This window comes from Yersinia rochesterensis, from assembly GCF_003600645.1.
GTDB lineage: Bacteria > Pseudomonadota > Gammaproteobacteria > Enterobacterales > Enterobacteriaceae > Yersinia > Yersinia rochesterensis.
On sequence record NZ_CP032482.1, the window covers coordinates 1038088 to 1094396 of the forward strand.

Consider the following 56309-nt stretch of genomic DNA (forward strand, 5'->3'; position numbering starts at 1 on the left):
AGTGTTTTGCTCAAGGTTCGGGTTTGGAAGAAGTTGAGTTTCCTACAGATAATCGTAGCCGCGCTTTTGGTAAGCCTCTCGATTTCGTTTTTTACCGCGGCCTTACGCTGGCAGATGCCTCGGTATTAGTGACGCGAGCTTCTGATCATAATCCGCTTCTGGTTGAGTTTCGGCCATAAAAAAAGCACCCCTAAGGGTGCTTTTTAACAGCTTTAATAGCGATTCTGACTTTATGCGTCCGGGGTTGATTTGCCGTTAACGAACAGCGTCAAGTTCAAACCTGGCAGCAATTTATTAGCTTTGCTGACTACCGAATTCCATCGCATCACATCGTCGGTGTTTACACCGTGACGCTTGGCAATACTGGCAAAAGAATCACCTTTACGAACTTGATAGGTGATGCTGTTGCTGCTAGTTGTATTGCTTGCCAGTTGCAGGGTTTGCCCAACTTTTAAGGTGCTCTTGGCATGTAAGTTGTTCCAACTCTGCAAATCGCTGGTCTTGATATTCAACCGCTTGGCTATCGTAGATAAGGTGTCGCCGGGGCGAACTTTATACTGCGAGTTTGATGCTGATTTTGTGCTGTTCTGTGCCAACTTGGTTGGTTGAACTGCGGCAATATCAGTATCTGCCAATGAATCTTTAAGCTGCTCAGCATGGGATTTCGGCAACATAATATAACGAGGACCGTGTCCAGCTGGTGCCGTTACATTGCGCTTATACCCAGAATTAAAGGATTTCAACTTTGTCAGTGACATCCCCGCCATCTCAGCCGCCTGAGTTAGCTCTATCTGCTGACCAACATCAACGCGCGCTAATGCACGGTCTTTGTCGGTGTCAGGCAAGTTTATACCGTACTTTTTGCTGTTCTTGATTAAATCACCCAAGGCCAGCATTTTTGGAACATAAATTGACGTTTCACGAGGAAGCGACAATGCCCAAAAGTTCGTCGGTTTACCCTTTGCCTTATTTGCTTTCACCGCTTGCATAACTCTGCCTTCACCGCTGTTATAGGCAGCGACTGTTAACAACCAGTCACCGTCAAACATCTTGTTCAGGCGCTCCATTATATCAAGCGCTGCTTTGGTAGACGCCACCACATCTCTGCGGCCGTCATACCATTGGTTTTGTTTCAAGCCATAATTTCGACCGGTACTTGGCACTATCTGCCACAGCCCTGCGGCGTTGGCGGATGATGTCGCGTGTGGGTCAAAAGCGCTCTCCACTATGGGTAGCAGTACCAGCTCCATCGGCATATTACGTTTCTTAATTTGCTCGACTATCAGGTACATGTACGGCTCTGCCCGTAATGTTACATCGTGGAGATAGCTCTTATTTTTTAAGTATTTTTGTTTCTGTTCACGGATCCGAGAATTTTCCGGAACCTTCATCTTCAGCTCGTCGCTAATGAAGTTCCACAAATCTTGCTGCGCGAGGCCACTGTCACTATCCAGCCATCGCGCGCTACCCTCTCGGGCGCTATTTGTGTACTCTCCTGCTTCACTTTCTTGACCTGCCGAAGACAAACTCTGTGCATGCTGTACAGGAGCCTGAACGCCCGTCTTGGACGTCTGGCACCCAACAAGCAAGACTGAGGCGAGAAATATCGCTTTGGTCTTCATGTGTGTGTCAATGTAGTTGCTTAAAAGACGAGCAATCATACTTTGCTTCGATAAAAAACACAACTAAAAGCTCAGAAACGGTCTTTCTGTGCACGTAATTCGGAAAAAACTGAGACAAGCGACTCTGGCGGTGACATTGCGCCTATTTTCCTTTGTAAATCAATGTCATCACAACGTAAGAAAACATTAATTTTCCTCTCAATTTGCAATTTTACGGGTAAACTAGGTCGATCTTTTGCCCGTAATTGCATGATTTCATGCTGATATGTAGCAATGTCTTTGTCTAATGGCAGAATAAAACGGGCAAACTTAAGATTCGCGAGAGTATATTCATGCGCGCTGCAAATTAAGGTTTCGTCAGGGAGTTGCGCGAGCTGTTGAATAGACTTGTACATTTGCGCTGGAGTGCCTTCAAATAGCCTGCCACAGCCCGCGGAAAATAGCGTATCACCACAGAAAAGATAAGGTTTGCTGTAGTATGCGATATGTCCAAGTGTGTGGCCAGGAACGGCAATAACTTGGTATTTTTGGCCGCTAATGGTCAGGTTATCACCCCCATTTACAATAATTGTCGCACCCTTATTCGCGGTTTCTTGTGGCCCATAGACTGGAATATCGGGGTAATGGCGGCGTAAATCTGCGACTCCACCGACGTGATCATTATGGTGATGGGTCAATAATATGGCTTGAGGAAGGTACTGGCCTTGGCTCAGAGCTGCCAGCACGGGAGCTGATTCTCCGGGGTCCACAATGACACAGTGTTTTTGTTCGTCAGCCAATAACCAAATGTAATTGTCTTGAAATGCCGGAATGCTGATAAGATTCATTAGATACCTCTTTTATTGGCAACAGTTTGAAAGAAGACGTTAAAACATGAAACCAGCACAAATACGCCAAAAGATCGATGCACCCGCATCTTGGGCTGAGTTACCTTGGGGAGAGTATTATCGTGCGGCGATTGAGCAGCAATTGCAGCCCTGGTGGCCGAAATTCTTTGGTTTCCATTTATTGAAGATAGGCCATTTAAGCGCTGAAATTGCTAGCGATAAATGCGCAATCTCCCATCAGGTGAATGTGGGGGCGCAGGGCAAGAATATGCAGGTGCTTGCCAGCCCATATCAGTTACCTTTTGCTGAGAAATCTGTGGATGCTTGCTTACTGTCCCATACTTTAGCCTATGCCGCTGATCCGCACCGTATTTTACGTGAGGTGGATCGGGTGCTGATTGATGACGGCTGGCTGGTTATCAGCAACTTTAACCCCATGAGTCTACTAGGCGCTGGGAAACTGGTGCCATTATTGCGCCAGCGACAACCCCATGTTAGCCGCATGTTTACTCAGATGCGCTTGTTGGACTGGTTGAGTTTGCTGAATTATGAAGTTTTACATCTGTCGCGTTTTCATGTGTTGCCGTGGCATAAAGAAGGTGGGCGCTTTATCAGCACCCATCTGCCAGCCTTGGGTTGTGTCAGCTTGATTGTTGCTCGTAAACGCACTATCCCATTGACGTTTAATCCGATGAAGTTTGGCGCACGTAAACCCTGGTTCAGCCGGGCAGTAGGCGCTACCAAAAGCTATCGTGATCAACCCTGAGTTGGCAGTGACGTATTAATTAGGAATATACCCGGTATCTTCCATCGTCGGTGAATTTGCGCCTTCGCGCGCCAATTCATCGCAGCGTTCGTTTTCTGGATGACCGGCATGGCCTTTGACCCACTCCCATTGAATTACGTGAGTTTGGATAGCCAAATCAAGGCGTTGCCATAAATCGACATTACGCACCGGTTTGCGGTCAGTGGTTTTCCAGCCGCGCTTTTTCCAGTTATGAATCCACTGAGTAATCCCCTGGCGCACATATTGGCTGTCAGTGCTGAGTGTGACTTCGCAAGGTGAGGTCAACGCCTCCAATGCTACGATAGCGGCCATCAGCTCCATGCGGTTGTTTGTAGTCAGGAAATAGCCAGCGCTAAAGGTTTTTTCATGTTGCTTGTAACGCAAAATTGCGCCGTAACCACCGGGGCCAGGATTGCCAAGGCAAGATCCATCGGTGAAAATTTCTACCTGTTTAGTCATCTCTGGTAGACTCTTCCTATCTGTTTAAACGTTAAGTCTGACATAAACGAGCGCTATGAGCACTGGCAATATGCAAGTTACACCGACCCGACAGATTGTTCTGGATACTGAAACCACCGGTATGAATAAGCTGGGCGTTCATTATGAAGGCCATAAGATTATTGAGATCGGTGCCGTTGAAGTGATCAACCGCCGTCTGACCGGCAGAAATTTCCATGTTTATATCAAACCTGACCGGCTGGTAGACCCAGAAGCTTACGGTATCCATGGTATCAGTGATGAGTTTTTGGCGGATAAGCCTACTTTTGCAGATATAGCGCCGGAGTTTCTTGAGTTTATCCGTGGCGCTGAGTTAGTCATCCATAACGCGGCGTTTGATATCGGCTTTATGGATTATGAATTCCGCATGTTGCAGCAGGACATTCCGAAAACGGAAACTTTCTGCACCATCACTGACAGCTTGTTGCTGGCGCGCCGCCTGTTCCCCGGCAAACGAAATAACCTTGATGCGCTGTGTGACCGCTACCTGATAGACAATACCAAGCGGACATTGCACGGCGCGTTACTCGATGCCGAAATTTTGGCGGAAGTTTATCTGGCGATGACCGGCGGCCAGACGTCACTTTCTTTTTCAATGGAGGGTGATCAGTCGCAGAATAATTCCTCAGACGACATCCTGCGCATTACTCGCCCAGCATCTGGGTTGAAAATAATTTATGCTGCTGAAGAGGAAATAGCCGCTCATGAATCTCGTCTGGATTTGGTGATGAAAAAGGGCGGTAGTTGTTTATGGCGCATGCCGCTGGAGACAGAAGACAGTGCGAATGCAGAATAAAACGGCATCCAGATGGAAAACTGTGCAAACGGCTTATTTTACTGGAAAAAGTATTGACGAGATTGCATTGCATCCGTAATATTCGAGTCGTTCTTAACCGGAACAGCAGCGTGGTGCGGTAGTTCAGTCGGTTAGAATACCGGCCTGTCACGCCGGGGGTCGCGGGTTCGAGTCCCGTCCGCACCGCCAACATTCAGAAGCCCTGAGTTATTGCTAACTCAGGGCTTCGTTGTATCTATACCCTTCGTACTTGAAGCCGCAGGGGTGTTAGCTACGCTCACTTACCCAAATCACTTACTTGAGTAAACTCATTGGGATGCATTCGCTTGCTGCCTACCTGCAACTCCAATTACTTTGGGTATACCCTTGGCACTTGAAGCCGCAGGGGTGTTAGCTACGCTCACTTACCCAAATCACTTACTTGAGTAAGCTCATTGGGATGCATTCGCTTGCTGCCTACCTGCAACTCCAATTACTTTGGGTATACCCTTGGCACTTGAAGCCGCAGGGGGCAAAATAATAGAACTTCCCCCTTGGGTTACAGATCAATAAACCCATTTAGAATTTACTGCGTAACTTTCGCATTACCGGCTTCAGCAGCAGTTTTCACCCAGCCATCAAAGGTTGCCTGATGAGATTGGATCCAACCATTCACATGGCGTTCAATATCGGCATCTGAAGATTCACCGGCATGCATCCGCATGTTCTGGGCATTCACATCATTAATGGATAGTTTCATGATGGAGAACAACTTGGCGGCAGCAGGGTTAGCTTCGGCCCACTTTTTGTTGGCGACGATATGCATCACACTCGGCGGGAAGCCGTAGTTCGCACCATTAGAAAGCTGGGTGTCGATAGTCTTATCCGGCAGGGAAGAGAATGGCACCTGTAACCACACCACATCACGGCCGGGAACCAGCACGTCACTGACCCAATACGGCGTCCAAGTGTAATACAGAATTGGCTTGCCTTCTTTGTAGCGCGTGATGGTATCGGCAATCATCGCGGCATAGTTACCCTGATTATGGGTTACCGTGTCGCTTAGGCCATAAGCTTGGATTTGGTGGTTAATCGGGGCTTCACAACCCCAACCTGGATTACAGCCAGTGAGATCGGCCTTGCCGTCATTATTTGCATCAAACAATTTGGCGATTTTCGGATCTTTTAGCTGCTCAATATTGGTGATGTGGTATTTATCGGCGGTTTTTTTGTCAATCAAATACCCCTGCGCCAGCCCTTCAATAAAGTTACCCTGACGGTAGAACTTAGCATCGCCACCGGCGGCCGCATATTGGTCATTATGTAGCGGATCCCAGTTTACCGCCAAATAAGTGGCATCGCCTGCGGCAATGGAAGAGTAAGCGACATTGTAATCCACTTCTTTGGTGGGCTGGACGTCGTAACCGAGCTTCTCCAGCGCTTTATTGACCAGTGAGGTCTGGAAGGTTTCTTCCGAAATGGTGCTTTGCAGTGGTTGGACAGTAACGCCTTTGCCCGGTAATTCTGCGGCGGATAACTGAGTGCTGATCAGTGTGGTGAGGGCTAATACCCAAACTCCGGTCTTACGCATAATTTTCCCCTATCCCCTTTGTCCATGACACTGCTGCTGTGTTAGCGGCGCTCGCGCACCCGAATCACTTACTGATGTAAGCTCATCGGGATTTACTCACTTGCTGCCTTGCCGCAGCGCCAATGACTTTGGGTATAATTTTAGTGTAATGAATTGAAATTATTTGGTATTTAAAAATGGTTTGGTGATAAGCCCGATAGGGCCGGTGGCATACCAGCGGCCAATGCCTTTGCTGCGGCGGTCACGGCCTAATGATTGAGTCAGACGGTCGAGGATAATCGCCAGAATCACGATACCGACACCACCGACAGCGGCTAGCCCCATATCAAGGCGACCAATACCGCGCAGTACCATTTGGCCCAAGCCCCCTACCGCAATCATTGAAGCAATAACCACCATCGACAATGCGAGCATTAAGGTTTGGTTGACACCCGCCATGATGGTCGGCATCGCCAGTGGTAACTGTACTTTGAACAATAATTGGCGCGGATTGGCGCCGAAGGATTCAGCGGCTTCAATGAGGTCTTCCGGCACCTGCTTGATACCCAAGATAGTCAGACGGACGATGGGCGGCAGGGCAAAGATAATCGTCACCACTACGCCGGGCACATTACCAATACCAAACAGCATGACAATGGGCACCAGATAGACGAAAGCCGGTGTGGTTTGCATCGCATCCAGTAGCGGGCGAATAATTCGGGCGGCGTTATTGCTACGTGCCAGCCATATCCCGAGCGGCAGTCCGATAAGGATACAGAAGAACAGCGAGGTCAGAACCAGCGCCAGTGTCACCATAGCTTGCGACCATGCGCCAATAGCGCCGATAGCAATCAGGGAGACCAATGTCGCTACGCCCATCCCTAAGGTAGAAAACTGCCACGCAATCAGGGCGAAAACCAGAATCGCCACCGGTGCAGGCATGCCCAGTAACAGGTGTTGGAAGCCGCTGAGAATAAAATCAACCGGCACGCGAATACCTTGGAACAGCGGGCGGAAATGCAGTACCACCCAGTCAATACCCTGAGTAACCCACGAATCCAGTGGCACCCAAGTGTTATGGAATGGGTCCATCAGACTGAAATGTTCAGGAGTGGCCGCGGGCGCGCTATTCAGCCAATCGGTACTTTGTGCAGCTTGGCTCTGCACGGCCTGAGAAGCAACCTCGTGGCCTGCATTGGCGGCGCGCTGGCTACCCTCGGCCATGCTGGCTCCCCATGGGTCAGCCGCCGCTGACAGGGTCTGAGGGGCAGAGTCGGTTGCTACCGGTGCAGCTGTCGCCCATGGATTGCTGTCTACGGGGGTGCCGCTTTGGATTTGATTACTCATTTGGCGTCTCCTTATCTAAGGCATGCAACAGCATGGCTTTGGAAATAATACCGATATAACTGCTGTTCTCACCGACCACAGGAACCGCGCACGGGGCCTGTGCAACCAATGAAATCAGCTCACTGAGGGGCATGTCGGCGGGAACCGGTGCCGGATCGGCCAATAAGGCGCTATCCAGTGATTGGTTCTCTGCCAATGCCTTTTTCAGTGAATCGATCGATACCACGCCGATAAACTTCTGCCCGCGCTCCAGCACATAGCCGTAATCGCGGTCTTCATCCTGAAGCAGTTTTAATGCCGAACGCGGGCCGAAACCCGGTGTTTTGCGGATCAAGGACACCGGGCGGCGGCGCGCGATATCTTTAGCACTGAAGACGTGGCTGATGTCGACGCCACGGAAGAAGGTGCGTACATAGTCATTGGCCGGGTTATTCAAGATCTCATCCGGCGTTCCGACTTGCACCACTTCACCGCCCTGCATAATGGCGATGCGATCGCCAATGCGCATGGCTTCGTCCAGGTCATGAGAGATAAAGACGATAGTGCGCTGATGTTTGGCCTGTAATTTGACCAGCTCATCTTGCATTTCGGTACGGATTAAGGGGTCGAGTGCTGAGAAAGCCTCATCCATTAACAGAATATCGGGGTTGTTGGCCATGGCGCGGGCTAAACCCACGCGCTGGCGCATGCCACCGGACAACTCATCGGGATAAGAATACGCGTAGTTTTCCAGACTCACCTGACGTAATGCTTCCAAGGCTTTTTCGTGACGTTCCTGTTGCGGGACGCCGGCTAACTCCATACCGAATGCGGTGTTATCCAGCACATTCATATGGGGCATTAAGGCAAAGGATTGGAAGACCATGCTTATCTTATTACGGCGTACGGTGCGCAGGGCGCTATCAGATATTTTGGCAATATCTTCGCCGTCGATCAGCACTTCACCGCGGGTGGGTTCTATCAGACGATTGAGAAGGCGTACCAGGGTGGATTTACCGGAACCGGATAACCCCATGATGACGAATATCTCGCCTTCTTCAATGGCCAGATTGGCATCTTTAACGCCAACGGACAAACCAGTTTTGGCAAATATCTGCTCTTTATTCTTACCTGATTCAAGTAGTTTAAAAGCGCGATCTGGATGCTCACCAAATATTTTATATAAATTCTTTACTTCGAGTTTAATTGCCATGCAGTTGGTGTATTCCTCTGTAAATTTTAAATTATGTTTATTCGATCAATATTATCCTGATGAAAAAATAGAGCGCCATATACCCTAACACAATGAGAATCTGAGACAACCCTCAATGTTCTTATAATCAATTGTGAGATGCTCATCATGTCAATATATATCTTTTTAACCTGTTAATTTACTTGCGTTAATATTGTGGTTTTTGACGTTTGATGAATTACCTAATATGACTGATGAGCCTAATGGCTAATTTGAAAGTTAATAGAGTAAATATTGTTCATATATCGGCAATATACTTCCAATATTATTAAGGGGGTTATTTCCTGAGGTAACGGCGCTGAATCCCCCTGATACTCTGGCCTGTAGCCGAATAGGGCACTCAATGAGAATTTAGGTTTTGGCTGCTGAATCGGGCCAGTTAATCATAACGGCAAGTGGGGCGGAATCTCCCCTTTGTCGTGCGAATGAAAAGGGGAGAATGTGCAAGTTAAGAAAGCTTAGAAATCCCAGTCTTCGTCCTCAGTATTGACTGCTTTACCGATAACATATGATGATCCAGAGCCGGAAAAGAAATCGTGATTCTCATCAGCATTGGGTGATAATGCCGCCAAAATAGCCGGGTTGACATTGGCCTGATCTGCTGGAAATAAGGCTTCATAACCTAAATTCATTAATGCTTTATTTGCATTGTAATGGAGGAATTTTTTGACATCCTCTGTCCAGCCGACACCATCATAAAGGTCTGCGGTATAGCGCACTTCATTGTCATATAAATCTTGCAGCAAATTATAGGCAAAATTCTTTATCTCTTGGCGGCGACTAATATCAACTTTCTCTAATCCTTTCTGGAATTTATAGCCGATATAATAGCCGTGAACAGCCTCATCGCGAATTATTAACCGAATCAGGTCGGCGGTATTGGTTAATCTGGCGCGGCTTGACCAATACATAGGTAAATAGAAACCAGAATAGAATAGAAATGATTCCAGAAATACACTGGCAATTTTCTTCTTCAGAGGGTCGTCATTATTATAATGCTCGAGGATAATATGGGCTTTCTTTTGTAGCGAGTTATTTTCCTCACTCCAGCGGTAAGCCTCGTCTACATCAGGTGTTGAACAAAGGGTAGAAAATATAGAGCTATAAGAGCGGGCATGCACCGCCTCCATAAAGCTGATGTTGGAAAATACCGCTTCTTCATGGGGAGTGATTGCGTCTTTGATCAGCGCTGGTGCGCCCAAGGTATTTTGAATCGTATCAAGCAGCGTCAGGCCGGTAAAAACGCGGATAGTCAGCTGTTGCTCCTCGGCAGTTAGTTTGGCCCAAGAGGGAATATCATTGGATAGTGGGACTTTTTCCGGCAACCAAAAATTAGCCGTCAGGCGGTTCCAGACTTCCAGATCTTTATCGTCTTCAATTTTATTCCAATTGATGGCGCTAACGTGTTTTATTATTTTTGTTGCACTCATATCATCACTTCCTTATTAGCCATTTTATTTATTACAATGAGCAGGAAACACAACCTTCAACTTCCGTGCCCTCGAGCGCCATCTGACGCAGTCGGATGTAATAAATGGTTTTAATCCCTTTCTTCCAAGCATATATCTGCGCTTTATTGATATCGCGGGTCGTGGCGGTATCGCGGAAGAACAGGGTCAGTGACAGCCCTTGATCAACATGCTGGGTAGCTTCAGCATAGGTATCGATAATTTTCTCCGGCCCTATCTGATAAGCATCCTGATAATATTCAAGATTATCGTTAGTCATATAAGGTGCGGGATAATACACGCGGCCAATCTTGCCCTCTTTGCGGATCTCAATTGGGGAGACAATCGGGTGGATGCTGGATGTCGAGTGATTGATATACGAAATAGATCCCGTCGGGGGCACTGCTTGTAAGTTTTGGTTATAAATTCCGTGCACCATCACTGACTGGCGCAAATCTGCCCAATCCTGTTGATTTGGAACGGAAATTCCTGCGTCGGCAAACAGTGCGCGCACTTTGGCTGTTTTAGGCTGCCAGCTTTGTTCTATATATTTAGTAAAATAGTGGCCCGAAGCATAAGCCGACTCGTCGAAACCTTTAAAGTAGCTGCCGCGTTCTATCGCCAACTGGTTGGAGGCGCGAATGGCGTGGTAGGCCACGGTATAGAAGTAGATATTGGTGAAGTCTAATGCTTCTTCTGAGCCATAAAAAATACGTTCGCGCGCTAGATAGCCGTGCAAGTTCATTTGCCCCAGGCCAATGGCATGGGATTCCTGATTACCTTTTTCAATTGATGGCACTGAGCGGATATTACTCATATCAGAGACCGCCGTTAGCCCGCGAATGGCGGTTTCAATCGATTTACCAAAGTCTGGTGAATCCATGGTGTGGGCAATATTCAGCGAACCAAGATTACAGGAGATATCCTTACCAATATGGCGATAACTAAGGTCGTCATTGTATTCAGTTGGTGAATTAACCTGCAAAATCTCTGAACACAAGTTACTCATATTGATCCGGCCTTTGATCGGATTGGCGCGGTTCACGGTGTCCTCAAACATCATATAAGGATAACCGGACTCAAATTGGATCTCTGCCAGAATTTGGAAAAACTCACGCGCTTTGATTTTGCTTTTTCGGATACGCTTGTCATCAACCATCTCGCGGTATTTTTCGCTGACACTGATTTCCGACATAGGGACGCCGTAAATCTGTTCTACGTCATAAGGAGAGAACAGGTACATTTCTTCATTATTCTTCGCCAACTCAAAAGTGATATCCGGTATAACCACTCCCAATGACAAAGTTTTAATGCGTATTTTTTCATCGGCATTTTCGCGTTTGGTATCAAGAAAACGCAAAATATCAGGGTGATGGGCATGGAGATAGACCGCCCCGGCACCTTGGCGAGCCCCTAATTGATTGGCATAGGAAAAAGCATCTTCCAGCATTTTCATAATGGGAATGACGCCAGATGATTGATTTTCAATGCGTTTAATCGGCGCACCCACTTCGCGAATATTGGTCAGCAGGAAAGCGACACCGCCGCCGCGCTTAGATAATTGCAGCGCCGAGTTAATGGAGCGGCCAATGGACTCCATATTGTCTTCAATGCGCAACAAGAAGCAGGAAACTAATTCACCGCGCTGTTTCTTGCCGCAATTGAGGAAAGTGGGGGTGGCCGGTTGGAAGCGGCCAGAGATGATTTCTTCGACTAAATCTCGTGCAACTTGTTGATGACCGGCGGCTAATGTTAGGGCAACCATACAAACACGGTCTTCATAGCGCTCCAGATAGCGTTTGCCATCAAAAGTTTTCAGGGTATAGCTGGTGTAGTATTTAAACGCGCCAAGGAAGGTTGGGAAGCGAAATTTTTTACTGTAAGCTTGTTGGAATAAGCTCTTGATAAAGCTGAAATCATACCTCTCCAGCACCTCTTTCTCGTAATAGCTTTCTTCAACCAGATAATCGAGTTTTTCCTGTAAATTATGGAAGAACACGGTGTTTTGATTAACGTGTTGCAAGAAATATTGCCGTGCAGCCAGGCGGTCTTTATCAAACTGGATACGCCCGTCGGCATCATAGAGGTTCAACATCGCATTCAGTGAGTGATAGTCCAGGTCACTGTTGGATGGATGGGTGATTTTCAGTTTTGTCGTTGCCAAAATTCAGTTACTCCCTTGCGAACGTTTGCCACATCTTCTGCTGTACCCAGTAGTTCAAAACGATACAGATAAGGAACCTGACATTTTTGGGAGATAATTTTCCCCGCCAGGCAATAGGCGTCGCCAAAATTAGTGTTACCCGCAGCAATAACACCGCGAATTAATGAGCGGTTATGGGGATCATTCAGAAATCTAATGACCTGAATAGGCACCGCCCCGACCGGGCTGCCACCGCCATAACTGGGTACCAACAAGATATAGGGCTGCTCCACCCGTAACTTTTCCCGCGCCCCCGCAATGGGAATGCGTATTGCCGGGAGTGCCAACTTTCCGACAAAACGGTGGGTGTTCTCCGACGAGCTGGAAAAATACACCAACGGATTCATTGTGTTGCCCTCATCAGGCACCGACCGCCTGAACCAATGCATTTATTTTGTCTGGGCGGAAGCCAGACCAATGCTCATCACCTGCGACAATCACGGGAACCTGTTGATAACCCAAAGATTTCACATGGTCTAAAGCTTGTTGATCTTCAGTTAAATCAACAACTTGATAAGTAATTCCTTGTTTATCCAATGCACGATAAGTGGCATTGCACTGGACACAATCGGGTTTACTATAAATAATAATGATCATGATTCGTATTCCTGTTCGATCTTGAGAAAAGGCAAAATTAGCAGACTATTAGTATCTCTCGACTACCTGCCCCGATTATCAACCTCGATTTCATTCTCGCAGGCGATAAATCAAATACTATATCTAGTGTTTATTTAATTCAACCACACTATATGTAGTAATTTGATCAGGGGTAGGGGGAACTCAGAGACAAGACCGCCAGCACGGGGCTGGCGGTAGAGTTTGATGATAGTCAGCAGGATAAAAATATTTATAGCGCAGGATTTTGGTGGGAATGACTATTTACTAACACGGACGTTTTACTGGCGCAGGCTAACGGCTAATCGATTAAAAGCATTCATAATGCTGATAGCGAAAGTTAAGTCAGAAATTTGGGCATCAGAAAAATGCGCTTTTAAAGCATTAAATGTGCTGTCAGGTGTGCCGCTGGTGGTGATGTGAGTCACTGCTTCCGCCCAATCCAATGCCGCGCGCTCAGTTTCACTAAACAGATTACTGAGCCGCCAGCCAGCGATGACATCCATTTTGGCGTTGTCGAAACCATGATCGCGCAAGAACTTGCCATGCATATCCAGGCAAAATGCACAGCCATTAATTTGTGATACTCGCATAAAAATCAATTCAATCAGCGTTTTTGGCAACGAACTTTTATCGAGTGACATAGAGGCGCTGACCAGCGCTTTGTAGGTGACTGGCGAGAGTTCGGAAAAATAAAGACGTTGTTCAACCATGATATTTACCTGTGATGTTGGCTCTGCAATGGATGCTACTCTAGCAATACTATGGCCTATACTATAGGGCCATAAATGACTTATTTTAGTGGGCCATGATGAAAGCATTTTCACATCTGTTTAAGCTGGATCGCCAACATAAAGAACCCGTATATCGTCAGATTTATCAGCGGATTAAAGATGCAATAGTTCAGGGCACACTGCTGCCAGATACGCGCTTGCCCTCAGTGAGAGTGCTGGCCAGCGAGGTGGGCGTGGCGCGGGGAACAGTGGAAAATGCCTATGCACAATTAATTGCCGAAGGCTTTTTACAAAGCCGTGGGCAGGGGGGGACTTATGTTTCCGCTCAATTACTCGATGCTCCTCTACTTCCCCTAAATATGGTTGAACAATGCGAGCAACCGATTGTGGTTAATCATTCTTTATCCGCCGACCGTATGATGGCGCGGCCCTTCCAACTGGGGCTACCGGCGCTGGATGCTTTCCCACGGGCGCAATGGGGGCGGCTGATGAGCAAACAGTTGCATAACCTGACCGCCACCTCTCTCGGACACCCTCCCGCGGCCGGATTACCGGCTTTACGTGAGGCAATCGCCCATTATTTGCAGTTATCTCGAGGATTTAGCTGCCAAGCTGAACAGGTATTTATTTGTTCGGGTTATCAGTCATTGCTGGATCTTGTGGTCAATACGGTATTGAAACCGGGCGATCGCGGTTGGCTGGAGAACCCCGGATATCCCGCCACTCAGCAATTGATCCGCGAGGCTGGGCTTCTTCCGCACCCGGTCAATGTCGACAGTGATGGCATGGATGTGATGGCCGCAATCAATGATTGCCCAAATGCACGCTTCGCTATCATCACTCCGGCGCATCAAAGCCCACTGGGTGTGGCGCTCAGTTTAGCGCGGCGTATTGCTCTGCTGGAGTGGGCAGAGCAACAGCAATCTTGGATAGTTGAGGATGACTATGACAGTGAGTTTCGCTATCAGGGGCGGCCACTTCCTCCATTGAAAAGCCTGGATAGACACGGGAGAGTGCTTTACGCCGGTACATTCAGTAAGGTGATGTTTCCTGCGCTAAGGCTGGCCTACCTAGTGGTGCCACCTGAGCAGGTGGCTGTTTTTAATCACCGCTGCCAATTGCGCAGCTGTGCCAGCCCGCCACTGATACAGGCCAGTGTGGCGGAGTTTATTCATCAGGGGCACTTTTACCGCCATCTTAAACGTATGCGCCATTTGTATGCTGAGCGCCGTGAAATGCTGGCAGCTAGTCTAATGCGCCAATTGGCGGGGGTTATAGATGTTGAACAACAGGCGGGCGGAATTCAATTGTTGGCTCGGCTGGATCGGCGTTTTTCCGACAGCATGGTTGCTGCGCGCGCACAGCGCCAAGGGTTGGCGATTGAAGCCGTGTCAGACTGGGCATTGGAAAGAAACAGCCGGGTGGATAATGCACTGCTGATGGGGTTTACCAATTTTATTTCTGAAGCTGAGGTCGACAAACAGGTCGCTAACTTGGCGAAAGTGATTTTAGCGGGAGCATAAGATATCGGCGTCATAAAAACCTAGCCCGCCGTGAATATCACCCGGGCCACCGATAAACAAACAGCAAAACCACCGTAGACACAGCAATGAGGGTGGTGGGCTGTGGGTTTATCGGCCAGCAAAAAGATATCAGCGGCGAGTCAGCAGCACACCCAGTACCAGGCCTATAGCAGCACCAATACCGACACCTTGCCAAGGTTTATTATGTACATAACTATCGGCATTACCGGCAACATCACGCGCACGTTGCTTCAAACTGGTCGAGCCGCTGAAACGCGCTCGGGCATCGCGTAAGACCCCTTCAGCATTGTGGCGCACCTTAGTAAGTTCCTCTTTTGTTTTGTCACTTGATGAGCGCAAAACATCGTCGAGAGTATCCGCCAGAAGGGTAACGTCCTGATCGAGATCTCTTTCCACTTTTTCTGATTTCCTGAACATTTGACTCTCCGTTCTGTTTGATGAACATTAAGCATAGACCATCACAGCATCGGTACTCAGCTTCAGGAGTCATCCGAATAGGCAATAAACAGTAAGAACATGCTTTGTACATTTGGTTACTCAGCGAAACCAATCACTCACGGAAAGAAAAAATCCATTCCTCTATGATTCTTCCAACGGCCCCACCGGGGGCTTAGCGAAACAAACTCTGAGGATTTTAAAATGAAAAAAGTATTAGCGCTGATCGTTGCTGCAACCATGGGTCTGTCTTCTGTTGCTTTCGCTGCCGAAACAACTGCGGCCGCTACAGCAGCACCAGCTGCAACCAGCACCACTGCTGCTGCTCCAGTTGCAGAAAAAGCTGCACCAGCTAAAGCAACTCATCACAAAAAACACAAAGCAACTAAACAAACTACCGAGCAAAAAGCACAAGCAGCTAAGAAACACGAGAAAAAAGCACCAGCTCAAAAAGCACAAGCCGCTAAAAAACACCATAAAGCCGCTAAAAAATCAGTAACTGCGCCAGCTGCATAATAACGCCGGAAGGCGGGCGATATTGCCCCGCACAGTCGAGCCAACTTTAGACACCCGGTTAATACCGGGTGTCTTTTTTTATAGGCTAATCATCATGATCAATCGCTATCTGTTCGAACTAATTTTCAGTGTGATCACACTGTGTGGTGTATCACTCGCCTGTGCGCTGTTTCTCACCGATTCGGTCATCTAACATCAAGGCAAAATATGCTGCCGATACAGATAGGTTATGATTTGCTGCACGGTTTGTTGATGCAATTTTTCCCATTTCGCCGCCCAGATTCAGTGACTCATTGGGGGTAATAAAATAGTAGGCGTCAATCAATAGCAAGGGGGCGGTGCTGCATTCTCTCTGACGTTGTTCAGTGTCGCATTTGTCGGGATCCGGCTGTTATTCAGCAATAGTATTGACCGTCATGGTGGTTTGAAAGTGACTGTGGTTTCTTTCCTGATAGAAATCGTCGGTTTGTTACTGATTTGGGGGGCGGCATTGATTGTGGCTTTCGGAGTATTGCTCATACTGCGGTTATTACAGCAACAACAGCGCCGAGATAACGCCATCCGGCTTGATGGCGTGTAGACTATTCTGAAATAGTCGGTTTGAGCCAATAAAGACGTGGTTTCCCTTATTTATTACGGTAAGGTCGCTCAATAGTAGTTAAAAAAAGGGGAAACACATGTATTTGCGGCCAGATGAAGTGGCTAGAGTCCTGGAGAGTGCTGGCTTTATGCGGGATTATACGGTTGATCAGGCTTACGGTTATCGGAAAGCGGAGCATTACGTTTATGTCAACCGAGAAGCCCGCATGGGCAGGACAGCATTAATTATCCACCCAGCGAAAAAAGAGAAAAGTTTGTTGTTTGCCACACCCACGGCAACACTTCGTATCAGTGAGAAGTATCCCGAGTTTCCGCTTTATCTTGCTGGGGAAACCGAAGATCGCTACGGTATTGCCCACGGTTTTAGCTCAAGAGAAATGTTATTGCGCTACCTGAACAGTATGTTCCCGTAAATTTTTCCTATCCTTGCCGCACTCTATTTCAGCGCGCCGTAATGCCATCATTAATGCAGCACGGCGTCGGCTTCTTGGTTAAATTGCAGATTATAATTGCGGCGAAATTGCGCTAATTCAAAGGCATCCAAATCCAACTCAGCAAAATAGAACAAAGCCGCTTCAGTATGTTCGGCTGTTAGCATGGGGGAGATATGCGAGCGAACCAGCGTATTTCGCCATTGCATCACATTTTCGTCGGAAGGGTCTTTGATAAAGGTTTGGTAGATAAAGACCAGATAAGCCGCCTTTCTGACATCTTCGGCATAACCATTGCTGGTGGAGCGAATAAACATTTGTGTTTGACGCTGCCCCATTTCTTGCAGCATTGATTCAATATAAATTGGTTTTATCTTCAGTAAATTAGCCAGCGTATCCACGGCTTTGCGAGTATCTGAGGTCATTACACGATAACCCACAATAAAAACCACGATTAAAACAGCAATAATTATCCACGTCATGTAGTGTTTCTTTGCGCCATAAAAGGTGAAATTGACAACGTAAAATTATCTGGCTGTTAAATCGCCGTCCTCGATAAATCAACGAAATGATTACTGATTATTGCCACTGAAATTATCACTATTTTTCTGCTGATTATTCAGATGGTGGTTAAACGCGGCGGCATCTTTCGCTAGCGCATCCAGGTGAGCACCCAGCATTTTGATCTGCCTGACCAGAGAATGTTGCTCGGGCAAGGTATTCGCGGTGTTAAGCTTTCTCAGTAGCATGTCATTTTTAGCACGCAATGCTGTTTCCCGCGCTTTTGACTGCTCCAGCTCATGTTGCAGCGCGTTGTAACTTGCCTGCCATGTCTGATGTTGCTTTTCAAAAGTTGACTGCAACTCACTCATTGCATTAAGAAACTTGGTTTCAATCTCACGCATTATCATTGCTTTTCCTTTATGACGGCTTCCGATTTTCAGTGGCAGTATAGCGAAATCTGAGCATAACCTCACCCGCTAGAATGTGTCTTTCATTGCAGGTATTAGCAACATAACTGTGATGTTTTATCACAATTTTTTTTAATCTTTCATTAATCCATGAAATAAATAAGCCTTGCTATTAATGTCTTAGCATGCGTTAATACTTCCATCGGTTTGTGGTACAGACCTATTTATGTAAGCCATTTAAGTAAAGCAGTTCCTAGTTAAAGCGATATTTTTAGACATCACTTCTCCGACGAATTTCCTTCTTTAGTGCCCCCATAAGTAACTCTTGATAAACAGACCTCAATTGCCACGTATTGGCACAAAATAATGAAGGAAATATCTCTATGTCTACTAAAATGACTGGTTTAGTAAAATGGTTTGATGCAGGTAAAGGTTTTGGTTTTATTTCTCCAGCAGACGGCAGCAAAGATGTATTCGTACATTTCTCTGCAATCCAAGGTACTGATTACAAAACTCTTGATGAAGGCCAGAACGTAGAGTTCAGCATCGAGCAAGGCCAGAAAGGCCCTTCAGCTGTAAACGTAATCGCACTGTAATTTACACTGCTGTAATACACGTTTCGCTGTAATAGAAAGCCACGTTCTTAGTTGAATGTGGCTTTTTTATTATTCCGAATATTTAAACTGCCGCCGATATACTGCGGGTGTGATCCCCACTATTTGGCGAAATGCATTTCTAAAACCTTCAATAGTCTGAAATCCACAATGTTCGGCGATACCTGCAATATTGATTTGATCCCTTTCCAATAATTCCTTCGCTCTATGCATTCTCTCGTGTTGTAACCAAACTTTAGGGGTTTGGCCGGTTGCCAGATAAAAATGCCGTAAAAAGGTTCTTTCACTGAGCGCCAACTGTGCCGCCATCTGATTAATTGACCAATTTTCATCCAGACTTTCGCGTACTTTCTCCATCAATTTCGCCATATCGCGGTGAGTTTCTTTGACGACCGGCGTGGGAATAAATTGCTGTTGTCCCCCCCGGCGTTGCGGGGCCATCACTAACCGCCGAGCCACCTGATTGGCGATTTGGGTACCAAAGTCACGGGTGATCAGATGTAAGCAGGCGTCGATACCGGCGCTGCTACCTGCCGAGGTAATAATTTGTCCTTCATCGACATACAGTACATTCGCATCGACACGAATATCGGGATAATGCTGCGCCAGATAGTCGGTGTAGCGCCAATGTGTAGTGGCGCTTTTATCGCGTAATAACCCCGCCGCTGCCAGCACAAAAACACCGGAACAGATAGAAATAATACGTGCGCCGCGTGCGAACGCTTGCTGTAATGCATCAATTAGCGCCGGTGAAGGATGGGCGTCAGGGCTGCGCCAGCCGGGGATCACAATGGTTTTAGCCTGTTCCAGCAAGGCTATCCCGGCATCAACTTGAATGTGTAAACGACCATTGGCCGTGGAAATATGTTTATCGACACCAACCACTTGATGCTGATACCAAGGGAAATCAAATTCTGGGCGAGCCAGACCGAATATTTCCTGCGCAATACCGAACTCAAACAAGCACAGTCCATCATAAGCCAAGGTCGCGACCAGACCGGGATCTTGTTTCACACCATGGGAAGCTAAATGATTCATTGGCGGATCTCAGTGGTTTATTGTCATTTCTGCCACTGTAATTGGCTTATATTATTTCATAAAGTGATGCTTCAAAATATTTAATGGAGACATCATATGAGCAGCTTAGTGAGCCAGACTCCCCCGGCCTCTCCTGACCGGGCATTGCAGCACTTTTCTCAGCGTTTGGTATTTGAAACTGATTGCTCGGATGTATACACCAGCCAGCAACAGGGGACAGTGGACTTTGTTTTGGTCGATGTGCGCAATGAGGCCGCATTTGCATCGGCACATGTGCCGGGCGCTATCAATATTCCCCACCGATTAATGGATGCAACTTTGCTTTCTCATTATCCAATAGAAACTTTATTTGTCATTTATTGCGCCGGGCCACATTGCAACGGTGTTCACCGTGCGGCGGTCAAACTTAGCCAATATGGTTATAGGGTTAAAGAGATGATCGGCGGGGTGACGGGATGGCGCGATGAGGGGCTATCTTTGAATGATTTGGCTGATAAAATCGGTGATACAGCTAGCTGTGGTTGCCATCTTTGAATTTGCCTCTCTTTCTTGTGAATCGCTGTCATTATCACTATTATTCTTGGCACTTATTATGGAGTAGCTGGTAGAGTAGTCGCGGTTTAGTTCATTTCGGTAATTCAGTATGCGCTCTGTTTATCTGTGGGTGGTCGTGGTGGCAATTATCATCACTGCGTTGGTATCACAATTCAGCTTCTTTTTCATTGAGCCTCAGGCGAATGTTAATGAAGGGAAAGTTCTGGTGCTCAAACGAACTCCAAAAATGGGTTTTATTGATAGCCCTCGGGGTTATTGTCAGCGCGAATATCCCACCGAAGACTCGATACACTGCGAGTCGAGAGTTTTACCTCCACTATTGGAAAGTACCCATGCTATTTATGAACTGCCATTTAGTGATTATTTTTACGAAATGACATATCAAACTCCACAGTAAACTTTTCTATCAATAGCCCTAAACCCAATATATTCGCGCTATATTAATATTTTTAATATAAGTCACTATTAAATAGTTTCATTATGTTAATATTTATTACTAACAGATTAATCCGAGCGAAATTGGGGACTTTTCCTGTCTTTCAAATATTCATACCTCCAGAGTCAGTCTTTTGTATTCAGTTGACCGTTAGAATTCTTTTTGAGCAATTTGATGGTTATTTTTTGTTCAATTGAGTGGAGGGGAATAAAAGATAATTGCTTTCAGATTAGGCACTAAAGACATTTCTATACTCAAGAATGTCTACTTAATCACTCTCTTCTCATTCCGGCTATGATAACTTTCAATTAGTGGATAATCGTGTGTCGCCGGGGCTAATTTTATTATTTCGTGCTCTTGCTGATTATTTTGAATAAATGACGATAGCCAAAGGAATTGAGATGTCATTCATCACTTCGATTACCCCCCTAACTAGTAAGTAGCCTAACTAATAGGTCGAGTCTCTTGGTTTGGGGTGACTAATAGGCAAATGTTGTTGCTAATTCGCAGGAGAAAGATTATTCCTACCCTTTTGATCTCACTGTTTTTTGTGACTTTTATAGATGTAGATCAATTTTATTTATAATGCATTTTATTTCTGCCTTGGTTTTTTTTGATTTCCCTCATCTAAACCTGATATTTGTCACATAAATACTTTAATGCACCAATAAATAAGGTGAAAATTAGTCATTAATGCTAATTGTGGTGTGTATTACCCATATTAATGTTTAGTGCTACGCTTAATTACTTGTTGAATCTTTGTCTGACAGGCAATGCCCTATATTCGCTAGCTAATTTATCAAAGGATGATTCATGTCTAAACGTCTATGGCTCCGAAATACCTTGCTGACAGCCGCTTTATTAAGTGCTTTTTCTGTTCCAGTGAGTGCCACAACTCACACACTACAATTGGCTATCGGTGATGAGCCGACCGAAGGTTTTGACCCCATGCTCGGCTGGAGCCATGGGAGTTATCTGCTGCTGCATAGCCCTTTACTCAAACAAAATGAAGATCTCAGCTGGAATAGTTTTTTGCTGAATGACTATAAAACCAGCAATGACGGCAAAACCTGGACTCTGACACTTAAACCTGACCTCAAATTCTCCGACGGTTCACCTCTGACAGCCAAAGATGTGGTGTTTACTTACAACAATGCGGCGGCCAGCGGCGGCAAAGTTGATATGGGTAACTTCCTTGGCGCAGAAGAAATTGACCCTGTTAATGTTCGTATTCAACTGAAAGCGCCACAAAGCACTTTTGTGAATGTTTTGGGTTCACTGGGTATTGTTTCAGCGGATAAATACGACGCAAAAACCTATGCACAAAAGCCTATTGGTGCTGGCCCCTACCGCCTAGTGAGCTTCCAGCCGGGCCAACAAATGATTGTCGAAGCGAACCCTTACTATTCGGGTAATAAAAATGATTTCGATAAGCTAATTTTTGTTTTCCTTGATGAAGACAGTGCTTTTGCAGCAGCCCAAAGTGGGCAGTTAGGTGTCGTCCGTATTCCTCCATCCATGGCGGTTGGCCCGGTTAATAATATGAAGTTATGGGTCAGGCCAAGTGTAGAAAACCGCGGCATCGTATTCCCGACCCTTCCGGCAGGTAAAAAGGATGCACAGGGTTACCCGATTGGGAATGATGTCACTGCGGATGTCGCGATTCGCCGTGCCATTAACTATACCATCAACCGCCAACTGTTGGCCGACCAAATCATGGAGGGTCATGCAATCCCCGCCTATACCGGCGTGCAGGGTTTGCCATGGAATAATCCGGATTCTGCCATCAAAGATGGTGATATTGAAACAGCCAAACAGATATTGGAGCAAGCTGGTTGGACGCTAAACAGTGCGGGTATCAGAGAGAAAAATGGCGTCCCGGCCAAAATCACACTTTGGTATACCAGCGGGGACACCACTCGCCGCGACTTAGCGCAGGCGATACGTTCCATGCTCAAACCTATCGGTATTGAGGTTGATTTGAAATCCGGTAGTTGGGAAACCGTAGAGCGGAATATGCATGCCAATCCTACCCTGTTTGGTTGGGGAAGCCTCGACCCGATGGAGCTTTATCATCATTACAGCAGCAAAGCGGCGGGTGTGGAATATTATAATCCTGGCTACTATCAGAACCCGGTAGTGGATAAACATCTGCAACAAGCGCTGGATGCCCCAACCTGGCAGCAAGCCGTGCCGTTCTGGCAACAAGTGGATTGGGATGGGACGACCGGTACCGGTATTCGTGGCGATGCGGCATGGGCATGGTTACTGAATATTCAGCATACTTATCTGGCGAATAAATGTGTCGATTTAGGTAAGGGAGCGCCGGAAATCCACGGCTCGTGGTCGCTGCTCAATAGCCTTGATAGCTGGAAATGGACTTGTCAGTAATGAAAGGGTTTTCGCTATTTACTCTGCGTTTAGCTTGCCTGCTGCTGGTTACGGCAGTCGGCACCTTTACGTTACTGAGTTTCTCCCCAGTTGACCCAATCCGCGCCTATATTGGTAGTGATTTGCTGCATGTTCCACCGGAGCAGTATCCACTGATTGCTGCACGTTGGGGGCTGGATTTACCTTTGTGGCAGCGTTTCCTGCACTGGTTTACTCAAGTATTACAAGGGGATTTTGGTTATTCGATGTTGTACAACGCGCCGGTTTCACAAGTCATCGGCGAGCGTTTTGCTACCTCGTTTGCATTGCTATTCTCGGCTTGGTTATTCTCTGGCATTGTCGGGCTATTGATGGGGCTGACGGCGGGGCGCTACCTTAACCGCTGGCCGGATCGTGTGATTTCTAGTTTGTCCTATTTATTAGCGTCATTACCCACTTTTTGGATTGGTTTATTACTGTTGTCATTATTTGCAGTAAAACTGAATTGGGCGCCCATTTGCTGTGCATGGACCCCTGGGAGTAACGCGGAAACCGCCAGTTGGAGTGACAAACTGCACCATCTAATTCTGCCGATGTTGGCCTTAGGATTGTTGGGGGTTGGTAATATTGCGCTACATACCCGCGCCAAAGTGGCCGAAGTGATGAACAGTGAATTTATCCGCTATGCACAAGCGCAAGGGGATAAAGGCTGGCCCTTAGTCAATTTCCATATTTTGCGCCATGCCATTACCCCGGCGCTGTGTCTGCAATTTGCCTCGGTAGGTGAATTATTGGGCGGTTCTTTATTAGCAGAAAAAGTCTTTGCCTACCCAGGGTTAGGGCAGGCGACCATTGATGCCGGGTTACACGGCGATATTCCGTTATTGATGGGGATTGTCATGTTTTGCGCCATCTTGGTCTTTTGTGGGAACAGCATTGCCAATGTGCTGTTACACCGCTTGAATAGAGGGGCTGCGCGGCAATTATGACTTATAACCCAAATCGAGCTTTATTTCGGCTTTTTGTTTCATTAGCGCTATTAACCATTTTAATTATCTATGGCTGGGCGATATACCCTATTGAAATCCCAATGGATTTAATGGCCCGCCGCCAACCGCCGTCATTGGCCTATTGGTTTGGAACTGACAGCTTAGGCCGTGACCTGTGGCTGCGCTGTTTTCAGGGAATGACCACTAGCCTGCAAATTGGCTTGATTGCTGCCTTTGCCAGTGGCTTGTTGGCGATGATTACTGCCAGTTTATGTTCAATAAATAAAACATTGGATTATCTGATTCGTGGGTTGGTTGACAGTATGTTGGCCCTGCCGCATTTACTGTTATTGGTGCTGATTTGCTTCACTTTAGGGGGAGGGAAGCACGGCGTTATTTTGGCGGTGGCATTAACCCACTGGCCGAAACTGGCCTTGATTTTGCGCGCCGAGATTTTGCGTATTCGTGAAACTGACTATGTAATGCTTTCACATCGTTTAGGTAACAGTAATTTCTACCGTTGGCGTCATCATCTGCTACCGTTATTACTGCCACAGTGGATTGTTGGCACGCTGCTGATGTTCCCCCATGCAGTGTTACACAGCGCGGCACTCAGTTTCTTGGGGTTTGGGTTGTCACCTCATGAGCCGTCGTTGGGGATTTTATTGGCCGATGCACTTCGTTATTTGAGCAGTGGTGCATGGTGGCTAGCATTTTTCCCAGGTCTGATTTTGGTCGGGTTGGTATTGATATTTGACCAGTTTGCCCGATCACTGCAACAACTCTGGGTGAGGATAGCCTGATGTTGAGATTTTCAAAATTTGCCATTGATGTTGCTCATTATCGTTGGCTTGGTCGAAAAAGCTGGCACCCTTTACTGAGTAATATTTCTTTGGAGGTGAACCCTGGGGAGTTAGTCGCGCTTGTCGGCGGCAGTGGTGAGGGTAAAAGTCTGCTCTTGCAAAGTGCGCTGGGGTTGTTGCCAGAAAACATGCGTTGCCGTGGCGAGATTATTCTGGATGGCGACGTTTTGTGCGCGCAAGACAAAATTGAGCGGCGCGGCAAAACATTATGTTATGTCCCTCAAGGGGTTAGTGCTTTGAACCCCCTGATAAAAGTGGGGTCGCAAATGACCCGTGCAGCACAACTCAGTGGCGTAAAACTGCGGCTGGAAGATGTCGCGATGCAACTACAAACCTATAATCTCGCACCGGGGTTGATACATGACTTTCCGCGCCAACTTTCTGGCGGCATGGCAAAACGGGTACTGACCAGTTGTGCAACCCTGACCCATGCTCGCTATATTCTGGCTGATGAAGTGACTTCATGGTTGGATGATGAGCACGCCTGCCAACTACTGACCCATTTGCGCGCTTTTTGCCAGCAAGGGCGGGGGATTTTATGGGTCACTCATGATTTGGCGCTGGCAGCGCGGTTTGCCGATAAAATTGCGGTGTTACATAAAGGTGAATTGCACGAAACATTGAGTGCCGATGAGCTGAAAAATAACGGCGGTAGCCCGTGGTTGCAATCACTATGGGCGGCATTGCCGGAGCAGCAATTTGTCAGCCAGCCGATATCGCCAGTGGAGGTGGCAGAATATGTTTAGTGTCGACCACCTGACTATTGATCAAGGGGGAAAACGGCTGTGGGATTCGGTCTCATTTTCGTTGAAACCGGGAGAGCGATTGGGGATTTCAGCACCCAGTGGTTTTGGTAAAACCACCTTGGGGCGGGTGTTGGCACAATGGCAATCGGCAATATCAGGGCAAATTTTAATCAATGGCGCGCCACTGGCTAAAAAGGGTTATTGCCCTGTTCAATTAGTACCTCAGCATCCTGAACAAAGCTTCAATCCTTATCGGACAACAGGTGAGAGTTTGCATGATGCCTGGCGGCCTGATGCACAGTGGCTTGAGCGAATGGTGGTTAATCCGGTTTGGCTAAAACGGCGGCCTGATGAATTATCTGGCGGGGAATTAGCCCGCATTGCCCTGTTGAGAGCTTTGGATCCCCGAACCCGTTATTTGATTGCCGATGAAGTCACCGCGCAATTAGATGCCCATGTTCAAGCACAAATTTGGCTAGTTTTATTGGAGGAGGCCGCCCGCCGCCCGTTAGGATTAATTGTTTTCAGCCACAATAAATCCCTATTGGAGAAAGTCTGCTCACGTATATGGATACCTGAAAGAGAGCATGAAAAACCGCCTTATTCGCGGCCAGAGCTAAATCCTCATCTCGGTTTGTCCATGATAAAAACAGGCTGAATTCGGTGATCATTAATGGGAGGTAAATAAAAAATCTACAATAAAGTAATAATGGTTGACTGAATAAGTAGTTTTTATAGACATAAAATTAAAAATATCTTGACTAGGGTCATGTTATTTTTAAATAGTTAAAACTGTTATCTGCCAGATAGGAGGAGTAACTGTTAACATAGCGGATAGATAAGGTTTTATCATTGAGATGATGTGCCGGTAAATATTCATTTGTAATGAGTGTAAACTTAATTCCAGAGTATTTCTAATGTTGGGGTGTGTTTTTATACATCATTTTACAAGGTTGATATTCCTTGTGATTTATCCTGCTTGCTTTTTATCCTAAATATTTCTTTAGCATAAACCCTCTATTTAAATTCCATGAAAACTTCATTCGCGACAAATATAAACTAATAGAAAATTTAATATATCATATTGATTTTATACGGTTATTTTTTTGTTTCTTTGTGTTTTACACGTCAATTTTTATTAAGTTTTCAATTAGTAATGAATTTTTCAGGTTTTGGTCTATATTGGTTAGAGATGATTTTTTTATAGCAAAATATTGATTTATAGACATCTCTGCTACAAAAAAATAGACCGAAACTAGGTGTTGAATACAGGGATTTAGTAGCTATGACATTAGCTATAGAACGCAAACGATTAATCGATTTTCCTCTGTATCTTTCACTATGGATAAAGGCAGTTATTCTTTTCTGTTTTAGTAAAAAATTATTAATGAACACTCTTTTACTATTGATTGAGATAACTAAAAGCGGTAAAAAACACCTATCCGAACAAATCATCATACAAATAAATCTGACGGGATAACCCGACTAACACAGTTGTGATTCTCAACTGTGCCACTGCGGTTATTGGTCGTCTTCAGTTGGTTGTTTTTCTCACTTTCACTTTTTTAACACGATACAGGAGGGCTTATGCAGCTCACCCCAAGAGAAGTTGAAAAGCTCATGATCTACACGCTGTCTGATGTGGCGTTCAAACGCAAAGCGCGTGGCTTGAAACTCAATTATCCGGAGGCCGTTTCTATTATCACAGTGACTGCAATGGAAGGGGCCAGAGATGGCAAATCTGTAGAAGATGTGATGAAAGAAGCCAGTAAAGTTCTCACAAAAGACGATGTGATGGACGGCGTGGCTGATTTGATTCCAAATGTTCAGGTTGAAGCAATTTTCACCGACGGTAGCCGTTTGGTCACGGTGCACGACCCCATTAAATGAATGACGGCAGCATGCGAGTAAAACCTGAACTGAACATTGCAGAGGATTAAAGCATGAGCACAAAAACAAATACCACAAAGGCAAGTACCGCAAAGGCAACGAGCACAAAGACGAACAGAGGAACGAAATCAAGTACCGCTTATTCAGAACAAAATACCCCGCTCGGTGGCTGCATTTTAGCTGATACGCCGATCACCTTTAATGAGAATAAGCCTGTTACTAAAGTGAAGGTCCGTAACACTGGTGACCGGCCAATCCAAATTGGCTCACATTTCCACTTTTTTGAAGTTAACCGCGCTCTGGAGTTTGACCGTGCTGCGGCTTACGGAAAAAGACTGAATATCTCTTCAACAACTGCAATCCGTTTTGAACCCGGTGATGAAACCGAAGTTCCGCTGATCCCTTTCGGTGGCAAGCAAACACTGTATGGCTTTAATAACCTGGTGGATGGTTGGACCGGTGAGGGCGTGGTGCCTAATAGCGAACGCCCGGATAAGCTCGAAGCTATCCGCCGCGCGGCTGAGCGCGGTTTCAAATCGTCTAAATGACACTTTATTTCAATAAAAATCATCGAAATTCGCATACGTGTATTTAGTTATAAAACTATTTAGCTAACAACTACACGCACCGGAAAAGGAGCGACAGATGCCTCAAATTTCTCGGCAAGAATACGCGGGTCTATTTGGCCCAACGACGGGCGATAAAATCCGTTTGGGTGATACCAATCTGTTTATCGAAATCGAAAAAGACCTACGTGGATATGGTGAAGAGTCAGTTTACGGCGGGGGTAAGTCATTACGCGATGGGATGGGCGCCAATAACCATCTAACCCGTGATAATGGCGTACTGGATTTAGTGATAACCAACGTCACTATTGTTGATGCCCGCTTAGGGGTGATTAAAGCTGACGTTGGCATCCGTGATGGCAAAATTGCCGGGATAGGTAAAAGCGGCAACCCAGGCGTGATGGATGGCGTGACACCTGGCATGGTGGTGGGCGTCAGCACTGATGCTATTTCCGGTGAACATTTGATTCTGACCGCCGCGGGTATTGATAGTCACATTCACTTAATCTCTCCGCAGCAGGCTTACCATGCGCTATCTAATGGCGTGGCGACTTTCTTCGGCGGGGGTATTGGCCCAACCGATGGTACCAATGGGACGACGGTAACACCTGGCCCGTGGAACATCCGCCAGATGCTGCGCTCGGTCGAAGGCCTTCCTGTCAACATCGGTATTCTGGGTAAAGGTAATTCTTACGGCCGTGGCCCATTGATAGAACAGGCGATCGCCGGTGTTGTCGGCTATAAAGTCCACGAAGACTGGGGTGCGACAGCCAATGCGATCCGACATTCATTGCGGATGGCAGATGAGATGGATATTCAGGTTTCGGTACATACCGATAGCCTGAATGAATGTGGTTATGTTGAAGATACCATTGATGCATTCGAAGGCCGCACAATCCATACCTTCCATACTGAAGGTGCGGGTGGGGGCCATGCGCCGGATATCATTCGCGTCGCCAGCCAGCCTAACGTACTGCCAAGTTCGACTAACCCAACCCTGCCGTATGGGGTTAATAGTCAAGCCGAACTGTTCGACATGATTATGGTGTGTCATAACCTTAACCCGAATGTGCCCGCGGACGTCTCCTTCGCCGAAAGCCGTGTGCGCCCGGAAACCATCGCGGCAGAAAACGTCCTGCACGATATGGGGGTTATCTCCATGTTCTCCAGTGACTCACAAGCCATGGGGCGTGTTGGGGAAAACTGGTTGCGTGTCATGCAAACCGCTAACGCGATGAAAGCATCTCGCGGCAAATTGCCAGAAGATGCGCCGGGCAACGATAATTTCCGCGTCCTGCGTTATGTGGCAAAAATCACTATTAACCCGGCGATTGCGCAAGGTGTTAGCCATGTCATCGGCTCTGTTGAAGTGGGCAAAATGGCCGACCTGGTGCTGTGGGACCCACGTTTCTTCGGCGCTAAACCTAAAATGGTTATCAAAGGTGGCATGATCAACTGGGCGGCGATGGGTGACCCGAACGCATCATTGCCGACGCCACAACCGGTATTCTACCGTCCAATGTTTGGTGCCATGGGTAAAACCATGCAAGACACTTGCGTCACCTTCGTTTCTCAGGCTGCACTGGATGACGGTGTGAAAGAGAAAGCTGGGCTGGATCGTCAGGTTATAGCGGTTAAAAACTGCCGTACCATTTCTAAACATGACTTGGTGCGTAATGACCAAACACCAAACATTGAAGTGGACCCTGAAACCTTTGCGGTGAAAGTGAACGGCGTACATGCCACCTGTGAGCCAATTGAGACCGCGTCAATGAACCAACGCTACTTCTTTGGTTAATGAAAGCTTTGGTTAATGAAAGCTTTGGTTAGTAAAAGCTTTGGCTAACGGATGAGTCTGGATGTAAATCCAGTTCTTAAGTATTCAGCTTGCCCAGGGTAAGTGTCATCTGGCTCAAGGATGGGCCGCGAAAATGGCTGGGATGAGTGGCACATAAACGGATTTTATTACTTTGGGCAACTGGCTTTTGCCAAAAATACAGGCAAGGAGTCAATAACATGATTTTGATAGAGCACATTCTTGGCAATGTGAAAAAAGATCCGATTTGGCAAGAGAAGCTCAAAGACGCCACTTTTGATCTCTTGGTTTTGGATCAACGGGAAGCACAAAAAAGCCGCTGCCGTAAACTCAGCACTCAGGGATTAGATCTCGGTATTTCGCTCGATCGACACGTCGTCCTTGCTGATGGCGATGTGCTGGCATGGGATGAAAAAAACCGTGTCGCCGTAGTGGTGCAAATCAATTTGCGCGATGTCATGGTGATTGACTTGAGTGAACTGAAAAGTCGTTCTCCAGATGAACTGATTAAAACCTGTTTTGAGCTGGGGCATGCACTGGGTAACCAGCACTGGAAAGCGGTAACGAAACATAATGAAGTTTATGTGCCTCTGACGGTAGCCACCACTATGATGGATTCCGTGATGAGAACCCATGGCTTCCAGCATTTACCTTTCCGTTTTGTTAAGGGGGCAGAAATTCTGCCGCTGCTCAGTAATTCTGAAGCGCGCCTGCTATTTGGCGGGGCTGAAGATACCGATACTCATGTTCATGTCGCCAGTCCTTTGGATGAACCCCATGGTTCCGGCTTACATATTCACGCGATTCATTCCCACGGCGATGGGCATTCACATGACCATGACCACAGTCATAGCCACGGCGATCATGACCACGACCATAAACACTGATTCACGCAGGGAGGCACCGCAATGAATGCATCAGACCTCATTCGTATCATGCAATTTGGTGATTCCGTTCTGCCGGTCGGGGCCTTTACGTTTTCCAATGGTGTGGAATCTGCCATTCAAACAGGCGTCGTGCATGACGTGCAGACGTTAAAAGGCTTTGTTTTGACGGCGCTAAAGCAGGCTGCCAGCTGTGATGGAATGGGGGTTGTTGTTGCCCACCGAGCAGTGGTAGCCGACTCTCGTGACGATATTATCCGTGCTGATTGGGCCGTGCATAACCGTAAATTAAATGAAGAAAGCCGCTTGATGGCAACCCGTATGGGGAAAAAGCTGGCGGAGATGTCAATCCACGTGGTGGAGCATCCGCTGATCAGCTGGTGGCTGGAGCAGATAAAAAGTGGCAATACCGCAGGGACTTATCCGGTCACTCAGGCGGTAGTCATGGCAGCACAGGGGATAGGGCAGCGCGAAGTGGTGGTAATGCATCAATATGGCGTGGCGATGACGATATTAAGTGCGGCCATGCGGTTGATGCGCGTAACCCATTTCGACACACAACATATCTTGTTTGAATTGAACCACGACATTGAGAAGTTCTGTGATATCGCCGAAATTGGCGATATTAACCAGATGTCTTCTTATGTCCCTATTGTGGATGTTCTGGCGGCGGTACACGTGAAAGCGCACGTCCGCTTATTTAGTAACTGATCGGGCATTCAGTGACCGATAAAAATGAATTCTGAGTGCTGGGTTTTTTCTGCTAACCGAGTACAGAGCCAAAAACAGATTAAATTGAGAGGATGACCCCGTGAATAGCCATTCAACCGATAAACGCAAAAAGATTACCCGCATTGGTATTGGTGGCCCGGTAGGTTCAGGTAAAACCGCCATTATCGAAGTTATTACCCCGATTCTGATCAAACGGGGCATTAAGCCACTGATCATTACCAATGACATTGTCACCACCGAGGATGCCAAACAGGTAAAACGCACCCTGAAAGGCATTCTGGATGAAGAAAAGATCCTTGGCGTTGAAACTGGTGCCTGCCCGCATACTGCGGTGCGTGAAGACCCAAGCATGAATATTGCTGCGGTGGAGGAGATGGAAGAGCGCTTCCCTGACAGTGACTTGATTATGATTGAAAGTGGCGGTGACAACCTTACGCTAACCTTCAGCCCGGCACTGGCAGACTTCTATATCTATGTTATTGATGTGGCGGAAGGGGAAAAAATTCCGCGTAAAAATGGCCCGGGCTTGGTTCAGGCGGACATTCTGGTTATCAACAAAATTGACCTCGCCCCTTATGTTGGTGCCAGTCTGGATGTGATGGAAAGTGATACCAAAGTGGTTCGCGGCGAGCGCCCTTATATTCTGACCAACTGCAAAACGGGTCAGGGCATTGAAGAGCTGGTGGATATGATAATGCGCGATTTCTTGTTTACTCACGTACAGCCGCAAGGAGAGCATGCATGACATCGCAGAGCCAGAATATCGTGGAAACTCCTTCACGGGTTCGCGCTCACGCATTAGGTGTTAACGCGCCGGAATTAGCGGAATATCAAGATGAACCGGCGCAAATGCGTAGCGGGGCCGTAGGGAAAAGTGGCTATCTCAAGCTGAGATTTGCCAAACGTGAGCATCGCAGCATTTTGGCAGAAATGGAGCGGCGGGTGCCGTCGATGGTGCAAAAAGCGCTGTATTGGGATGAAGAAATGCCAGAATTGCCGTGTGTCACTATGATTTCGACCTCAGGGTGCATTTTACAAGGGGACCGGCTGGCCACTGATGTGATTGTGGAGGCGGGGGCTTGTGCTCATGTCACCACACAGTCGGCGACTAAAGTCCACATGATGAATGCGAACTATGCATCGCAGATACAAAATTTTACTGTAGAAGAAGGCGGCTATCTGGAATTTATGCCGGACCCGCTTATTCCACACCGTAATTCGCGCTTTATTACCGACACCACCATTAATATTCATCCTACGGCGACTGCGATTTATTCGGAAGTGCTGATGTCTGGGCGTAAATATCACCATGCGGACGAACGCTTTGGTTTTGATGTTTATTCATCCCGAGTGGCGGCACACGTTTTTTTGGGTAAAGAACTGCCAGCGGGTAAAGAGCTATTTGTAGAAAAATATGTGCTGGAGCCAAAGTCAGAAAGCCTGGATGCCATCGGAGTTATGCAATCCTTTGATGCGTTTGGCAATGTGATTTTATTAACGCCCAAAGAGCATCACGATCGAATTCTGGCGAGAGTACCGGCCCATTTTGATATGAAAGGCGGCATTGCCAGTGGGGCGACGCGTCTACCGAATGATTGTGGTCTGGTGTTTAAAGCACTGGGTATCGACAGTGCTGGCGTTAAGAATGAAATCCGTGAGTTCTGGAAAATAGCTCGAGAGGAAATTCTCGGTATTACATTGCCAGAAAAATTCTTGTGGCGCTAAGAGCTTAGGCCGAGTCATCGGCCTCATGCATTTACAGCTTCAAGTCAGAAGGGTAAAAATAATGAATGCAAAAACAGGTCACCAATCCGGTTGGGCACAACTGAGTGCTTCGAATGTTTTCATTGAATTTATCGATACAACGTTGCGCGGCTGTGCTCAAGTCATGTTCCAGAATAACCCACTCACTGGGCTATTCTTTTTTATTGCCATATTTGTCGGAGCCTATGGCGAAGGAAACCCTGCTGTAGCCTATGGCTGTGTATTGGGTACTGTGGTTGCCACACTTACGGGGTTAACCATGCGGGACCGTAAATCGTGGCGCTCAGGATTATACGGTTATAACGGCTGTCTGGTAGGGGCGGCACTGCCGACATTCTTGGTCGTCACGCCGGTTGTCTGGGCCTGTATTGTTTTGGGCAGTATTGTGTCGGTCATTGTCATGGTTTGTATCGCCGATATTTTAAAAACCTGGAAAGTTGCAGCATTAACCGCACCTTTTGTTCTAACCACTTGGATGATATTGCTGGCCAGCTACGCCTTTTCCGGTCTGCAAAGTAGTGGATTACCAGCACCAGCACTGCCCCATCAATTGATGTTAGAGACCAGCGCGGCGGCTGGTGGCAATATTTTCGTCAGCATGTTTAATGGTGTTTCGCAGGTATTTCTATTCAGTAGTTTAATTGGCGGCATTCTTTTTATCATTGGGCTGGCGGTGGAATCACTGTGGGCGGCAGTTTTTGCCCTTGGTGGCTCGCTATTGGCACTTTTTACCGCCATATTCCTCGGGGCAAATCCCAGCAGTATTGATGTCGGACTTTATGCATTCAGTGCGGTACTGACAGCGATTGCCTTAGGTTCGACATTTAATAAACCGAGCTGGCGTGTTTTGGCTTATACCATCGTCGGCGTTATTTTTACGGTTATCGTACAGGGTGCGCTAAATATCTTCCTGGCCCCGGTGGGTATTCCTACGTTGACCATGCCTTTTGTTCTCGCTTCATGGTTATTCCTGGTCCCTAATAAAGAAGTGATGCCAGCACATAGACAATAGTGATTTTATTCTGGAGTACTAACATGACGACTGGGATAGAGAAACGGAGTGCTTTTGGCAATCAGCAAACTAAACGCCGCGCCATTTATTTATTAATTGGCTTACTGGTGATCAATGGGCTGGCGTGGGTTTGGGCTTTTACTGAATTTAATGATAATGCGGTGTTGATGGGGATGGCATTTCTGGCCTATAGCTTTGGTTTGCGTCATGCCGTCGATGCTGATCATATTGCTGCCATTGATAACGTAACCCGTAAACTGATGCAACAGGGGAAGACTCCGATTGCGGTGGGAACATTTTTCTCCCTCGGCCATTCGACCATTGTTATATTAGCATCACTCGCCATCGCTGCGACCGCGATGGCATTTAAAAACAATATGGCGTGGTTCCACGAAACCGGTGGTTTAATTGGTACACTCGTTTCCTCTCTGTTTTTATTGTTATTTGGTTTTCTTAATTTAACTATTCTGATTTCAGTCTATAAAAAATTTAAACAGGTCAAAGCAGGGCATGTTTATAAAGATGAAGAACTTGACCTGTTGGTCACCAATAATGGAGGGTTCCTGGCCAGAGTATTCAAACGTGTATTTAACATGGTGAATAAAAGTTGGCATATGTATCCCGTTGGTTTTTTATTCGGTTTAGGGTTTGATACCGCCACTGAAATTGGGGTTTTAGGGATTTCAGCCGCCAGTGCAACTCATGGTATGAATTTATGGTCAATTATGATTTTCCCTGTTTTATTTGCTTCTGGGATGGCCTTGATCGATTCACTTGATAATTTTGTCATGATTGGTGCTTATGGTTGGGCTTTCTCTAAACCTGTGCGGAAATTGTATTACAACATTACCATCACGGCAGCTTCAGTGATCATTGCATTCTTCATTGGTGGGATTGAAGCATTAGGACTTATTGCAGATAAACTTAATTTAACCGGTGGGATATGGACACCAATAAATAATATCAGTGAAAACTTAGGCGAGATAGGTTACTGGATTATTGGGATGTTTATATTGTGTTGGATTGTTTCTGCAGTTAATTACTATATTCGCGGTTATGATAAATTAAGTATTACTCGGTAGTTATAATTTAATAAAAAGGCGCTTATCAAGCGCCTTTTTTATAAGAAATGACACTTACAATTTACATGTGTTTTTTAGCAAAACCTAAAATATCCTGTTTAATTTCAGAGAGTTTACTTTCAGGTGCCTTCTTACAAACTTCGACTACTTTCGGTGTCACGATAGTATCAGTCTCATGCAAATCAACATAATCACCTTTCTTATATTGAGTATCATCATTTAATACCCAATAAACCACAGGAGTAAATGACTTAGGATTCAGATCCAGGAATTCTTTGCAGGTCATATCACTCGGGGTAGTCGCTGTTGCGCTAGTGGTCGCTGCAAAGCTGGCTGCGGCAGCGGAAAGTAATAAACCAGTCAATGCAATATTACGAAGTGATTTGTAGGACATGCTTATTTCCTTATTTATCTGTTAAATATGATTAAATATTTAAGACACTTAAATTAAGGGTGATGGATATCACTCAAGTCTACGAACTTCGGTATATCTGATATGCCGAGGAACTCTTATATTATTAACCAAAACAGTATTAATGCCAACTGTGGATTTATTATTTTACTCATTATTTAGTATAAATAACTTTACAGAATGTAACATAAGCTGTGTGGTGAAACTATTTATGGTGATGACCGAACAATCATTTGATTTTTGTCAAAAATAATCATATTTGACCATGATTTTTATCATTTTTTATCTATACTTAATTTACCTATAACAATTTTAGTCACTTTATTGATGAAGATACTACAGGAAATTAAGACTAAGGTGTCGATACCACTTTTGTTGGCCATTTTAGTGGCCATTAATGGGTATCTGGTGTTAAGCCCCGTGCTTTTCCGGGCGTTCTCTCATTCAACAGAGGCGATAAACAATTTCAGCACTTGGAAAGAGGCATTAAGTTTTCTTGAATTATTTGAAATTCCGAGATTTATGATCGGTCTGTTATTGATATTGATGTCATTTTCCGTCGCGATGAAAATCCGTACGGCATGGTTTCTCACGGTATTATTGTTGTTAACTATTGTTGCTATCAATATCTTTATTCTGAAAGATCAGAATAAATTGACGACTTATTCCCTTATTGTTGTTGTCGCTTTACTATTTTATTGGCGTGAGTTTGATCATTACAGTCTCGGAAGTGCAACATTCTTTGCGATCGCGAGTATTTGTTCATTAATCGTCTATAGCATGTTGGGTACACTCTACATGGGCGATGAGTTCGCACCGGCAGTGACCGATTTACCCACTGCGTTCTATTTCGCGATTGTTTGTATGTCAACAGTGGGCTTCGGGGATATTATTCCACATACCACTGTAGCGAGAATGTTCACACTCACGGTGATTATTGCTGGTATTACTGTCTTTGCGGCTTCGATTGCTTCGATTGCCGGCCCGATAATCAGTAATAATATTAAACGCATAGTTAAAGGTAGGATTTATCACGTGGAACGTAAAAATCATTTTATTATTGTCGGTTCCAATTCTTTGGCACTCAATGTCTATAATGGGCTGCGTGACCGGGGTGATGATGTCACTGTTGTTTGCCCAGTTGGCAGCCAACACAATTTTCCTCCACATGCAGATATTATCGAGGGAGATCCCTCTTCGGTAGAAACACTGAAACTGGCGGGGGCCGCCAAGGCAAAATATATTATTGCATTGTGCAACAATGATGCCGACAACACCTTTACTATTCTCGCGGCAAAAGAAATTGCTGGTGAGGGGACGAAAACATTGGCGTTAGTCAATGAAACACAGAATATGCAGAAAGTGAAACGGGTTAATCCTGATATGGTGTTCTCACTGCCATTATTAGGCAGTGAGTTGCTGGTCAGAACCTTAAATGGCGATACAATCAATAACTCCCTCATTGCCGAAATGTTCTTTGGTAATTGCCAGAAATTAGATTAAATCTATTGGGTTATCAGATGTATAAAAACACCCTCATCATGAGGGTGTTTTTATGCCTGGTAGATATTCCCCCTGTATCCTATTATTCCATGGCAGTTTGTGGATCTTTAGGTTTATCTTTAGGGCCGACCATTAAACCCAATTCGACAGCAATAAAACCGACAATCAAGCTGGCAACTAAATAACAGATTGAAACTAAAATGCCACTCGGGGTTTTCATCATTTCGACAGCACCAAATACGAAACTGGAAAATGTCGACAAGCCGCCCATGATACCGGTACCCACCATCAAGTGTACATATTGGTTAATTTTACCGTTTTTAAAGAAAGAGGTAGCTAACCCTAATAAAAATGCGGCGATGATATTGGCGACAAAGATATCCATCGGGAAGCCATCTGCCAACCGTGGTACGGACAGCATGATAAATTCACGACACATAGCACCAAAAGCACCCCCGATAAACACTAAAATAATAAGATTTGGCATAATCATTCTCTCCGATTAATAAGCCAACCATGCACCCAATGCGGCCGCAGCTAAACCGAATAATACAGAAATAATCAGATATCCAGCAGCAATGGCTCTGCCCCGGGTTGTCGATAGTTTTGCCGCATCTAATTGCATGCTACTAAAGGTGGTATAGCCGCCTAAAATACCAGTTAACACCGCCGCATTAATTAAATCGCCATAGCGATCGCGCCAGTCGACACTAAAAAGAATGCTTAGATAGCCAATCACAAATGCACCCGAAATATTAATTAGAAAAGTGCCGAGGGGAAAATTCCCTTTGTATATTTTCCCAACACCTAGCCCTATCCACCATCGTAATAGCGAGCCGATCCCTCCACCTAGCCCAACCCACATTACATCGATTGCAGTCATAAAAAGCCCTCCATCGTTATTTACTAGAGTGGTAATAATAGTAGTACAAATAGACGCTGCGAGTATTCGGATATATGAATTATAAGGTGAGAATTTATGCAGATAGAGGGAGGTGCTTGCAGTGACAAGGGATAGTATTAAAATAGGAATGCTGTTTCAAAAAAATACAATAAACGGAGATAGAAGCTATCATGCCTTACAACGCAGATCCCTCCCGATACAACCAAATGCAATATCGCTTTTGTGGAAAAAGTGGTTTGCAACTTCCGGCACTGTCACTTGGACTTTGGCATAACTTTAGTTTTAACAATACATTAGAATCGCAGCGGACCTTACTGCGCAAAGCTTTTGACCTGGGAATTACCCACTTCGATTTAGCCAATAACTATGGCCCACCACCGGGGTCAGCAGAACAAAATTTCGGTAAGTTATTGCAAGACGATTTTAAGCCTTATCGTGACGAGCTGATAATCTCGACTAAAGCGGGTTATAACATGTGGCCCGGCCCTTATGGTGCTGGCAGTTCACGAAAATATCTGCTTGCCAGCTTGGACCAAAGCTTAAAACGGATGGGGCTGGATTATGTGGATATTTTTTATTCCCACCGTGTTGATGAAAATACGCCGATGGAAGAAACCGCATCAGCATTAGCTCAGGCGGTACAAAGCGGTAAAGCTTTATATGTCGGGATTTCATCCTATTCATCTGAACGGACTGCCAAAATGGTGGAATTATTGCAGCAATGGAAGATTCCTCTGCTTATCCATCAGCCTTCTTATAACATTCTTAATCGCTGGGTTGAGCAAACGAATTTATTAGATACTTTGGATAAACACGGTGTTGGCTGTATCGCTTTTACACCTTTGGCACAGGGATTATTAACTGGGAAATATCTCAATGGTATCCCGGATGATTCTCGAATGAAGAAAGAGGCTGGCGGCTCGTTGAAAGAAAATATGTTGTCGGAGGAAAATCTGCTCAGCATCAAGCGGTTGAATGAATTAGCTGAACAACGTGGGCAGTCATTGGCGCAAATGGCCTTGAGCTGGCTATTGAAAGATAACCGCGTTACGTCAGTTTTAATTGGTGCCAGCCGTCCAGAACAGCTTGAGGAAAACTGTGCAGCACTCGGTAATTTGAGCTTCAGTGCGGAAGAATTACGTGCTATTGATCAGCATGTTACTGATGGGCGACTTAATTTGTGGCAAGCTTCATCGGATCGCTAATTTGCCACGATAAATTTTGTCAGTGATAATGTGAAAGCCGGAAGATTTTCCGGCTTTTTTAGAGTGAATTTGTTGCTCATAAACTAGTTGTTAGCCGAAAGGCCTACTTTCAGTAACTTACCATCACTCTCATCCGTCAAGAGATAAACATAGCCGTCAGGCCCGATGCGCACATCGCGGATACGTTCGCCGCGATCTCCCAGCAAACGCTCTTCAGCAATCACTTTATCGCCATCCAGTTGTAAGCGAATTAACTCTTTCTGTGCCAATGCGCCGATAAACAGCGAATGTTGCCAGGTCGGGAAACGGGTAGCATTATAAAATGCCATCCCACTGATACCTGGTGATTTTTCCCAGTAATAGGTGGGCTGTTCAGTCCCCTCTATATGGGTACCTTTGGCTTCTGGGATGGGCAAACCTGAATAGTTCATTCCGTGTGTTGCCAATGGCCAACCATAGTTTTTCCCAGCCATAGGGATATTGATTTCATCGCCACCTTTAGGGCCATGCTCATTCTCCCACACCACGCCGGTCCAGGGATTCAGGGCTAACCCCTGCGGATTACGATGACCATAAGACCAGATTTCTGGTCTTGCCGGTGACTGATTGGTGAGGGGATTATCTTTCGGCACCTTACCGTCGAGGGTCAGGCGGACTATTTTACCTTGGTGCAAGCTCAAGTTTTGTGCTGTTAGGCGCTGATTATTTTCACCTAAGGTAATAAAAAGATGGCCTTGTTCATCAAAAGCCAGTTTGCCGCCAAAATGATTGCCGGTTGATAATTTTGGCTGTTGGCGGAAAAAGACAGTGAAGTTTTCAATGGCGGTTCCTTGCGGATTAAGACGGCCATAGCCCACCGCAGTTCCAGCTTTTCCATCCTTCCCTTCTTCCGCGAAGCTGAGGTAAATGCGGCGATCTTGGGCAAATTTCGGTGATAACGCCACTTCCAGTAAGCCGCCTTGCCCCTTGGCATACACCGCAGGCACCCCTTTTAATGGCTCTGACAGGTTTTTTTCTGGTTGCCATAATCTTAATTGCCCGGAACGTTCAGTGATTAAAATGCCCCCGTCATCCGGCAAAAAGGCCAGTGACCAGGGGTGATCCAGCCCATTTTGCAATTCAGTCACTGTCACTGTGGGGGTTGGGGCGGCTAGGGCCGGTAGCGGGATAAATACACTCAATAAGAGTGATTTGAATAATTGTAAACGCAGCCGAGAGGCCAGTGTTTTATTTCCCAATAAGGTCATTACTCACTCCATAAATAGGCAACCACCTGTTAACTTTAGAGTATTAAACAGAAATCGGCTATTTTCGGCCCTAAAAGGATGTGCGTGGAGCGAATGAGTAAGGAAGTAGTGGCGATGAACTTCGCTTCACGAATAAAGCTATCGCGTTGAACCTGGGGTAAAAGTGAGAAGGTTTGGATGAAACAATTATCAAACCAATAAGATTTCCTAATTTAACCTTTTATTGGTTTCAAGAGGTTTTATTGCCGTGCTTTGTTGTTTCATAATCTGCCAATAAAAACTAACCACATGAAATACAAATGAATTAAACTTAATTCGCCGAGCAAAAAAATAATCATTTTGCGATAACCATCACATTGTAATAGCTAAGAAATGTGAAGGCTATCAATGTGAAAAGTCAATTAGAGACGATTATTGTTATGCTTGAATTACTGGATTGTCTGTTAACTCCGTATACTGACGACAACCAGAAACAATGGAGCTGGGCAAGGGGCACGATAAAGTTCAGATAAAGGGAATTCACCATTGCACTGGCATATGAATAACTTGTGTCTTTTGAACCTCAAAAGGTGTTGGGTATGGAAAAGAAAAAAATTTATCTGTTTTGCTCTGCTGGTATGTCTACCTCGCTACTGGTTTCCAAAATGAAAGTGCAAGCAGAGAAGTATGAAGTGCCAGTGACTATCAATGCTTACCCGGAAGCACTGGCCGCGCAGCATGGCACTGAAGCAGATGTGATCCTATTAGGGCCGCAAATAGCTTACATGCTGCCAGAAATCACCAAAATGTTCCCTAACAAACCTGTTGAAGTGATCGATTCTATCTTGTACGGCAAAGTTGATGGTCTAGGGGTATTAAAAGCTGCTGTTGCCGCAATAAAAAAAGCAAAACAATAAGGGGAGCACTGTGAGCGCATTTATTAATTCTCTGGAAAGGGCCATATTGCCCTTCGCCATTAAAATTGGCAAACAGCAACATATTAATGCCATCAAGAATGGGTTTATTCGGCTGATGCCGTTAACCCTGACAGGTGCCATGTTTGTTCTTATTAATAACGTTTTCTTAAGTTTTGGTGAAGGGTCGTTCTTCTTCTCGATGGGTATTCGTCTGGATGCAGATACCATCACCACGCTCAATGGTTTTAAAGCGATCGGCGGTAACGTTTATAACGGTACCCTCGGGATCATGTCGTTAATGACGCCATTCTTTATCAGTATGGCCTTGGCTGAAGAGAAAAGAGTCGATCCTCTGGCTTCGGCATTGCTGGCGATTGCTGCCTTTATGACCGTAACCCCATACAGTGTTGGCGATGCCTATGCGGTGGGTGCTAATTGGTTAGGGGGGGCGAATATTATCTCCGGTATTATTATCGGCTTGGTGGTAGCAGAAGTTTTCGCCTTTATCGTGCGCCGTAACTGGGTTATCCGCTTACCTGATAGTGTGCCGACATCAGTCTCTCGCTCTTTCTCTGCATTGATTCCTGGTTTTATTATTCTGTCCATTATGGGTGTGATTTCCTATGCCCTTGCATTGCACGGAACTAACTTCCACCAGATCATTATGGACACCATCTCCGCTCCATTGTCTAAAATGGGCAGTGTTGTAGGTTGGGTGTATGTGATGTGTTCCTCACTGTTGTGGTTCTTCGGGATACACGGGGCGATGGCGTTATCTGCGCTGGAAAGTGGCATTATGATGCCATTTGCGCTAGAAAACGTGGCAACCTATACCCAATATGGCTCGGTTGCGGCGGCATTGGCTGCTGGCAAAGAATTCCACATGTGGGCTAAACCTTTTGTTGACTCCTATATATTCCTTGGCGGAACAGGGGCAACACTTGGGCTGGTTATTGCTATCTTTATTGGTTCCCGTCGTGAAGATTATCGCCAAGTGGCAAAACTGGGCGCGCCGGCAAGTATTTTCCAGATTAACGAACCGATTCTGTTTGGTTTACCGGTTATTATGAACCCGCTGTTCTTCATTCCATTTATTCTGGTTCAGCCGGTATTAGCCATTATTACTTCCATTGCCTATTACACCGGTTTAATTCCGCCAATTACCAATATTGCGCCGTGGACGATGCCAGTCGGGTTGGGAGCTTTCTTTAACACCAACGGCAGTATTGCTGCGATGTTATTAAGTTTGTTCAACCTTGGCATCGCAACACTGATTTATCTGCCGTTTGTGATTATTGCCAATAAAGCGCAAACCGAGATAGATCGTGAAGTTCAAAGCGAAGAAGAAATCGCTGACAGCTTGAAATTCTAATTGTAAAACCCATTTAGCGTATAAGGTTGGAGGCTGGAATGAAATATCAATTTCCCGAGGATTTTTGGTGGGGTAGTGCCACTTCTGCAACCCAATTTGAAGGGGCGTCATTGCAGGATGGCAAGAGCCAGAATATCTTTGATTATTGGTATGACATTGCACCAGAACGTTTTCATGGCCAAATTGGCCCGGAAAACACCTCCACCTTTTACGATAATTATCGGCAGGATATCTTGCTGTTAAAAGCATTGGGACATAACACTTTCAGGACATCGATTTCATGGTCGAGACTGATCCCAAATGGTGACGGTGAGGTTAATCCCAAAGCCGTCGCTTTTTATAACGCCGTGATTGATTCTTTACTGGCGAACGGTATTACGCCGTTTATCAACCTCTACCATTTTGATATGCCACTGTGCATGCAAGATAAAGGGGGCTGGGAAAGCCGCGCAGTGGTGGATGCTTATGCGCGCTATGCCAAAATCTGTTTTACCTTATTTGGTGACCGAGTAAAACACTGGTTTACCTTTAACGAACCGGTGGTGCCAGTTGAAGCGGGCTACCTGAACGACTTACATTATCCTTGCGTGGTAGATTTTGGCCGCGCGGTAACTGTGGCCTACCATAGTGTCCTGGCTCACGCCAAAGCGGTTGAAAAATATCGAGAACTTAAGCAGGGCGGTGATATTGGTATCATTTTGAACCTCACCCCGACCTATCCTCGCTCTGACAGCGCACCAGACCAGATTGCCGCCAATCGTGCTGATTTACTGCTTAACCGTAGCTTCCTCGATCCCGTCACTAAAGGTGTTTATCCTGATGAACTGATTGCGTTGCTGCGTGAGCACGACTTATTACCGCAGATTGAATCTGATGATTGCCAGCTTATTGCTAAGGGGGTCATCGATTTATTAGGTGTTAACTATTACCAGCCAAGACGGGTCAAAGCGAAAGATATTCCAACACCTCAGGGGCCGGCGAAAACGCCGGAAGACTTGTTTAGTTTTTATGAGATGCCGGGGCGGAAAATTAACCCGCATCGTGGTTGGGAAATTTATGAAAAAGGGCTGTATGACATTCTGACAGACCTGAAACAAAATTATGGCAACATACCTTGCTATATCTCTGAGAATGGCATGGGTGTTGAGGGCGAAGAGCAATTTATCACCCCATCCGGTCAGGTTGATGATGAATATCGCATTGAGTTTATTCGCGAGCATCTAAAATGGTTGCATCAAGCATTGCAAGAGGGCAGTAATTGCAAAGGCTATCATCTGTGGACTTTTATTGATTGCTGGTCTTGGCTTAATGCTTATAAAAATCGTTATGGATTAGTGCGATTGAATATCGCAGATCAATCGCGAGTCATAAAGAAAAGTGGTTATTGGTTTGCGAATGTTGCAAGACAAAACGGCTTTAATTAACAGCTTTAATTTACGGAGTAGCAACAGTATGTTTGATTTAGATAAAATCGTTGATGATGTTCAACCTACTGATAAAATGGAAGATATAGTCATGGGGTTGATTATCAACGCAGGACAAGCCCGGAGTTTGGCTTATAAAGCGTTGAAGCATGCTAAAACAGGTGATTTTGCTCAAGCAGAAGAGTTAATGGCACAATCGCGCATGGCGCTGAATGAAGCACATTTGGTGCAGACTCAGCTTATTGAAGCCGATCAAGGTGAGGGGAAAACCCGAGTCACGCTAGTATTGGTGCATGCTCAGGACCATTTAATGAACGCGATGTTAGCTCGTGAGTTAATTGCAGAGTTGATCGAATTACATCAAAAGGTAAGCTGAGCCGCGCAAATATCTGTCCGTTTTTTCAAATAAGAGAGTGAAGGTAAATAAGATGGAAGTCAGATTAGTACGTGAAAAAGACTTTTTTAACGGAAAAGAGTTCCATCTATTTATTTATAACAAAACGGAGAGTGCGACAGGTCTACATCAGCATGACTATTATGAATACACTCTGATATTAACCGGCATGTGTTATCAGGAAATTAATGGTAAACGCGTCTTTTTAGAACGTGGCGATTTTGTTTTTATCCCCATGGGATCCCATCATCAAAGTTTCTATGACTTTGGCGCGACGCGAATTCTAAATGTTGGGATCAGAAAATCTTTCTTTGAAGAACACTATTTTCATTTGCTCTCCAGACCTATCGTTGCCTCACAAGCTTATCGGCTAAAAGGTGATTTTCTTTCTTATATTGAATCAGCGATTTCTGCGCCACACTTTAGGGAAGACGAATTAACCGAGTTGGTTGAGCTGCTGACATTTTATGTCACTAATCGCATTAGCCATTATAAAGAGACGGAGGTCAATGACGATATTCCGCTGTGGCTAAAAACCAGTATTGACAAAATGCATGACAAATCGATGTTTGGTGAAAAAGCACTGGTGAATATGATTGAGCTTTCGGGCAAAACTCAAGAGTATCTGACTCGCGCGACTCGGCGTTATTACCAAAAAACACCGATGCAGATTATTAATGAAATCAGAGTTAACTTTGCCAAAACCCAGCTTGAAATGACGAACTACTTAGTCTCAGATATTGCCTTTGAAGCCGGTTACAGTGATACCACGTTATTTATTAAAAACTTCAAAAAACTCACTTCTTTTACGCCAGGGAACTACCGTAAAAAATTCAACTGCGTTAGAGATGGGTTATCCGATTAGTTTCCGGCCAGATATCTGTTATTGAAATGGCCTTACAAGGTGCTCTCAATGGAAAAGCTACTTATTGTTAATGCTGATGATTTTGGTTTATGCAAAGGCCAAAGCTATGGGATTATTGAAGCATTTCGGCATGGTATTGTCTCATCAACCACCGCAATGATGAATTGTGCAGATATCTATCATGCAGCAGAACTGAGCAAGCAAAATCCTGCATTGCCAGTGGGCATGCATTTTGTGCTGACTTATGGTCGGCCCTTAACGGCTATGCCATCCTTGATTGATGACAACGGTGAGTTGGGTAAATGGTTGTGGGCGCGGGCCGAGGCGGGCGAGTTGAATCTGGATGAAATCGCCCAAGAACTGGCAGCTCAGTTTGATACGTTCGTCACTGTGTTTGGCCGTCCCCCTACTCATATTGACAGTCATCACCATGTCCATATGTTGCCGCAGATTTATCCGTTGATTGAATCTTTTGCTCACGAAAAATCACTGCCATTACGAATTGATCGCCAAGAGGCACAACAGCAGAACATTGTGCTCCACAAACTCCGCAGCACAGAGTGGTTTGATGCCGGTTTTTATGGCGAGAATTTGACGGAACAGTCATTTCTGCAATTGTTAGATTATGCAGACCAAAATACAATTAACTCTGTTGAAGTGATGTGCCACCCAGCATTTATCGACAAAATCCTGATGACCAGTGGCTATTGTTATCCACGGTTGACCGAGTTGGATATTCTTACGTCACCAGCATTAAAACAAACTATTGCCGATCGTGGTTATCGTTTGGGATCGTATCTGGATTGTTAAATTCTAGTTTGTGCGGGGTTTTGTGTTGTATAAGTCGCCCAAAAATGAAAATCCCAGACTTTTAGTCAGGTTTTTTTGTTTGTGGAATGGGCGGCAGAAAAGTGCTGGTAACATTGCTTCTGCCATTCGCCTGTTTGGAAAGTCACAGGCGAACCAAGGCCCAAAGCGTGTGTGCACAAAGCAGGTCTGAGCCTACCAAGAAACGGTAGAATGGCTTATGAAAAACACTATTTATTTAAACAGTGATAGCGTTATTAACGCTGATTCTCTTTGTTATATCAAAACCCTGCTTAATAACTGCATTGACCTGATAGCAACTGACCCGCCTTAAGGACCGTTTGTATGTAATTCGTCAACGGTTTCACACCACCGCCACACCAGCCAAACCCCACAAACAAGAAAACCAGCCCTAATGAATTGGTTTTCTTTGGGATATTTGGTCGGCATGAAAGGATTTGAACCTTCGACCCCCGACACCCCATGACGGCGTTCTATAGGCGAAAAAAAACCTCTGGGTTAGCAGAGGCTTTTTAATCTTCATAGGAGCCGCGTATTTTTTGCGTATCCTTTTTGGTCCAAACTAGGTCAGTGCTTCGTCCGGTCATTTATCATAAGTTACTGGTTTATATGATACTGTCCGGTCACTGTCCTATCAAAAGTGGTGGAGCTGGGGGGATTTGAACCCCCGTCCGAAATTACTACGCCGTCGGCACTACATGCTTAGTCCAGTCATTACATTCGCCGGTTAGCTGCGGACGGACACGCCACTAACAAACTATCCTGATTGGGTTTAACGCTTTCACCCCAGGCAAGGTGTCCACGCGATCTCTTTTAGGTTTGACCTCTCTTGATCCCCGTCCTAAGAGCGGAGGCTAGGGAGAGAGGGAATCTTCAGTTTCTTAGGCTGATTAAGCTGCTAAAGCAGCAGATTCGTATTGCGAGTCGTTTGCAATTATTTTTTTTGCGGTTTTTTACGAGGCCTCCGCACCTCGGCATGCACCTTGGGTTTCGCGAATCCCGTCGAATCCAGAATCAGCCCCAAAGAACTTCGCTAGTATAACAGAACTATGTCCTGCTAAGCCAGTCACTTAACGATTTGCGTGCTTCATGATGCGCGCTTTGTCTAACTTCCACTCACGATCTTTGATATCATCGCGTTTATCGTGATCTTTCTTACCTTTAGCGACACCGATTTTAACTTTAACCCAAGCGTTTTTCCAATATACGGAAAGGGCAACAACGGTAAAACCGTCGCGATTAACTTTACCTATCAGTGAGTCCAGCTCGCGTTTGTTTAGTAGCAGTTTACGGGTACGCATTGGTTCGCAGACAACATGCGTCGATGCCACGTTTAACGGCGTAATGGTGGCACCAAACAAAAATGCCTCACCGTTTCTAAAGGTTACGTAGCTATCACTAATGTTGGCTTTGCCAGCACGCAGAGATTTTACTTCCCAACCTTGCAGTGAAAGACCTGCCTCGAACTCTTCTTCAATGAAGTATTCATGGCGGGCGCGTTTATTTTGCGCAATGGTTGCGGAACCGGGTTTGTATGCTTTTTTCTTTGTCATAGTATTGATCATTATACTGTATGCGGAGGCGAATGAAATCCTTTCCCGCAGGATGCCTATGCATTTTGTCTCATTTGTTGTGAAGAATGCCTAGCAGATTTTTTGTCTGGCGGTGGATAAATGGTATTATCAGCGCGTTTTATGTCTCACAGGAAATGTTATGCCACAAATTAGCCGCTCTGCGTTGGTTCCATTTAGCGTAGAACAGATGTATCAACTGGTTAATGATGTTCACTCTTATCCAGAATTTTTACCGGGTTGTACTGGAAGCCGGGTCCTTGATGCTACTGAAAATGAAATGACGGCTGCTGTCGATGTTGCTAAGGCCGGAATAAGTAAAACTTTCACGACACGTAATACATTAACTGATAACCAGAGTATTGATATGCAACTGGTGGATGGACCGTTTCGTAAGTTAATGGGGGGATGGTATTTTACACCACTGAGTGCAGATGCCTGTAAAGTTGAATTACACCTTGATTTTGAGTTCACCAACAAGTTGATTGAGCTGGCTTTTGGTAAAATATTCAAGGAGTTAGCTGGTAATATGGTGCAAGCATTCACCCAGAGGGCTAAAGAGGTTTACAGTGTCTGATCTTCGCGTTGAGGTGGTTTATGCCTTACCCGAACGCCAATATTTGCGGGTTGTTCCCCTTAAAGGAGGAAGCACCGTAGAGGAAGCTATCAGAGCTTCAGGTCTGCTTGAATTACGACCAGATATTGATCTAACAAAAAATAAAGTGGGTGTTTATAGTCGCCCGATTAAGCTTGGCGATAAGCTTAATGATGGTGATAGGGTTGAGATATATCGCCCATTAATTGCAGATCCTAAAGAATTGCGCCGGCAGCGTGCTGAACAAGCAAAAAAATAAGGCACAATCTGCGCCTTATTTTTTGTTGCAGCCCCAGACTGCCATTGAAGAAGAATATGAACTATTGTGTGGCTGCGTAAGTATTAATAGGCAGTGTACCCAAACTCTAATCAGTAATCCTTTCCTCAACCTGTTCTGCAATCGTCGGTTAAATCAATTTCCTACTAACGTTGGTTCATTTTTGATATCAGTTAGTACACCACTGCTATCAAAGGTCAACGTTAATGTTTGTTGTGTAACTTTTTCGTGGCCAGGTTGTTGACGGAATACATAGAACCACGTTTTAGTTCCAAACGGATCCTGCAACATTGGGGTGCCTAAGGTATATGCCACTTGTTGCTGGGTCATACCCTTATGAATTTTGGACGCATCATTAGGTGATAAATAGTTACCCTGATTAATATCAGGCCGGTAGACCACCTTCTCCAGCGTTGAACAACCCGCAGTAAGCATTGCAAGCATCACAGCGGCGGCAGTCAGCATTTTACAGCGCATAGTAATCACATTCCTTTAGGGCGTAGGATGACGATGATAATAGACCTTGCAGCAGTTGGGAACCTTTACAGGGCACCTGTATGACCTCTAGAAAGGAAAAAAGTTAATCTTTTCTACGCTGCGAGTAATTCTTTTGCATTTGCCAAGGTGTTTTTCGTCACTTCACTACCGCCCAGAAGGCGCGCCAACTCTTGCAAGCGGGCTTTTTTATCTAGCCGATGCATATGGGTTTCGGTTTCAGTGCCATCAGTTTGTTTACTCACAAAGAAATGTTGATGGCCACAACCTGCAACTTGGGGTAGATGAGTCACACACATCACCTGAGTTGATTCGCCTAACTGGCGCAATAGGCGGCCCACTATGGCGGCGGTTGGCCCACTAATACCTACATCGACTTCATCAAAGATTAGTGCGGGGGTATCCATTTTACGCGCAGTAATGACCTGAATAGCCAATGCGATGCGCGAAAGTTCACCACCTGAAGCAACCTTAGCCAGTGGTTGCAGCGGTTGACCTGGGTTAGTGGTGACACCGAATTCAATTCGAGTAGCACCTTCCGCACTCAGGTGCTCCGGTTCAAACTGGGTTTCAATAGCGAATTTGCCGTGCGGCATAGATAGTTCGCGCATGCTTTCAGTGATCAGCCCGGCCAATTCGTCAGCATAATACTGGCGCTCTTCATGTAAGCGTTTGGCGATAGCCAATGCATGCTGATAGTGAGTATTGACTACATGGCTGAGTTGTTCGTGATCATTTTCTTGTTGTGATAGTTGTTCTTGCTCATCGAGCAATTGCTGATGAAATTGCGGTAGCTCTTCTGGTGCAACATGGTGTTTGCGGGCCAGATTTAATTGGCGAGATAACCGCTGCTCTAGTTCATACAGACGATTCGGATCCATATCAAATTGTTCGGCATAGTGGCGTAATTCATCACTGGCTTCACTGATTTGGATAGAGGCCTCCTCCAGCATATTCAACAGATTATTAAATTGCTCATCCATTCCTGCTAGTTCTGTTAACTGATTCTTGGCTGAGTAAAGTTGGCTGAGGATATTATTCTGTTCGTCATCTGACAGTAACTGCAATGTTTGTTGACTGAGTGACAACAGCTGTCCACTGTTTGCCAGGCGTTTATATTCGATATCAATTTGTTCATATTCCCCAGCTTGTGGGGCAAATGAGTTCAGCTCTTTTAACTGATAGTGTAATAGCTCGTGACGAGCATTACGTTCCAGCGATTGTTGTTGATGCAGTGCCAACGCGCGGCAGCTTTGATGCCAAAGTTGATAAGCTGCTTTCATTTCTGCCAACAGGGTAGACTGGCCTGCGTAGGCATCCAATAATTGCTTTTGATGGTCAGATTTTAGCAACAATTGATGAGCATGCTGGCCGTGAATTTGGATCAAATGTTGGCCCAGTTCCCTCAATTGGGACAAAGGTACTGCTGTTCCGTTAATGAATCCCCTTGAGCGGCCATCAGTGCCAATAGCTCGGCGTAGCAAGCATTCATTACTGTCATCAAGGTGGTTGTTTTCCAACCACTGACGGGCTGATGGAGTATCTGCTAGTGAGAAACGAGCACAAATATCTGCACGAGTTGCCCCTAAACGTACCATGCTGCCGTCTGAACGGCTGCCAAGGCACAGCCCTAATGCATCTATGGCTATGGATTTACCAGCCCCAGTTTCACCAGTAATTGCTGTCATTCCGGGCTGAAAATCAATCTCTAACTCACGTACAATTGCAAAATTACTGATGGTTAATTGGGCCAGCATGGTAAATCTCCTGTACATAAACACATGGCTGTATTTGAATACAGTATAGACTGGTTTTATATACAGTAAAGACCCTGCGGCACTTTTCAGAATAATTTTTTCGACCAACCTAACTTTGTACTTAATGTATTGAAATAGCTGTAGTCCTTAGGGTGAATAAGATTGAGGTGGAAATCACTGCGCCGGATTAAGACTTCTTCAGCCTCCTGAATTGGCAGTGCTATCTGACTGTCACAACTAATTTCCAGGTCACTGGTGATTTGGGAAAACTTAAGGCGAATGGTGCTGCTACTATTAATGACGAGTGGTCGAGCTGTTAGGGTGTGTGGGAACATGGGAACCAAGACGATGGCATCCAGTGTTGGTGTCAATATTGGGCCACCCGCAGAAAGTGAATAAGCGGTTGAACCAGTAGGAGTGGCGATGATCAGGCCATCAGAGCGTTGGGAAAATGCGAAGCGATCATCAATATACACTTCGAATTCGATCATATGGGCTACTTTGCCGGGGTGCAAAACCACCTCATTGATTGCGGTACTGATACGGCTTTGCTGATCTGTTCGTGTGACTTGTGCTTCCAGCAAGAAACGTTGTTCATTGATGTATTCACCTTCCAGTACATCGGAAAGTTGTTGCAGCGCATTATCAGGGTCTAAATCAGTCAAAAAGCCCAGATTGCCTCGGTTGACGCCGATCACTTTGATATCATAACGGGCAAGTACCCGAGCGGCGCCCAGCATATTGCCATCACCGCCGACCACGACAGCTAAATCAGCTGTTTGGCCAATATCAGCCAAACTACCCGTAACGGCGTCGGTTAAATTGAGATCGTTAGCAATCTGTTGTTCAACCATAACGTCATACCCTTTGGTGTTTAACCATCGGTAGAGCATTTCATGGGTGGCAAGTGCGGCCGGGTGGCGTGGGTGACCGACAATACCAATACATTTGAATCTTTTATTATTCATTGCCGTGATTTTCCTCACTGGGGTGTCTTTTACCCCAGATTATGACCGGTTCCCTTGAATCCCCGGTTTTGATCCCCATAATAAGCCAAGTAGCGAGATTAATGCTAAAACGCGGAGATATCCATGAGTAGTAAAGAACAGAAAGCACCAAACGAGCAAGTCTCGGAAGAAATGGAAAATGCAGCAGAGCAGCAAGTGGAAGCGACACAAGAGACGGGTGAAGGTATAGAACCGCGTGTTGCCGAGCTTGAAGTGCAGTTGGCTGCGGCCTTACAACGTGAGCGCGAAAGCTTGCTACGCGCTAAGGCTGAAGTTGAGAATATCCGCCGTCGTACCGAACAGGATGTTGAAAAAGCGCATAAATTTGCGTTGGAAAAATTCTCATCAGAATTATTGCCTGTGATCGACAATCTAGAACGCGCGCTGGATACTGCCGACAAAACCAATGCGGAATTGACTGCGATGATAGAAGGCGTCGAGCTGACCCTAAAATCATTGCTCGATGCCGTAGGTAAATATGGTATTCAAGTTGTCAGCGAGACAAATGTACCGTTTAACCCTGAAGTTCATCAGGCAATGACGATGCTTGAATCTGCTGATCACGAGCCAAACCACGTCATGATGGTGATGCAGAAAGGCTATACGCTGAATGGCCGTTTGTTACGCCCGGCGATGGTCGCGGTATCTAAAGCAAAAGATTAAAGGTGTCCTGATAGGTAAAAGGCACCTTGATGGGTGCCTTTTTTATTTTCTCTTTAGCCAATGACGTATTATTCTGCCGTTGGCAGCTTAGGTTGCCAATCAATTGGTTGCTGACCATGCTGCTGCAATAGTTGGTTAGCGTGTGAAAAGTGTTTACAGCCAAGAAAGCCGCGATGTGCGGAGAGTGGTGATGGGTGTGGAGCTTTCAAAATAAAATGGCGCTGGGTATCAATGATTCGGCCCTTTTTCTGCGCATGTGCTCCCCACAGCATAAAAATTACACCATCACGATGTTCATTCAGCGCTGCAATAACTTTATCGGTAAAGGTTTCCCAGCCGAGGTTGGCGTGAGAGTGTGCATTACCCGCTTCGACTGTCAGCACAGTATTGAGTAGCAATACACCTTGCTCAGCCCAACTTTGTAAAAAACCATGGTTGGGGCGCTGGAAGCCGGGAATGTCAGTGGCCAGCTCTTTGTAGATGTTGACCAAAGAGGGCGGTGCGGGTACGCCGGGCAAGACGGAAAATGATAATCCATGAGCCTGATTAGGGCCGTGGTATGGGTCTTGGCCCAAAATAACGACTTTGACCTGATCCAATTCAGTCAGACGAAAGGCATTAAAGACATCTTTTTGTGGCGGGTAGATGGTTTTGCCAGCACTGCGCTCTGCTGCTACATAGGCCAGCGTATCTTTAAAGTAAGGTTGCTCTTTTTCGTGGCCGATCACATCGTGCCAGCTAAGGGAGGCGGACATAATCACTCTCCTTGGTTTCTCTAATATATTGATATGCGCTAGCTTACCGGTTCAAACCTGTGAGTGAAACTGTTAAACCAGAGTCTGTGATGTGATGATGTTTTTTTGACCTTTGTATGCAAAAAATGTTGAAATTTTACAAAAATAATTGCTGTGAGTCAGATTGATAAAATTGATATAAAACATAAATTTGCCAGTGACGCGATTGCTGTGGAGGTTAAAAGATTGATTTATATCAAAGAAACCTAGCTGCCTGACTGGTATATAGAACAATAAGACAACAATGGTTTTACCAAATAACCAAGATAGTTTTTTCCCCTTGGAATTTATAGCCGTATTACGGAGGCCCCAAATGATTACTGGTATTCAAATTACTAAAGCTAACAATGAAGCCTTGCTGAACTCTTTCTGGCTGTTAGATGATGAAAAATCTGAATTGCGCTGTGTTTGCGCTAAAGCTGGTTACGCAGAAGACCAAATCGTTCCGGCCAGTGAGTTAGGCCAGATCGAATATCGTGAAGTTCCGCTGGAAGTGCAGCCAACTGTACGTGTTGAAGGTGGTCAGCATTTGAACGTAAACGTTCTGCGCCGCGAAACACTGGAAGATGCCGTCAAACATCCAGAGAAATATCCTCAGTTGACGATTCGTGTATCCGGCTATGCCGTACGTTTCAACGCACTGACACCAGAACAACAGCGTGATGTGATTACGCGTACTTTCACTGAAAGTCTGTAATTCTTGTCATAGTAATTAATTTTCAAAACGTTAAATTTGAAAATGTTAAGGGAGCCTCTTCGGCTCCCTTTTTTTGTTCCTGTGATTTATTCGTCGGGAAGTCAGACGGTGATCACCATCTTTAGCTTATATAAATATTATCAAATCTATTTAATAACTCATCCGATGTATCGATAGATAAAGCTATTGGGCCTGACTCAATATCAACAACCCGAAAGTTTTGCTGCCGCGATCATAGCCGGGCGCGAGATCCAGGTGTTGATCCTGAAGTGCGCAATAAGCAGGGGCGACATTGCAACAGCATTTAGCGATGATACCGCTGAATATCCAACGCGTCGAAATACAACAAAAATATCAGCAATTGAATGCCTGGCTTCGAGGTAAAAAACTTGCAGCGGTTTATCAGCAATAGTGTTCAATTTGTTAGTTTTGGGCTGAAATACTTTACTGAGAAATGTAGTTCTGAGGATTTTATCTAGTTGATAAAAAATAAAAAAGCCGCTGTTAATAAGCGGCTTTTTTGTCAGAGTATTGAGTTAACTCTTAGTCTCTGGCTTGTCTTTTGGCTTACGGCGCTTACCCACATTTTTAGCGTCGCGATGACGAACTTTAACCTTCGCTTTCTCTTTGCCCGCCTCTTTTAGCTCTTTACGCTTCGCTAAAACTTTTTTAGACGGTTTGCCCGTGCTCTTTTCGCTCGGGGCCCTGCTGGTTGGCCGCAGTTCATCAATCACACGTGGCTTCAGTGGCTCTTTCAGATAACGGCCAATTCTACCCAGCAATAAGTGGTCATGTGCTTCAACCAGTGAAATAGCGACACCTTTGCGCCCTGCACGGCCAGTACGACCAATGCGGTGAAGATAGACGTCAGCAGTAAGTGGCAGATCGAAGTTGAATACATGGCTGATATCGTCAATATCCAAGCCGCGTGAAGCAATATCAGTAGCCACCAGAACATTAACCCGGCCATCACTTAGACGGATAACGGCTTCAGTGCGCTTGGCCTGTACCATTTCGCCCTCAAGGAACCAGGCGTTAATCCCTGCTTCACGTAACCAACTGACCAACTGATGCACTTTTTCACGGGTACGCACGAAAATAATGGATTTCTGCACTTCCGGTTGCTTAAGCAAATGCACCAGCAAGGCCGTTTTGTGTTCAATATCGTCAGCACGGTAATACCATTGCTGAATTTTTTTACGTTCACGGCGTGATGGGTCGGCTTCCAGCTCTACCGGCTCAGTCAGGATACGCTCTGCAAATTCACGAATAGCTTCCCCTTCCAGCGTGGCTGAGAAGAGTAAGGTTTGCTTGCGCCAGCGGGTTTCTGCCGAGATCGTTTCAATATCTTGAGCGAAGCCCATATCGAGCATACGGTCAGCTTCGTCTAGAATCAGGGTTTCTACTGCCCGACAGTCAAAGTTTTCTTCTTTGATGTATTGCAGCAAGCGGCCCGTTGTCGCCACTACAATATCCTGATTCTCACTAAAGACTTCCGCGTGGTTCATATAAGCCACACCACCGGTAATCGTCGCGATATCCAGTTGAGTATGCTTAGCCAGTTCACGGGCTTGATCCGCAACCTGCATGGCTAACTCACGGGTTGGTGTCAGGATCAGAATTCGTGGTGGGCCAGATTTTTTGCGTGGGAAATCCAGCAAATGCTGCAAGGCGGGCAGCAAAAAGGCGGCAGTTTTGCCCGTACCTGTGGGCGCCGAACCCAATACATCACGCCCATCCATAGCGGGGGGAATAGCCGCAGCTTGAATGGCAGTCGGGCGCTCATAGCCTTTGTCGCGCAATGCGTCAATTAGGCGTTCATCGAGATCGAGTTCGGAAAAAGTGGTTACAGTCATGGTCTTCCTCTACTTGGGGCGCCGATTATAGACGGGTTAGCCGAATTCTTCACCTGTTTAAGCGGTAATGATGTCTTTTCCCTTCAATCATATTGT

At 45.8% G+C, this 56309-nt stretch carries 60 protein-coding genes, 1 tRNA gene, 1 other RNA gene and 2 pseudogenes (1 of these 64 running past the window's edge); 38 read left to right on the plus strand and 26 right to left on the minus strand.

All coding sequences use genetic code 11. The features are described 5' to 3' along the window. A protein-coding gene (locus DXZ79_RS04825; protein ID WP_038635774.1) for an endonuclease/exonuclease/phosphatase family protein crosses the window boundary here: on the plus strand, window positions 1–179 show its end. The gene continues 583 nt to the left of window position 1, outside the view; 179 of the gene's 762 nt are visible here — the last part of the coding sequence; the start codon falls outside the window, past its left edge; its stop codon occupies window positions 177–179. Between the two features lie 51 nt (window positions 180–230). Here the strand turns inward: DXZ79_RS04825 and mltD are convergent, their stop codons facing one another. Beyond that, a complete protein-coding gene (gene mltD, locus DXZ79_RS04830) occupies window positions 231–1622 on the minus strand; it encodes a murein transglycosylase D (RefSeq protein ID WP_038635772.1) in 1392 nt (463 codons plus the stop codon). A 71-nt stretch (window positions 1623–1693) separates the two neighbouring features. Then, window positions 1694–2449 (minus strand): hydroxyacylglutathione hydrolase, encoded by a 756-nt coding sequence (gene gloB, locus DXZ79_RS04835; protein WP_038635770.1) that lies wholly within the window; start codon window positions 2447–2449, stop codon window positions 1694–1696. Between the two features lie 46 nt (window positions 2450–2495). On the opposite strand from gloB, the gene DXZ79_RS04840 reads away from it, so the two are divergent. Continuing rightward, window positions 2496–3215: a class I SAM-dependent methyltransferase gene (locus tag DXZ79_RS04840; protein WP_050292481.1), complete on the plus strand. Its 720-nt coding sequence runs from the start codon at window positions 2496–2498 to the stop codon at window positions 3213–3215. Between the two features lie 15 nt (window positions 3216–3230). Here the strand turns inward: DXZ79_RS04840 and rnhA are convergent, their stop codons facing one another. Further along, entirely contained in the window at window positions 3231–3695 is a 465-nt protein-coding gene (gene rnhA / locus DXZ79_RS04845) for a ribonuclease HI (RefSeq protein WP_004390359.1), read from the minus strand. 70 nt (window positions 3696–3765) lie between these two features. On the opposite strand from rnhA, the gene dnaQ reads away from it, so the two are divergent. Both dnaQ and DXZ79_RS04855 read left to right on the plus strand, forming a co-directional pair. Then, the gene (gene dnaQ, locus DXZ79_RS04850) at window positions 3766–4530 is read left to right on the plus strand and encodes a DNA polymerase III subunit epsilon (RefSeq protein ID WP_038635763.1); all 765 of its coding nucleotides are present in this window, start codon (window positions 3766–3768) and stop codon (window positions 4528–4530) included. Window positions 4531–4642: 112 nt separating this feature from the next. Beyond that, window positions 4643–4719: transfer RNA gene (locus DXZ79_RS04855), tRNA-Asp, on the plus strand. 376 nt (window positions 4720–5095) lie between these two features. Here DXZ79_RS04855 and proX read toward each other — a convergent pair. The 8 genes from proX to DXZ79_RS04895 all read right to left on the minus strand — a co-directional run bounded on the left by proX (window position 5096) and on the right by DXZ79_RS04895 (window position 13636). Continuing rightward, window positions 5096–6100, minus strand: a complete 1005-nt coding sequence (proX, locus tag DXZ79_RS04860) for a glycine betaine/L-proline ABC transporter substrate-binding protein ProX (RefSeq protein WP_038635760.1) — start codon at window positions 6098–6100, stop codon at window positions 5096–5098. A 159-nt stretch (window positions 6101–6259) separates the two neighbouring features. Then, complete coding sequence (gene proW / locus DXZ79_RS04865) at window positions 6260–7426, minus strand: glycine betaine/L-proline ABC transporter permease ProW (protein WP_038635758.1); 1167 nt, start codon at window positions 7424–7426, stop codon at window positions 6260–6262. Next, a complete protein-coding gene (proV, locus tag DXZ79_RS04870; RefSeq protein WP_038635756.1) occupies window positions 7419–8618 on the minus strand; it encodes a glycine betaine/L-proline ABC transporter ATP-binding protein ProV in 1200 nt (399 codons plus the stop codon). The genes proW and proV overlap by 8 nt, the downstream gene beginning before the upstream one ends. 497 nt (window positions 8619–9115) lie before the next feature. After that, window positions 9116–10087, minus strand: a complete 972-nt coding sequence (gene nrdF / locus DXZ79_RS04875) for a class 1b ribonucleoside-diphosphate reductase subunit beta (protein ID WP_038635753.1) — start codon at window positions 10085–10087, stop codon at window positions 9116–9118. 31 nt (window positions 10088–10118) lie between these two features. Next, the gene (gene nrdE / locus DXZ79_RS04880; protein WP_038635750.1) at window positions 10119–12269 is read right to left on the minus strand and encodes a class 1b ribonucleoside-diphosphate reductase subunit alpha; all 2151 of its coding nucleotides are present in this window, start codon (window positions 12267–12269) and stop codon (window positions 10119–10121) included. After that, window positions 12251–12655, minus strand: a complete 405-nt coding sequence (gene nrdI, locus DXZ79_RS04885) for a class Ib ribonucleoside-diphosphate reductase assembly flavoprotein NrdI (RefSeq protein WP_038635747.1) — start codon at window positions 12653–12655, stop codon at window positions 12251–12253. Before nrdI ends, nrdE begins: the two co-directional genes overlap by 19 nt. Window positions 12656–12668: 13 nt before the next feature. Beyond that, complete coding sequence (locus DXZ79_RS04890; RefSeq protein ID WP_038635744.1) at window positions 12669–12905, minus strand: redoxin NrdH; 237 nt, start codon at window positions 12903–12905, stop codon at window positions 12669–12671. A 299-nt stretch (window positions 12906–13204) separates the two neighbouring features. Continuing rightward, complete coding sequence (locus DXZ79_RS04895) at window positions 13205–13636, minus strand: carboxymuconolactone decarboxylase family protein (RefSeq protein ID WP_038635740.1); 432 nt, start codon at window positions 13634–13636, stop codon at window positions 13205–13207. Window positions 13637–13731: 95 nt separating this feature from the next. Between DXZ79_RS04895 and pdxR the strand changes: the two genes are divergently transcribed. After that, window positions 13732–15180, plus strand: a complete 1449-nt coding sequence (gene pdxR, locus DXZ79_RS04900) for a MocR-like pyridoxine biosynthesis transcription factor PdxR (RefSeq protein ID WP_038635737.1) — start codon at window positions 13732–13734, stop codon at window positions 15178–15180. Window positions 15181–15309: 129 nt separating this feature from the next. Here the strand turns inward: pdxR and DXZ79_RS04905 are convergent, their stop codons facing one another. Then, window positions 15310–15618, minus strand: coding sequence for an ElaB/YgaM/YqjD family protein (locus DXZ79_RS04905; RefSeq protein ID WP_050291518.1), 309 nt, complete (start codon window positions 15616–15618; stop codon window positions 15310–15312). A 222-nt stretch (window positions 15619–15840) separates the two neighbouring features. Here DXZ79_RS04905 and asr point away from each other — a divergent pair, with 222 nt between their 5' ends. From asr to DXZ79_RS04920, 3 genes and pseudogenes are all read left to right on the plus strand, one after another. Then, window positions 15841–16152, plus strand: coding sequence for an acid resistance repetitive basic protein Asr (asr, locus tag DXZ79_RS04910; RefSeq protein ID WP_038635732.1), 312 nt, complete (start codon window positions 15841–15843; stop codon window positions 16150–16152). Window positions 16153–16489: 337 nt separating this feature from the next. Beyond that, a pseudogene (locus DXZ79_RS04915) lies at window positions 16490–16732 on the plus strand (hypothetical protein); the annotation flags it as partial. A 97-nt stretch (window positions 16733–16829) separates the two neighbouring features. After that, complete coding sequence (locus DXZ79_RS04920; protein ID WP_038635727.1) at window positions 16830–17165, plus strand: DUF2002 family protein; 336 nt, start codon at window positions 16830–16832, stop codon at window positions 17163–17165. Between the two features lie 50 nt (window positions 17166–17215). On the opposite strand, the gene DXZ79_RS04925 is transcribed toward DXZ79_RS04920, so the two are convergent. Continuing rightward, window positions 17216–17665 (minus strand): DUF1198 domain-containing protein, encoded by a 450-nt coding sequence (locus tag DXZ79_RS04925; RefSeq protein WP_004390382.1) that lies wholly within the window; start codon window positions 17663–17665, stop codon window positions 17216–17218. A 90-nt stretch (window positions 17666–17755) separates the two neighbouring features. Beyond that, window positions 17756–18094: an MbeD/MobD family mobilization/exclusion family protein gene (locus DXZ79_RS04930; protein WP_038635724.1), complete on the minus strand. Its 339-nt coding sequence runs from the start codon at window positions 18092–18094 to the stop codon at window positions 17756–17758. 383 nt (window positions 18095–18477) lie between these two features. Here DXZ79_RS04930 and cspE point away from each other — a divergent pair, with 383 nt between their 5' ends. Further along, window positions 18478–18690 (plus strand): transcription antiterminator/RNA stability regulator CspE, encoded by a 213-nt coding sequence (cspE, locus tag DXZ79_RS04935; protein WP_038635721.1) that lies wholly within the window; start codon window positions 18478–18480, stop codon window positions 18688–18690. Between the two features lie 69 nt (window positions 18691–18759). On the opposite strand, the gene ftrA is transcribed toward cspE, so the two are convergent. Next, entirely contained in the window at window positions 18760–19746 is a 987-nt protein-coding gene (ftrA, locus tag DXZ79_RS04940; protein ID WP_038635718.1) for a transcriptional regulator FtrA, read from the minus strand. Between the two features lie 96 nt (window positions 19747–19842). Here ftrA and DXZ79_RS04945 point away from each other — a divergent pair, with 96 nt between their 5' ends. The 16 genes from DXZ79_RS04945 (at window position 19843) to DXZ79_RS05025 (ending at window position 35451) form a co-directional block, all read left to right on the plus strand. Continuing rightward, the gene (locus DXZ79_RS04945) at window positions 19843–20280 is read left to right on the plus strand and encodes a rhodanese-like domain-containing protein (protein ID WP_038635715.1); all 438 of its coding nucleotides are present in this window, start codon (window positions 19843–19845) and stop codon (window positions 20278–20280) included. Between the two features lie 109 nt (window positions 20281–20389). Further along, window positions 20390–20698, plus strand: a complete 309-nt coding sequence (locus DXZ79_RS04950) for a hypothetical protein (protein WP_038635712.1) — start codon at window positions 20390–20392, stop codon at window positions 20696–20698. 852 nt (window positions 20699–21550) lie between these two features. Next, window positions 21551–23128, plus strand: a complete 1578-nt coding sequence (locus tag DXZ79_RS04955) for an ABC transporter substrate-binding protein (RefSeq protein WP_038635709.1) — start codon at window positions 21551–21553, stop codon at window positions 23126–23128. Then, entirely contained in the window at window positions 23128–24096 is a 969-nt protein-coding gene (locus DXZ79_RS04960; protein WP_072089037.1) for an ABC transporter permease, read from the plus strand. The genes DXZ79_RS04955 and DXZ79_RS04960 overlap by 1 nt, the downstream gene beginning before the upstream one ends. Next, on the plus strand, window positions 24093–24899 hold the full coding sequence (locus tag DXZ79_RS04965; protein WP_042562330.1) for an ABC transporter permease: 807 nt from the start codon (window positions 24093–24095) through the stop codon (window positions 24897–24899). The genes DXZ79_RS04960 and DXZ79_RS04965 overlap by 4 nt, the downstream gene beginning before the upstream one ends. Beyond that, complete coding sequence (locus DXZ79_RS04970; protein WP_120011134.1) at window positions 24899–25705, plus strand: ATP-binding cassette domain-containing protein; 807 nt, start codon at window positions 24899–24901, stop codon at window positions 25703–25705. Before DXZ79_RS04965 ends, DXZ79_RS04970 begins: the two co-directional genes overlap by 1 nt. Next, the gene (locus DXZ79_RS04975; RefSeq protein WP_038635700.1) at window positions 25698–26363 is read left to right on the plus strand and encodes an ATP-binding cassette domain-containing protein; all 666 of its coding nucleotides are present in this window, start codon (window positions 25698–25700) and stop codon (window positions 26361–26363) included. The genes DXZ79_RS04970 and DXZ79_RS04975 overlap by 8 nt, the downstream gene beginning before the upstream one ends. 929 nt (window positions 26364–27292) lie before the next feature. Beyond that, window positions 27293–27595 (plus strand): urease subunit gamma, encoded by a 303-nt coding sequence (locus DXZ79_RS04985; RefSeq protein ID WP_002215288.1) that lies wholly within the window; start codon window positions 27293–27295, stop codon window positions 27593–27595. Between the two features lie 53 nt (window positions 27596–27648). Continuing rightward, the gene (gene ureB, locus DXZ79_RS04990; RefSeq protein WP_038635694.1) at window positions 27649–28143 is read left to right on the plus strand and encodes an urease subunit beta; all 495 of its coding nucleotides are present in this window, start codon (window positions 27649–27651) and stop codon (window positions 28141–28143) included. Window positions 28144–28240: 97 nt separating this feature from the next. Next, a complete protein-coding gene (locus tag DXZ79_RS04995) occupies window positions 28241–29959 on the plus strand; it encodes an urease subunit alpha (RefSeq protein WP_038635691.1) in 1719 nt (572 codons plus the stop codon). 218 nt (window positions 29960–30177) lie between these two features. Then, window positions 30178–30864 (plus strand): urease accessory protein UreE, encoded by a 687-nt coding sequence (gene ureE / locus DXZ79_RS05000; protein ID WP_038635689.1) that lies wholly within the window; start codon window positions 30178–30180, stop codon window positions 30862–30864. Between the two features lie 21 nt (window positions 30865–30885). Beyond that, entirely contained in the window at window positions 30886–31572 is a 687-nt protein-coding gene (locus DXZ79_RS05005) for an urease accessory protein UreF (protein ID WP_038635686.1), read from the plus strand. Between the two features lie 100 nt (window positions 31573–31672). After that, complete coding sequence (gene ureG / locus DXZ79_RS05010; protein ID WP_004390399.1) at window positions 31673–32338, plus strand: urease accessory protein UreG; 666 nt, start codon at window positions 31673–31675, stop codon at window positions 32336–32338. Continuing rightward, the gene (locus DXZ79_RS05015) at window positions 32335–33318 is read left to right on the plus strand and encodes an urease accessory protein UreD (RefSeq protein ID WP_038635682.1); all 984 of its coding nucleotides are present in this window, start codon (window positions 32335–32337) and stop codon (window positions 33316–33318) included. The genes ureG and DXZ79_RS05015 overlap by 4 nt, the downstream gene beginning before the upstream one ends. Window positions 33319–33379: 61 nt before the next feature. Then, window positions 33380–34369, plus strand: coding sequence for an urea transporter (gene yut, locus DXZ79_RS05020; protein WP_038635680.1), 990 nt, complete (start codon window positions 33380–33382; stop codon window positions 34367–34369). A 23-nt stretch (window positions 34370–34392) separates the two neighbouring features. Beyond that, window positions 34393–35451: a HoxN/HupN/NixA family nickel/cobalt transporter gene (locus DXZ79_RS05025; RefSeq protein WP_038635674.1), complete on the plus strand. Its 1059-nt coding sequence runs from the start codon at window positions 34393–34395 to the stop codon at window positions 35449–35451. 61 nt (window positions 35452–35512) lie between these two features. Here DXZ79_RS05025 and hdeB read toward each other — a convergent pair whose 3' ends face one another. Then, window positions 35513–35845 carry an acid-activated periplasmic chaperone HdeB gene (hdeB, locus tag DXZ79_RS05030; protein WP_038635671.1) on the minus strand — a complete coding sequence of 111 codons (333 nt, stop codon included), beginning with the start codon at window positions 35843–35845 and terminating at the stop codon, window positions 35513–35515. 345 nt (window positions 35846–36190) lie between these two features. On the opposite strand from hdeB, the gene kch reads away from it, so the two are divergent. After that, on the plus strand, window positions 36191–37366 hold the full coding sequence (gene kch / locus DXZ79_RS05035; protein WP_038635668.1) for a voltage-gated potassium channel protein: 1176 nt from the start codon (window positions 36191–36193) through the stop codon (window positions 37364–37366). 82 nt (window positions 37367–37448) lie between these two features. Here the strand turns inward: kch and crcB are convergent, their stop codons facing one another. Together crcB and DXZ79_RS05045 are read right to left on the minus strand one after the other, a co-directional pair. Then, on the minus strand, window positions 37449–37853 hold the full coding sequence (gene crcB, locus DXZ79_RS05040) for a fluoride efflux transporter CrcB (protein ID WP_038639745.1): 405 nt from the start codon (window positions 37851–37853) through the stop codon (window positions 37449–37451). 15 nt (window positions 37854–37868) lie between these two features. Continuing rightward, complete coding sequence (locus DXZ79_RS05045) at window positions 37869–38249, minus strand: fluoride efflux transporter FluC (RefSeq protein ID WP_038635666.1); 381 nt, start codon at window positions 38247–38249, stop codon at window positions 37869–37871. Window positions 38250–38440: 191 nt separating this feature from the next. Between DXZ79_RS05045 and mgrA the strand changes: the two genes are divergently transcribed. Then, entirely contained in the window at window positions 38441–39475 is a 1035-nt protein-coding gene (mgrA, locus tag DXZ79_RS05050; protein WP_038635662.1) for an L-glyceraldehyde 3-phosphate reductase, read from the plus strand. 83 nt (window positions 39476–39558) lie between these two features. On the opposite strand, the gene DXZ79_RS05055 is transcribed toward mgrA, so the two are convergent. Further along, window positions 39559–40722 (minus strand): PQQ-dependent sugar dehydrogenase, encoded by a 1164-nt coding sequence (locus DXZ79_RS05055; RefSeq protein WP_038635659.1) that lies wholly within the window; start codon window positions 40720–40722, stop codon window positions 39559–39561. A 578-nt stretch (window positions 40723–41300) separates the two neighbouring features. Between DXZ79_RS05055 and DXZ79_RS05060 the strand changes: the two genes are divergently transcribed. The 6 genes from DXZ79_RS05060 to chbG are packed head-to-tail and all read left to right on the plus strand — an operon-like array spanning window position 41301 to window position 46483. After that, on the plus strand, window positions 41301–41618 hold the full coding sequence (locus DXZ79_RS05060) for a PTS sugar transporter subunit IIB (RefSeq protein WP_038635656.1): 318 nt from the start codon (window positions 41301–41303) through the stop codon (window positions 41616–41618). Between the two features lie 10 nt (window positions 41619–41628). Further along, on the plus strand, window positions 41629–42990 hold the full coding sequence (chbC, locus tag DXZ79_RS05065) for a PTS N,N'-diacetylchitobiose transporter subunit IIC (RefSeq protein WP_038635653.1): 1362 nt from the start codon (window positions 41629–41631) through the stop codon (window positions 42988–42990). 38 nt (window positions 42991–43028) lie between these two features. After that, window positions 43029–44414: a glycoside hydrolase family 1 protein gene (locus DXZ79_RS05070; protein WP_050291515.1), complete on the plus strand. Its 1386-nt coding sequence runs from the start codon at window positions 43029–43031 to the stop codon at window positions 44412–44414. A 28-nt stretch (window positions 44415–44442) separates the two neighbouring features. Next, the gene (chbA, locus tag DXZ79_RS05075) at window positions 44443–44790 is read left to right on the plus strand and encodes a PTS N,N'-diacetylchitobiose transporter subunit IIA (RefSeq protein WP_038635648.1); all 348 of its coding nucleotides are present in this window, start codon (window positions 44443–44445) and stop codon (window positions 44788–44790) included. A 52-nt stretch (window positions 44791–44842) separates the two neighbouring features. Continuing rightward, on the plus strand, window positions 44843–45673 hold the full coding sequence (gene chbR, locus DXZ79_RS05080; protein WP_038635645.1) for a transcriptional regulator ChbR: 831 nt from the start codon (window positions 44843–44845) through the stop codon (window positions 45671–45673). A gap of 48 nt (window positions 45674–45721) precedes the next feature. Then, a complete protein-coding gene (gene chbG, locus DXZ79_RS05085) occupies window positions 45722–46483 on the plus strand; it encodes a chitin disaccharide deacetylase (RefSeq protein ID WP_038635642.1) in 762 nt (253 codons plus the stop codon). A gap of 659 nt (window positions 46484–47142) precedes the next feature. On the opposite strand, the gene ssrA is transcribed toward chbG, so the two are convergent. Both ssrA and smpB read right to left on the minus strand, forming a co-directional pair. After that, window positions 47143–47523: a transfer-messenger RNA gene (ssrA, locus tag DXZ79_RS05095) on the minus strand. 48 nt (window positions 47524–47571) lie between these two features. Then, a complete protein-coding gene (gene smpB, locus DXZ79_RS05100) occupies window positions 47572–48054 on the minus strand; it encodes an SsrA-binding protein SmpB (protein ID WP_005166313.1) in 483 nt (160 codons plus the stop codon). A 160-nt stretch (window positions 48055–48214) separates the two neighbouring features. On the opposite strand from smpB, the gene DXZ79_RS05105 reads away from it, so the two are divergent. After that, on the plus strand, window positions 48215–48649 hold the full coding sequence (locus tag DXZ79_RS05105; RefSeq protein ID WP_038635588.1) for a type II toxin-antitoxin system RatA family toxin: 435 nt from the start codon (window positions 48215–48217) through the stop codon (window positions 48647–48649). Then, the gene (locus tag DXZ79_RS05110; protein ID WP_038635585.1) at window positions 48642–48926 is read left to right on the plus strand and encodes an RnfH family protein; all 285 of its coding nucleotides are present in this window, start codon (window positions 48642–48644) and stop codon (window positions 48924–48926) included. Before DXZ79_RS05105 ends, DXZ79_RS05110 begins: the two co-directional genes overlap by 8 nt. A 153-nt stretch (window positions 48927–49079) precedes the next feature. Here the strand turns inward: DXZ79_RS05110 and bamE are convergent, their stop codons facing one another. The 3 genes from bamE to nadK form a co-directional block, all read right to left on the minus strand. Beyond that, window positions 49080–49421 carry an outer membrane protein assembly factor BamE gene (gene bamE / locus DXZ79_RS05115; protein WP_038635582.1) on the minus strand — a complete coding sequence of 114 codons (342 nt, stop codon included), beginning with the start codon at window positions 49419–49421 and terminating at the stop codon, window positions 49080–49082. Window positions 49422–49534: 113 nt separating this feature from the next. Further along, the gene (gene recN / locus DXZ79_RS05120) at window positions 49535–51196 is read right to left on the minus strand and encodes a DNA repair protein RecN (protein ID WP_038635579.1); all 1662 of its coding nucleotides are present in this window, start codon (window positions 51194–51196) and stop codon (window positions 49535–49537) included. An 86-nt stretch (window positions 51197–51282) separates the two neighbouring features. Beyond that, a complete protein-coding gene (nadK, locus tag DXZ79_RS05125; RefSeq protein WP_038635576.1) occupies window positions 51283–52164 on the minus strand; it encodes an NAD(+) kinase in 882 nt (293 codons plus the stop codon). A gap of 123 nt (window positions 52165–52287) precedes the next feature. On the opposite strand from nadK, the gene grpE reads away from it, so the two are divergent. Next, the gene (gene grpE, locus DXZ79_RS05130) at window positions 52288–52866 is read left to right on the plus strand and encodes a nucleotide exchange factor GrpE (protein WP_038635573.1); all 579 of its coding nucleotides are present in this window, start codon (window positions 52288–52290) and stop codon (window positions 52864–52866) included. 68 nt (window positions 52867–52934) lie between these two features. Here grpE and ung read toward each other — a convergent pair whose 3' ends face one another. Next, window positions 52935–53621 (minus strand): uracil-DNA glycosylase, encoded by a 687-nt coding sequence (ung, locus tag DXZ79_RS05135; RefSeq protein ID WP_038635570.1) that lies wholly within the window; start codon window positions 53619–53621, stop codon window positions 52935–52937. A 352-nt stretch (window positions 53622–53973) separates the two neighbouring features. On the opposite strand from ung, the gene grcA reads away from it, so the two are divergent. Beyond that, entirely contained in the window at window positions 53974–54357 is a 384-nt protein-coding gene (gene grcA / locus DXZ79_RS05145; protein WP_004390501.1) for an autonomous glycyl radical cofactor GrcA, read from the plus strand. 254 nt (window positions 54358–54611) lie between these two features. After that, window positions 54612–54769 (plus strand): annotated as a pseudogene (locus DXZ79_RS05150) (ankyrin repeat domain-containing protein); the annotation flags it as partial. 124 nt (window positions 54770–54893) lie between these two features. Here the strand turns inward: DXZ79_RS05150 and srmB are convergent. Then, entirely contained in the window at window positions 54894–56213 is a 1320-nt protein-coding gene (gene srmB, locus DXZ79_RS05155) for an ATP-dependent RNA helicase SrmB (RefSeq protein ID WP_038635566.1), read from the minus strand. Window positions 56214–56309 lie beyond the last annotated feature (96 nt).

Coding starts and splice junctions, on each gene's coding strand:
- mltD (WP_038635772.1), bottom strand. CDS start 1,622: ATGAAGACCAAAGCGATATTTCTCGCCTCAGTCTTGCTTGTTGGGTGC.
- gloB (WP_038635770.1), bottom strand. CDS start 2,449: ATGAATCTTATCAGCATTCCGGCATTTCAAGACAATTACATTTGGTTA.
- DXZ79_RS04840 (WP_050292481.1), top strand. CDS start 2,496: ATGAAACCAGCACAAATACGCCAAAAGATCGATGCACCCGCATCTTGG.
- rnhA (WP_004390359.1), bottom strand. CDS start 3,695: ATGACTAAACAGGTAGAAATTTTCACCGATGGATCTTGCCTTGGCAAT.
- dnaQ (WP_038635763.1), top strand. CDS start 3,766: ATGCAAGTTACACCGACCCGACAGATTGTTCTGGATACTGAAACCACC.
- proX (WP_038635760.1), bottom strand. CDS start 6,100: ATGCGTAAGACCGGAGTTTGGGTATTAGCCCTCACCACACTGATCAGC.
- proW (WP_038635758.1), bottom strand. CDS start 7,426: ATGAGTAATCAAATCCAAAGCGGCACCCCCGTAGACAGCAATCCATGG.
- proV (WP_038635756.1), bottom strand. CDS start 8,618: ATGGCAATTAAACTCGAAGTAAAGAATTTATATAAAATATTTGGTGAG.
- nrdF (WP_038635753.1), bottom strand. CDS start 10,087: ATGAGTGCAACAAAAATAATAAAACACGTTAGCGCCATCAATTGGAAT.
- nrdI (WP_038635747.1), bottom strand. CDS start 12,655: ATGAATCCGTTGGTGTATTTTTCCAGCTCGTCGGAGAACACCCACCGT.
- DXZ79_RS04890 (WP_038635744.1), bottom strand. CDS start 12,905: ATGATCATTATTATTTATAGTAAACCCGATTGTGTCCAGTGCAATGCC.
- DXZ79_RS04895 (WP_038635740.1), bottom strand. CDS start 13,636: ATGGTTGAACAACGTCTTTATTTTTCCGAACTCTCGCCAGTCACCTAC.
- pdxR (WP_038635737.1), top strand. CDS start 13,732: ATGATGAAAGCATTTTCACATCTGTTTAAGCTGGATCGCCAACATAAA.
- DXZ79_RS04905 (WP_050291518.1), bottom strand. CDS start 15,618: ATGTTCAGGAAATCAGAAAAAGTGGAAAGAGATCTCGATCAGGACGTT.
- asr (WP_038635732.1), top strand. CDS start 15,841: ATGAAAAAAGTATTAGCGCTGATCGTTGCTGCAACCATGGGTCTGTCT.
- DXZ79_RS04920 (WP_038635727.1), top strand. CDS start 16,830: ATGTATTTGCGGCCAGATGAAGTGGCTAGAGTCCTGGAGAGTGCTGGC.
- DXZ79_RS04925 (WP_004390382.1), bottom strand. CDS start 17,665: ATGACGTGGATAATTATTGCTGTTTTAATCGTGGTTTTTATTGTGGGT.
- DXZ79_RS04930 (WP_038635724.1), bottom strand. CDS start 18,094: ATGATAATGCGTGAGATTGAAACCAAGTTTCTTAATGCAATGAGTGAG.
- cspE (WP_038635721.1), top strand. CDS start 18,478: ATGTCTACTAAAATGACTGGTTTAGTAAAATGGTTTGATGCAGGTAAA.
- ftrA (WP_038635718.1), bottom strand. CDS start 19,746: ATGAATCATTTAGCTTCCCATGGTGTGAAACAAGATCCCGGTCTGGTC.
- DXZ79_RS04945 (WP_038635715.1), top strand. CDS start 19,843: ATGAGCAGCTTAGTGAGCCAGACTCCCCCGGCCTCTCCTGACCGGGCA.
- DXZ79_RS04950 (WP_038635712.1), top strand. CDS start 20,390: ATGCGCTCTGTTTATCTGTGGGTGGTCGTGGTGGCAATTATCATCACT.
- DXZ79_RS04955 (WP_038635709.1), top strand. CDS start 21,551: ATGTCTAAACGTCTATGGCTCCGAAATACCTTGCTGACAGCCGCTTTA.
- DXZ79_RS04960 (WP_072089037.1), top strand. CDS start 23,128: ATGAAAGGGTTTTCGCTATTTACTCTGCGTTTAGCTTGCCTGCTGCTG.
- DXZ79_RS04965 (WP_042562330.1), top strand. CDS start 24,093: ATGACTTATAACCCAAATCGAGCTTTATTTCGGCTTTTTGTTTCATTA.
- DXZ79_RS04970 (WP_120011134.1), top strand. CDS start 24,899: ATGTTGAGATTTTCAAAATTTGCCATTGATGTTGCTCATTATCGTTGG.
- DXZ79_RS04975 (WP_038635700.1), top strand. CDS start 25,698: ATGTTTAGTGTCGACCACCTGACTATTGATCAAGGGGGAAAACGGCTG.
- DXZ79_RS04985 (WP_002215288.1), top strand. CDS start 27,293: ATGCAGCTCACCCCAAGAGAAGTTGAAAAGCTCATGATCTACACGCTG.
- ureB (WP_038635694.1), top strand. CDS start 27,649: ATGAGCACAAAAACAAATACCACAAAGGCAAGTACCGCAAAGGCAACG.
- DXZ79_RS04995 (WP_038635691.1), top strand. CDS start 28,241: ATGCCTCAAATTTCTCGGCAAGAATACGCGGGTCTATTTGGCCCAACG.
- ureE (WP_038635689.1), top strand. CDS start 30,178: ATGATTTTGATAGAGCACATTCTTGGCAATGTGAAAAAAGATCCGATT.
- DXZ79_RS05005 (WP_038635686.1), top strand. CDS start 30,886: ATGAATGCATCAGACCTCATTCGTATCATGCAATTTGGTGATTCCGTT.
- DXZ79_RS05015 (WP_038635682.1), top strand. CDS start 32,335: ATGACATCGCAGAGCCAGAATATCGTGGAAACTCCTTCACGGGTTCGC.
- yut (WP_038635680.1), top strand. CDS start 33,380: ATGAATGCAAAAACAGGTCACCAATCCGGTTGGGCACAACTGAGTGCT.
- DXZ79_RS05025 (WP_038635674.1), top strand. CDS start 34,393: ATGACGACTGGGATAGAGAAACGGAGTGCTTTTGGCAATCAGCAAACT.
- hdeB (WP_038635671.1), bottom strand. CDS start 35,845: ATGTCCTACAAATCACTTCGTAATATTGCATTGACTGGTTTATTACTT.
- kch (WP_038635668.1), top strand. CDS start 36,191: ATGAAGATACTACAGGAAATTAAGACTAAGGTGTCGATACCACTTTTG.
- crcB (WP_038639745.1), bottom strand. CDS start 37,853: ATGCCAAATCTTATTATTTTAGTGTTTATCGGGGGTGCTTTTGGTGCT.
- DXZ79_RS05045 (WP_038635666.1), bottom strand. CDS start 38,249: ATGACTGCAATCGATGTAATGTGGGTTGGGCTAGGTGGAGGGATCGGC.
- mgrA (WP_038635662.1), top strand. CDS start 38,441: ATGCCTTACAACGCAGATCCCTCCCGATACAACCAAATGCAATATCGC.
- DXZ79_RS05055 (WP_038635659.1), bottom strand. CDS start 40,722: ATGACCTTATTGGGAAATAAAACACTGGCCTCTCGGCTGCGTTTACAA.
- DXZ79_RS05060 (WP_038635656.1), top strand. CDS start 41,301: ATGGAAAAGAAAAAAATTTATCTGTTTTGCTCTGCTGGTATGTCTACC.
- DXZ79_RS05070 (WP_050291515.1), top strand. CDS start 43,029: ATGAAATATCAATTTCCCGAGGATTTTTGGTGGGGTAGTGCCACTTCT.
- chbA (WP_038635648.1), top strand. CDS start 44,443: ATGTTTGATTTAGATAAAATCGTTGATGATGTTCAACCTACTGATAAA.
- chbR (WP_038635645.1), top strand. CDS start 44,843: ATGGAAGTCAGATTAGTACGTGAAAAAGACTTTTTTAACGGAAAAGAG.
- chbG (WP_038635642.1), top strand. CDS start 45,722: ATGGAAAAGCTACTTATTGTTAATGCTGATGATTTTGGTTTATGCAAA.
- smpB (WP_005166313.1), bottom strand. CDS start 48,054: ATGACAAAGAAAAAAGCATACAAACCCGGTTCCGCAACCATTGCGCAA.
- DXZ79_RS05105 (WP_038635588.1), top strand. CDS start 48,215: ATGCCACAAATTAGCCGCTCTGCGTTGGTTCCATTTAGCGTAGAACAG.
- bamE (WP_038635582.1), bottom strand. CDS start 49,421: ATGCGCTGTAAAATGCTGACTGCCGCCGCTGTGATGCTTGCAATGCTT.
- recN (WP_038635579.1), bottom strand. CDS start 51,196: ATGCTGGCCCAATTAACCATCAGTAATTTTGCAATTGTACGTGAGTTA.
- nadK (WP_038635576.1), bottom strand. CDS start 52,164: ATGAATAATAAAAGATTCAAATGTATTGGTATTGTCGGTCACCCACGC.
- grpE (WP_038635573.1), top strand. CDS start 52,288: ATGAGTAGTAAAGAACAGAAAGCACCAAACGAGCAAGTCTCGGAAGAA.
- ung (WP_038635570.1), bottom strand. CDS start 53,621: ATGTCCGCCTCCCTTAGCTGGCACGATGTGATCGGCCACGAAAAAGAG.
- grcA (WP_004390501.1), top strand. CDS start 53,974: ATGATTACTGGTATTCAAATTACTAAAGCTAACAATGAAGCCTTGCTG.
- srmB (WP_038635566.1), bottom strand. CDS start 56,213: ATGACTGTAACCACTTTTTCCGAACTCGATCTCGATGAACGCCTAATT.